54 protein-coding genes and 1 pseudogene (1 of these 55 cut by a window edge) are annotated in these 52,129 nt (G+C 63.9%); 25 read left to right on the top strand and 30 right to left on the bottom strand.

Annotation, left to right across the window (positions count from 1 at the left end; translation table 11 throughout):
* Nucleotides 1-81: 81 nt before the first annotated feature.
* The 5 genes from V3B64_RS04545 to V3B64_RS04525 all read right to left on the bottom strand — a co-directional run bounded on the left by V3B64_RS04545 (nt 82) and on the right by V3B64_RS04525 (nt 4,063).
* Complete coding sequence (locus tag V3B64_RS04545) at nt 82-1,197, bottom strand: alkene reductase (RefSeq protein WP_329913713.1); 1,116 nt, start codon at nt 1,195-1,197, stop codon at nt 82-84.
* 139 nt (nt 1,198-1,336) lie between these two features.
* Nucleotides 1,337-2,212: an EcsC family protein gene (locus tag V3B64_RS04540; protein ID WP_329913712.1), complete on the bottom strand. Its 876-nt coding sequence runs from the start codon at nt 2,210-2,212 to the stop codon at nt 1,337-1,339.
* A 244-nt stretch (nt 2,213-2,456) separates the two neighbouring features.
* Nucleotides 2,457-3,029, bottom strand: coding sequence for an oligoribonuclease (gene orn / locus V3B64_RS04535; protein ID WP_107431636.1), 573 nt, complete (start codon nt 3,027-3,029; stop codon nt 2,457-2,459).
* Nucleotides 3,030-3,103: 74 nt separating this feature from the next.
* Complete coding sequence (tadA, locus tag V3B64_RS04530) at nt 3,104-3,628, bottom strand: tRNA adenosine(34) deaminase TadA (protein ID WP_032129512.1); 525 nt, start codon at nt 3,626-3,628, stop codon at nt 3,104-3,106.
* 75 nt (nt 3,629-3,703) lie between these two features.
* Nucleotides 3,704-4,063, bottom strand: coding sequence for a helix-turn-helix domain-containing protein (locus V3B64_RS04525; RefSeq protein ID WP_032129513.1), 360 nt, complete (start codon nt 4,061-4,063; stop codon nt 3,704-3,706).
* Nucleotides 4,064-4,141: 78 nt separating this feature from the next.
* Between V3B64_RS04525 and V3B64_RS04520 the strand changes: the two genes are divergently transcribed.
* The 3 genes from V3B64_RS04520 to V3B64_RS04510 all read left to right on the top strand — a co-directional run bounded on the left by V3B64_RS04520 (nt 4,142) and on the right by V3B64_RS04510 (nt 5,679).
* The gene (locus tag V3B64_RS04520; RefSeq protein WP_329913711.1) at nt 4,142-4,909 is read left to right on the top strand and encodes an NAD(P)H-dependent oxidoreductase; all 768 of its coding nucleotides are present in this window, start codon (nt 4,142-4,144) and stop codon (nt 4,907-4,909) included.
* Nucleotides 4,910-4,976: 67 nt separating this feature from the next.
* On the top strand, nt 4,977-5,414 hold the full coding sequence (locus V3B64_RS04515; protein WP_329913710.1) for an acetyltransferase: 438 nt from the start codon (nt 4,977-4,979) through the stop codon (nt 5,412-5,414).
* A gap of 58 nt (nt 5,415-5,472) precedes the next feature.
* Nucleotides 5,473-5,679, top strand: coding sequence for a hypothetical protein (locus tag V3B64_RS04510; RefSeq protein WP_005410107.1), 207 nt, complete (start codon nt 5,473-5,475; stop codon nt 5,677-5,679).
* Between the two features lie 22 nt (nt 5,680-5,701).
* On the opposite strand, the gene V3B64_RS04505 is transcribed toward V3B64_RS04510, so the two are convergent.
* A complete protein-coding gene (locus tag V3B64_RS04505; protein ID WP_329913709.1) occupies nt 5,702-6,199 on the bottom strand; it encodes an N-acetyltransferase in 498 nt (165 codons plus the stop codon).
* A gap of 252 nt (nt 6,200-6,451) precedes the next feature.
* Between V3B64_RS04505 and V3B64_RS04500 the strand changes: the two genes are divergently transcribed.
* Genes V3B64_RS04500 through V3B64_RS04490 form a run of 3 tightly spaced genes read left to right on the top strand, consistent with a single transcriptional unit; the run spans nt 6,452 to nt 9,139 of the window.
* Entirely contained in the window at nt 6,452-7,123 is a 672-nt protein-coding gene (locus V3B64_RS04500) for a hypothetical protein (RefSeq protein ID WP_329913708.1), read from the top strand.
* A 40-nt stretch (nt 7,124-7,163) separates the two neighbouring features.
* On the top strand, nt 7,164-7,817 hold the full coding sequence (locus V3B64_RS04495; protein WP_121503576.1) for a hypothetical protein: 654 nt from the start codon (nt 7,164-7,166) through the stop codon (nt 7,815-7,817).
* Nucleotides 7,814-9,139 carry an XVIPCD domain-containing protein gene (locus V3B64_RS04490; protein WP_329913707.1) on the top strand — a complete coding sequence of 442 codons (1,326 nt, stop codon included), beginning with the start codon at nt 7,814-7,816 and terminating at the stop codon, nt 9,137-9,139. Before V3B64_RS04495 ends, V3B64_RS04490 begins: the two co-directional genes overlap by 4 nt.
* A 54-nt stretch (nt 9,140-9,193) precedes the next feature.
* Here V3B64_RS04490 and V3B64_RS04485 read toward each other — a convergent pair whose 3' ends face one another.
* From V3B64_RS04485 to V3B64_RS04410, 16 genes and pseudogenes are all read right to left on the bottom strand, one after another.
* Nucleotides 9,194-10,039 (bottom strand): hypothetical protein, encoded by an 846-nt coding sequence (locus V3B64_RS04485; protein WP_329913706.1) that lies wholly within the window; start codon nt 10,037-10,039, stop codon nt 9,194-9,196.
* A 454-nt stretch (nt 10,040-10,493) separates the two neighbouring features.
* Entirely contained in the window at nt 10,494-11,501 is a 1,008-nt protein-coding gene (locus tag V3B64_RS04480; RefSeq protein ID WP_329913705.1) for an XVIPCD domain-containing protein, read from the bottom strand.
* Nucleotides 11,502-11,558: 57 nt separating this feature from the next.
* A complete protein-coding gene (locus V3B64_RS04475; RefSeq protein WP_101765716.1) occupies nt 11,559-12,095 on the bottom strand; it encodes a hypothetical protein in 537 nt (178 codons plus the stop codon).
* Between the two features lie 1,766 nt (nt 12,096-13,861).
* Entirely contained in the window at nt 13,862-15,001 is a 1,140-nt protein-coding gene (locus tag V3B64_RS04470) for a type IV secretion system protein (protein WP_329913704.1), read from the bottom strand.
* Between the two features lie 58 nt (nt 15,002-15,059).
* A complete protein-coding gene (locus V3B64_RS04465) occupies nt 15,060-15,854 on the bottom strand; it encodes a hypothetical protein (protein ID WP_329913703.1) in 795 nt (264 codons plus the stop codon).
* Between the two features lie 53 nt (nt 15,855-15,907).
* Nucleotides 15,908-18,352, bottom strand: coding sequence for a VirB4 family type IV secretion/conjugal transfer ATPase (locus tag V3B64_RS04460; protein WP_121503584.1), 2,445 nt, complete (start codon nt 18,350-18,352; stop codon nt 15,908-15,910).
* Nucleotides 18,353-18,433: 81 nt separating this feature from the next.
* Nucleotides 18,434-18,742, bottom strand: a complete 309-nt coding sequence (locus V3B64_RS04455) for a VirB3 family type IV secretion system protein (RefSeq protein ID WP_121503585.1) — start codon at nt 18,740-18,742, stop codon at nt 18,434-18,436.
* Complete coding sequence (locus V3B64_RS04450; RefSeq protein ID WP_100473219.1) at nt 18,735-19,145, bottom strand: TrbC/VirB2 family protein; 411 nt, start codon at nt 19,143-19,145, stop codon at nt 18,735-18,737. The genes V3B64_RS04455 and V3B64_RS04450 overlap by 8 nt, the downstream gene beginning before the upstream one ends.
* Before the next feature lie 580 nt (nt 19,146-19,725).
* Nucleotides 19,726-20,190 (bottom strand): annotated as a pseudogene (locus V3B64_RS04445) (lytic transglycosylase domain-containing protein); the annotation flags it as partial.
* A 15-nt stretch (nt 20,191-20,205) separates the two neighbouring features.
* Nucleotides 20,206-21,249, bottom strand: a complete 1,044-nt coding sequence (gene virB11, locus V3B64_RS04440) for a P-type DNA transfer ATPase VirB11 (RefSeq protein WP_046986269.1) — start codon at nt 21,247-21,249, stop codon at nt 20,206-20,208.
* A gap of 14 nt (nt 21,250-21,263) precedes the next feature.
* Nucleotides 21,264-22,520, bottom strand: a complete 1,257-nt coding sequence (locus tag V3B64_RS04435) for a TrbI/VirB10 family protein (protein ID WP_121503587.1) — start codon at nt 22,518-22,520, stop codon at nt 21,264-21,266.
* Nucleotides 22,517-23,296 carry a TrbG/VirB9 family P-type conjugative transfer protein gene (locus V3B64_RS04430; RefSeq protein WP_329913702.1) on the bottom strand — a complete coding sequence of 260 codons (780 nt, stop codon included), beginning with the start codon at nt 23,294-23,296 and terminating at the stop codon, nt 22,517-22,519. The genes V3B64_RS04435 and V3B64_RS04430 overlap by 4 nt, the downstream gene beginning before the upstream one ends.
* A complete protein-coding gene (locus V3B64_RS04425) occupies nt 23,293-24,318 on the bottom strand; it encodes a type IV secretion system protein (RefSeq protein ID WP_329913701.1) in 1,026 nt (341 codons plus the stop codon). The genes V3B64_RS04430 and V3B64_RS04425 overlap by 4 nt, the downstream gene beginning before the upstream one ends.
* Nucleotides 24,319-24,407: 89 nt before the next feature.
* A complete protein-coding gene (locus V3B64_RS04420; protein WP_032129529.1) occupies nt 24,408-24,854 on the bottom strand; it encodes a hypothetical protein in 447 nt (148 codons plus the stop codon).
* A 427-nt stretch (nt 24,855-25,281) separates the two neighbouring features.
* Complete coding sequence (locus V3B64_RS04415; RefSeq protein WP_121503589.1) at nt 25,282-26,961, bottom strand: type IV secretory system conjugative DNA transfer family protein; 1,680 nt, start codon at nt 26,959-26,961, stop codon at nt 25,282-25,284.
* A gap of 36 nt (nt 26,962-26,997) precedes the next feature.
* The gene (locus V3B64_RS04410; RefSeq protein ID WP_006374755.1) at nt 26,998-27,255 is read right to left on the bottom strand and encodes a hypothetical protein; all 258 of its coding nucleotides are present in this window, start codon (nt 27,253-27,255) and stop codon (nt 26,998-27,000) included.
* Nucleotides 27,256-27,490: 235 nt separating this feature from the next.
* Between V3B64_RS04410 and V3B64_RS04405 the strand changes: the two genes are divergently transcribed.
* Nucleotides 27,491-28,702, top strand: a complete 1,212-nt coding sequence (locus tag V3B64_RS04405) for an MFS transporter (protein ID WP_121503590.1) — start codon at nt 27,491-27,493, stop codon at nt 28,700-28,702.
* Between the two features lie 16 nt (nt 28,703-28,718).
* Here the strand turns inward: V3B64_RS04405 and V3B64_RS04400 are convergent, their stop codons facing one another.
* Entirely contained in the window at nt 28,719-29,198 is a 480-nt protein-coding gene (locus tag V3B64_RS04400; protein WP_329913700.1) for a MerR family transcriptional regulator, read from the bottom strand.
* Between the two features lie 89 nt (nt 29,199-29,287).
* Between V3B64_RS04400 and V3B64_RS04395 the strand changes: the two genes are divergently transcribed.
* The 4 genes from V3B64_RS04395 to V3B64_RS04380 all read left to right on the top strand — a co-directional run bounded on the left by V3B64_RS04395 (nt 29,288) and on the right by V3B64_RS04380 (nt 31,840).
* Nucleotides 29,288-30,526, top strand: coding sequence for an NADH:flavin oxidoreductase/NADH oxidase family protein (locus V3B64_RS04395; protein ID WP_329913699.1), 1,239 nt, complete (start codon nt 29,288-29,290; stop codon nt 30,524-30,526).
* Nucleotides 30,527-30,619: 93 nt separating this feature from the next.
* Complete coding sequence (locus V3B64_RS04390) at nt 30,620-31,096, top strand: hypothetical protein (RefSeq protein ID WP_049398236.1); 477 nt, start codon at nt 30,620-30,622, stop codon at nt 31,094-31,096.
* A gap of 103 nt (nt 31,097-31,199) precedes the next feature.
* Nucleotides 31,200-31,469: a hypothetical protein gene (locus tag V3B64_RS04385; RefSeq protein WP_032128601.1), complete on the top strand. Its 270-nt coding sequence runs from the start codon at nt 31,200-31,202 to the stop codon at nt 31,467-31,469.
* Nucleotides 31,470-31,594: 125 nt separating this feature from the next.
* Nucleotides 31,595-31,840: a hypothetical protein gene (locus V3B64_RS04380; RefSeq protein ID WP_197615117.1), complete on the top strand. Its 246-nt coding sequence runs from the start codon at nt 31,595-31,597 to the stop codon at nt 31,838-31,840.
* A gap of 45 nt (nt 31,841-31,885) precedes the next feature.
* Here V3B64_RS04380 and V3B64_RS04375 read toward each other — a convergent pair whose 3' ends face one another.
* On the bottom strand, nt 31,886-33,415 hold the full coding sequence (locus tag V3B64_RS04375; RefSeq protein ID WP_329913698.1) for an FAD-dependent monooxygenase: 1,530 nt from the start codon (nt 33,413-33,415) through the stop codon (nt 31,886-31,888).
* An 82-nt stretch (nt 33,416-33,497) separates the two neighbouring features.
* Here V3B64_RS04375 and V3B64_RS04370 point away from each other — a divergent pair, with 82 nt between their 5' ends.
* Both V3B64_RS04370 and V3B64_RS04365 read left to right on the top strand, forming a co-directional pair.
* Entirely contained in the window at nt 33,498-34,142 is a 645-nt protein-coding gene (locus V3B64_RS04370) for a TetR/AcrR family transcriptional regulator (RefSeq protein ID WP_329913697.1), read from the top strand.
* Between the two features lie 74 nt (nt 34,143-34,216).
* Complete coding sequence (locus V3B64_RS04365) at nt 34,217-36,358, top strand: TonB-dependent receptor (RefSeq protein WP_329913696.1); 2,142 nt, start codon at nt 34,217-34,219, stop codon at nt 36,356-36,358.
* Between the two features lie 56 nt (nt 36,359-36,414).
* On the opposite strand, the gene V3B64_RS04360 is transcribed toward V3B64_RS04365, so the two are convergent.
* Nucleotides 36,415-36,696 carry a hypothetical protein gene (locus V3B64_RS04360; RefSeq protein ID WP_329913695.1) on the bottom strand — a complete coding sequence of 94 codons (282 nt, stop codon included), beginning with the start codon at nt 36,694-36,696 and terminating at the stop codon, nt 36,415-36,417.
* Between the two features lie 209 nt (nt 36,697-36,905).
* Between V3B64_RS04360 and V3B64_RS04355 the strand changes: the two genes are divergently transcribed.
* The 10 genes from V3B64_RS04355 to V3B64_RS04310 all read left to right on the top strand — a co-directional run bounded on the left by V3B64_RS04355 (nt 36,906) and on the right by V3B64_RS04310 (nt 45,591).
* Nucleotides 36,906-37,580, top strand: coding sequence for a response regulator transcription factor (locus V3B64_RS04355; RefSeq protein ID WP_032128606.1), 675 nt, complete (start codon nt 36,906-36,908; stop codon nt 37,578-37,580).
* Nucleotides 37,580-38,929: a HAMP domain-containing sensor histidine kinase gene (locus V3B64_RS04350; RefSeq protein WP_329913694.1), complete on the top strand. Its 1,350-nt coding sequence runs from the start codon at nt 37,580-37,582 to the stop codon at nt 38,927-38,929. Before V3B64_RS04355 ends, V3B64_RS04350 begins: the two co-directional genes overlap by 1 nt.
* 341 nt (nt 38,930-39,270) lie before the next feature.
* Nucleotides 39,271-39,669, top strand: coding sequence for a hypothetical protein (locus tag V3B64_RS04345; protein ID WP_329913693.1), 399 nt, complete (start codon nt 39,271-39,273; stop codon nt 39,667-39,669).
* A gap of 135 nt (nt 39,670-39,804) precedes the next feature.
* Nucleotides 39,805-40,995: an efflux RND transporter periplasmic adaptor subunit gene (locus tag V3B64_RS04340; RefSeq protein WP_329913692.1), complete on the top strand. Its 1,191-nt coding sequence runs from the start codon at nt 39,805-39,807 to the stop codon at nt 40,993-40,995.
* Nucleotides 40,992-42,956: a MacB family efflux pump subunit gene (locus V3B64_RS04335; protein WP_345786209.1), complete on the top strand. Its 1,965-nt coding sequence runs from the start codon at nt 40,992-40,994 to the stop codon at nt 42,954-42,956. The genes V3B64_RS04340 and V3B64_RS04335 overlap by 4 nt, the downstream gene beginning before the upstream one ends.
* Before the next feature lie 90 nt (nt 42,957-43,046).
* Complete coding sequence (locus V3B64_RS04330; protein WP_049398244.1) at nt 43,047-43,442, top strand: hypothetical protein; 396 nt, start codon at nt 43,047-43,049, stop codon at nt 43,440-43,442.
* Between the two features lie 26 nt (nt 43,443-43,468).
* Nucleotides 43,469-43,846: an EF-hand domain-containing protein gene (locus V3B64_RS04325; RefSeq protein WP_049463021.1), complete on the top strand. Its 378-nt coding sequence runs from the start codon at nt 43,469-43,471 to the stop codon at nt 43,844-43,846.
* A gap of 115 nt (nt 43,847-43,961) precedes the next feature.
* Nucleotides 43,962-44,159: a hypothetical protein gene (locus tag V3B64_RS04320; protein ID WP_032128612.1), complete on the top strand. Its 198-nt coding sequence runs from the start codon at nt 43,962-43,964 to the stop codon at nt 44,157-44,159.
* A gap of 398 nt (nt 44,160-44,557) precedes the next feature.
* On the top strand, nt 44,558-45,124 hold the full coding sequence (locus tag V3B64_RS04315; RefSeq protein WP_071227578.1) for a UDP-N-acetylglucosamine acyltransferase: 567 nt from the start codon (nt 44,558-44,560) through the stop codon (nt 45,122-45,124).
* Nucleotides 45,121-45,591, top strand: coding sequence for a hypothetical protein (locus tag V3B64_RS04310; protein WP_256200885.1), 471 nt, complete (start codon nt 45,121-45,123; stop codon nt 45,589-45,591). Before V3B64_RS04315 ends, V3B64_RS04310 begins: the two co-directional genes overlap by 4 nt.
* A 48-nt stretch (nt 45,592-45,639) precedes the next feature.
* Here the strand turns inward: V3B64_RS04310 and V3B64_RS04305 are convergent, their stop codons facing one another.
* The 4 genes from V3B64_RS04305 to V3B64_RS04290 all read right to left on the bottom strand — a co-directional run bounded on the left by V3B64_RS04305 (nt 45,640) and on the right by V3B64_RS04290 (nt 49,188).
* Nucleotides 45,640-46,962, bottom strand: a complete 1,323-nt coding sequence (locus V3B64_RS04305; protein ID WP_329913690.1) for an XVIPCD domain-containing protein — start codon at nt 46,960-46,962, stop codon at nt 45,640-45,642.
* 31 nt (nt 46,963-46,993) lie between these two features.
* Nucleotides 46,994-47,857 carry a hypothetical protein gene (locus V3B64_RS04300; protein WP_071227577.1) on the bottom strand — a complete coding sequence of 288 codons (864 nt, stop codon included), beginning with the start codon at nt 47,855-47,857 and terminating at the stop codon, nt 46,994-46,996.
* 76 nt (nt 47,858-47,933) lie between these two features.
* Entirely contained in the window at nt 47,934-48,341 is a 408-nt protein-coding gene (locus tag V3B64_RS04295; protein WP_049398248.1) for a hypothetical protein, read from the bottom strand.
* A gap of 499 nt (nt 48,342-48,840) precedes the next feature.
* Nucleotides 48,841-49,188, bottom strand: a complete 348-nt coding sequence (locus V3B64_RS04290; RefSeq protein ID WP_049398249.1) for a winged helix-turn-helix transcriptional regulator — start codon at nt 49,186-49,188, stop codon at nt 48,841-48,843.
* A gap of 102 nt (nt 49,189-49,290) precedes the next feature.
* Between V3B64_RS04290 and V3B64_RS04285 the strand changes: the two genes are divergently transcribed.
* Nucleotides 49,291-50,280, top strand: a complete 990-nt coding sequence (locus tag V3B64_RS04285) for an MDR family oxidoreductase (protein WP_329913689.1) — start codon at nt 49,291-49,293, stop codon at nt 50,278-50,280.
* Between the two features lie 68 nt (nt 50,281-50,348).
* Here V3B64_RS04285 and V3B64_RS04280 read toward each other — a convergent pair whose 3' ends face one another.
* Nucleotides 50,349-51,083, bottom strand: a complete 735-nt coding sequence (locus V3B64_RS04280; RefSeq protein ID WP_329913688.1) for a hypothetical protein — start codon at nt 51,081-51,083, stop codon at nt 50,349-50,351.
* Between the two features lie 179 nt (nt 51,084-51,262).
* Here V3B64_RS04280 and V3B64_RS04275 point away from each other — a divergent pair, with 179 nt between their 5' ends.
* Nucleotides 51,263-52,129, top strand: the 5' portion of a protein-coding gene (locus V3B64_RS04275; RefSeq protein ID WP_329913732.1) for a UvrD-helicase domain-containing protein. It continues 1,887 nt past the right edge of the window; 867 of the gene's 2,754 nt are visible here — the first part of the coding sequence; it begins with the start codon at nt 51,263-51,265; the stop codon falls past the right edge of the window.

The following is a 52,129-nucleotide window of genomic DNA, read 5'->3' as shown; positions in this document are numbered from 1 at the left end:
CCCGAACGCCGCGCCGGCGGCCGGCACTCCCCGCCCCCGCGCACCCTGGTAGGGCCGCCCGCTGGCCGGCAACCTCCAGGATCAGGCGGCGACGCTTTCTTCCAGCGTCGCGTAATCGGTGAACCCGACCGCACCACCGCCGAAGAACGTCGCCCGATCAGGCGGGTTCAATTCCGCCCCCAGACGCAGGCGCTCCGGCAGGTCCGGGTTGGCGATGAACGGGCGACCGAAGCCGATCAGGTCGGCCCACCCTTCAGTCAGTGCCTGCTCGGCGCGCTCGGCGGTGTACTTGCCGGCGTAGATCAGGGTGCCCGGGTAGATCAAGCGCAGCGCCTGCTTGAACGCCACCGGCATCAGCGGTGCGTCATCCCAGTCGGCCTCGGCGATGTGCAGGTAGCCCACGCCCAGCTCGCCCAGCAGGTGTGCCGCCGCCAGGTAGGTGGCCTGCGGCGTATCGTCCACCGCGCCCTGCAACGTCGTCAGCGGCGCCAGGCGCACGCCAACGCGCTCACCACCGGCTTCTGCAGTCACCGCCTGCACGACCTCGCGCAGGAAACGCAGCCGGTTCTGCAGCGAGCCGCCATAGCCGTCGCTGCGCCGGTTGGCCTGCGAGTCGATGAACTGGTTGATCAGATAACCATTTGCACCGTGAAGCTCGACACCATCGAAGCCGGCGGCCAGCGCATTGCGGGTGGCCTGCGCGTAGTCGGCGATGATGCCTGGAATCTCGGCCTCGGCCAGCGCGCGCGGCATCGAGTGCTGGATCATCTCGCCCACGCCCGCTTCCGGGCCGGCGCCGGTGGGGTCGACAAACACCTTCACGCCCTCGGCCAGCAGCGCCGACGACGACACCGGCGCGGCACCACCGGGCTGCAGCGCGACGTGCGAGACCCGGCCCACATGCCACAGCTGGGCGTAGATGCGACCGCCGGCAGCGTGCACGGCGTCGGTCACCTGGCGCCAGCCCTGCACCTGCTCGCCACTGTGGATGCCCGGGGTCCAGGCGTAACCCTGGCCCTGCGGGCTGATCTGGGTACCTTCGCTGACGATCAGGCCCGCGCTGGCCCGCTGCGCGTAGTAGGCGGCCATTTCCGCGGTGGCAACGTTGCCGTCGGCAGCGCGCGAGCGGGTCATCGGCGGCATGACGATTCGGTTGGGCAGGGTCAAGGCGCCCAGGCGGTGGGAGGTGAACAACATGGCGGACATCTCTTGCGGGGGGAGTGCCAGCAAGAATGGGGACCGCCTGCGAAGGGCAACAGGCGTGTTGTGGCAAAACAGTTGTGCCCGGCAGGCAAGGATGGCCATGCATGAAGGCTCATCCATGCATGGCGTGGATCTACTCCAGGCTGGGTTCTATCCTGATCGTGCCATGCGCTACGCGGTCATAGCAGGTGCGCACCACGTCTTCGCCGTACTTGCGCTCCAACCGGCGCACGATGAAGTGGCCGCGCGCCATGTCCTGGTAGTAATCGGTGAACATCGTATTGAGCGTCGCACCGGCAGCGGCACCCACGATCGGCACCGCCTGTGCGGCGAATTTCTCGGTGACCACCACGCCGAAGCGCGCGGCTACCTTCTCCACCATCTTTGCCAGCAGCTTGCCGGCTTCCTTCGGTGCCACGCCCAGGGTGAGGTCACGGCCGGTCACCACGCGCCCGGCCAGCTCAGCCGACAGATGGCGCATCACATCGGTGGTGAAGCCCCGGGCCAGGTAATAGCCAGTCTCGCTGGCGTCATCGCGCGGCGAGTTGCCGCCCAGCGCGAACACCTCCAGGCAGGCCTGACGGGTACTGAACTCGGACAGGTCGAAGCCCTCGCTGCGGGCCACGTCGGCCACCGCGCGCATCATGATGGTGGTGGACACCGGCAGCTCGATGAACAGCGCGGCAAAGCCAAAGGCGCCGCCCACCGCACCGGAGGTCGCTGCGGCCAGCTTGTGCCAGCGGGTGGACGCCCCCTTGCCGGGGGTGTTGTCCATGCTCCACAGCGCCGCCTGCGCCGACTTGGTCAGCGCCGCCTGCACCGCGCCGTGGATGCGGTTGGAGACCGAGCTGGGCAGCGCCTTCACCGCGAACTCCAGCGGCGTGCCGACCAGATTGGCCATGCGCGCGGTCAGGGTCGGCGCTTCCAGCAGGGCCACCGCCCGCTGCAGGTCAGACCAGTCGCGGGCGTCGTGGGCAATGTCGCGGGGAAGCAGGATGGGCTCGTTCATGGCGCCGATCTTAGCGCCAGGGAGTTGAACGGAGGGTGGTGCCGGCCGCTGGCCGGCAACCTGATACACGTCACGAAGGCCGCTGAATTGCCCGCCCCCCGCCGGCCCGACCCAGTCGCGGGTCACCCGGCCGGGGGCCGCAACCTTCAACCCCGCCCCGCCGGCCGCTGATGGGCGGCCCCGCGCCCGCCACTACCAGTTCGCGTGTCACCCGGTAGCGCCGGGCCATGCCCGGCGTCGTTGTTCAGGCAACCGGCAGCCCCGACAGCGCGCCCATGAACTGGCGGTAGTGACGCAGCTCGGCGATGGAGTCATGCACATCGCTCAGCGCGGTGTGGTTGCTGTTCTTGCCGACGCCAGCGGCCACGGTCGGCGCCCAGCGCTTGGCCAGCTCCTTCACCGTGGACACGTCCAGGTTGCGGTAGTGGAAGTACTTCTCCAGGCGCGGCATCTGGCGGTGCAGGAAGCGGCGGTCCTGGCAGATGGAGTTGCCGCACATCGGCGACAGGCCGGCCGGGATCCACTGCGCCAGGAAATTCACCGTCTGCGCCTCAGCCTGGGCAAGGGTCACCGTGCTGTCCACCACGCGCTGCCACAGGCCCGAACGGCGGTGCTGGTTGCGGTTCCACTCGTCCATCGCTTCCAGCGTTTCCAGCGGATGGTGGATGGCGAATTCCGGACCTTCGGCCAGCACGTTGAGCTGGGCGTCAGTGACTACGGTGGCGATCTCGATGATCGAATCGTTGTCGGTATCCAACCCGGTCATTTCCAGGTCGATCCAGATCAGTCGTTCGTTGGCCGCGCCGTTGTCCGCCATGTGTCGCCTCGTTGCTGGGCAGGCGCGCGGCCTACCGGTGATGGAAAGAGGCGCCCATCATACCCGTTCGCCCCTCAGCCCTCGCTGGCGTGGTCTTCCAGCAACAGCGGCGGCTTGCCACGCTTGGCGCGGAAGTAGTTGGTCAGGCGCATGCTGGCTTCCTTGGCCAGTACCCCACCGTGGATCTCCACCCGGTGGTTGTGGCGGGCATCGCCAATGAGGTCGAACACGCTGCCGCAGGCACCAGTCTTGGGGTCGCTGGCACCGTAGACCAACCGTGCAACGCGCGCGTGCACGATCGCCATTGCGCACATCGCACACGGCTCCAGGGTCACATACAGTGTGCTGCCAAGCAGGCGATGGTTCGCCAGCAATTTTCCGCCCGCCCGCATGGCCACGATCTCGGCGTGTGCGCTGGGGTCATGCGAGGCGATGTTGAGGTTCCAGCCCTCGCCCAGCAGTTGGCCGTCGGCACCGACCAGCACTGCACCCACCGGGATCTCGTCGAACTCGCGTTGTGCGCGCTCAGCCAGCGCCAGCGCGTGGCGCATCCAGTGTTCGTCGGTGTCGTGCACCGGCACACCCAGGGCGTCGGTCATGGCGGTTCTCGCGTGTCTGCAGGGCCAGGATGGCCGCCGGGGCCGCATTGTACGCCCGCAGCCGTGCAGGCGCCGCTAGCGCGCGTCGAAGCGCTCGCGGGCAGCGTCCAGGGCCGGGAAATTGTGCTCGGCCCAACGGTCCAGCGCGGTCAGGGTGTCTACCAGACTGCGCGCAACCTCGGTCAACCGGTACTCCACGTGCAGTGGCTTGCCGCCCAGATCGCAGCGCTCGATCAGGCCGTTGCGCTCCAGCTGTCGCAGGGTCTGGGTCAGCACCTTCTGCGAGATGCCTTCGATCTTCCGCAGCAGCGCACCATTGCGTTGCGGGCCCTCGGCCAATGCCGGCAGCAGCAGCATCACCCACTTGCCGGAGATCAGTGCCAGCGCATCGCGCGCCGAGCAGTCGGCGGCATAGACATCACCGGGAAAGGCCATGGTTACCTCAAAGTGCGTAATTGCCGGGGCATGCCGGCATCGCGAGGATGGTCGCACACTCCACGAACACCTCGCCCCATGCGCGCCCTGATCCTGCTGGCCCACCCCGAACCCCGTTCCTTCAATGCCCACCTGGCCATGCAGGCCGCCGCGCAGCTGCAGCATGACAATCTGCAGGTGGACGTGATCGATCTGTATGCGCGGGGCTTCGATCCGCTGGAAGCCGCGCGTCATCATCCTCAGCGCCTGCAGCCCGACCGCTTCGATGCCCAGCGCGAACAACGCCACAGCGCCGAGCATGATCATCTGCCCCCCGACGTGCGCTACCACCTGCAGCTGTTGCAGACCACAGACCTGCTGATCCTGCAGTTCCCGCTGTGGTGGTTCGCGGCACCGGCCATCCTCAAGGGCTGGCTGGACCGCGTGCTGGTCTACGGGCCGATGTACAACAGCCGGCAACGCCACGAGCGCGGCGTGATGCAGAGCAAGCGTGCGTTGCTGAGCGTCACCACCGGCTCTTCGGCGCGGGCGTGCGCGGTCGATGGCCGCGAAGGCGATACCCGGCTGTTGCTGTGGCCGTTGATGTACAGCCTGCGCTACGTCGGCTTCGAGGTGATGGAGCCGCATATGGTGCACGGCGTGCGCTCAGGGCTTGCAGCGGAACGCGTGCAGGCCCACGACGAAGCATTGGTTGCAGCCACCCTTTCCTACCGCGAGCGACTGTCGCGATGGCGGCAGTGGCCGACCGTGCCCTTCAACAACAGTGAGGACTTCGAGGATGGTGTGGCGCTGCGCGCGGAAGCGACTGCCTACAGTCCCTTCATCCGCCATCGCAACGCCGGATGAACCCGCACCTGCAGGCACGGCCGGAAAGCTTCACAATGCGTATTCCTGTAAGCACCTTGGTGAACACATGACCACCCTCCGTCCCTCTCGCGCCGACGACGGCGCCGCCCTTGTCGATCTCTGGCGCCGCGCCGTCGACGCCACCCACGACTTCCTCAGCACTGAAGATCGCCTGGCGATCGATGCCGAAGTCGCCGCTTTCCTGCCGCAGGCGCCGATGACCGTCGCCGTCGATGCACAGGACCAGCCGCAGGGATTCATGCTGATCGATGGCACCCACATGGAAGCACTGTTCATCGATCCGGACGTGCACGGCACCGGTATCGGTCGGCAGCTGCTGCAGCACGCACTGGCCCTGCACCCGCAGCTGAGCACCGACGTCAACGCACAGAACGCGCAGGCCGTGGGCTTCTACCTGCGCATGGGCTTTGTCGAAACCGGTCGTTCGCCGCTGGATTCGCAGGGCCGCCCGTATCCGCTGATCCACCTTCGGCATAAGGCCTGACATCCGTTGGCAGCAGCTGCGTGTTAGCGTGGCTGCTTTCGATCAAGGAATGCCGTACATGGATGGTGCAAAAGCCCTGTTGACCCTGTTTGCGCTGGGCATCAGCCTGGTCTGGATCCTGGTGCCGTTCGCCATCTTCGCCGTGCGCAACCTGCTGCGTGAGGTACTGGTCGAGCAGCGTCGTACCAATGAACTTCTCGAGCATATCGGCGGCTACCGCATTCCGAAACCGCAACCCGAACCGACCGTCTGGCGCGCGCCCTGAGCGGGCGCACGCCCGCCGTGGCTCAGGCTGTCGCCTCGAAGGCCGGTGAGTACTGCACCTCGCCCTGAGCCAGCGGAAGCTGCAGGCAAAGCGCCTGGAAGTACTCCGCCGGCACGCCCGGCAACACCAGGCCCGGCTCGGCACGGAAGCCGAAGCGCCCGTAATAGGCCGGCTCGCCCAGCAATACACAGCCATGCGCACCCTGCTGACGCAGTGCTTCAAGTGCGGCGCGCATCAGGGCCGCACCGATGCCCTGCCCCTGCCACGCGGGCACTACCGAGATCGGGCCCAGACCAAACCAGCCCGTGCTGCCATCGCTGACCGTCACCGGCGACAGGGCAATGTGACCGACCACCTGGCCCTGAGTTTCGGCGACCAGCGAAATGCTCAACTCCCCGCGGGTGCGCAGGGCGTCGACGATGAACTGCTCGGTGTGGCTGCTGTGCGGGGCTTCGCGGAAGGCGGCCTCGGTGAGTGCATGGATGGCGGCGTGGTCGGCCGTGGTTTCGGTGCGGATCATGCAGTTCAAGAGAACGCCTTTGATAATGTGATGAATGCGTGAATTATTGATTTAGGTCGCAGATTCAACCGCGAGCAGCCCCTGCCAGCAAGGCCAACGCGACGCCCGAATCCCCTGTGCTGCAATCGATTCGCCGGAATACACCGCATCGGGCGCGTCAAAAAGCCGTCGCGGCGGTGGCGCAGCGTTCCTGACACGCTCCATAATCGAGAAACCTGTCACCCAGGAAGGATATATGGACATGGACGCACGATGCAGGATCAGGCCATGGGAGTAGCGCTCCCTGAAAGGAAAAGGCAGCCGCTGCTGGCGTTGCTCGCCCTTATCCCACTGGCCGCATGCTCGCCCTATGCTGATGCCGAGCGCGACGTCGCCGCTGGTGGGCGCGGCCTGGCCAAACTCAACCCATCACCGCAGCAAGGCTACGAGCTGGTGCTGACACTGAAGGATGCCCCCGGTCCCTTCGCGGTGGTCGAGGGCGTTGCCCAGTACGACGCACGCAACTATGCAGCATGTGGGCGGATCGTACCTGCAACGGGCACTGCGGGCCGCATCACCAGTCAGGAACCTATCGCACTGCGCCAGGTGGGCGAGAACGAGTACCGCGGTACGTTCTACCTCGACCGCATGCAGGACGAGGATTACTACGGGCGTGGTGTCTGTCATTGGGCGCTGACGGGAGTCGGTGCGATGTTGCGCGCTACGACCGGCGAGGCGGATACGCGATTCCTGACGTTCATCGACAAGGAGCGCATGGACGCGGGGAGCCGGGTGACGCGGCACTACCCACGCGCCGACTACCCCCGAATCGAAGAGATCATCGGATACGGAGCGAGCGGCGAGGAAGATCCTTCCAGCTATCGTGCCGATCTGCGCGACGCGCTGTTCTCGACCACCACCACTGTGCAGAAACTCGCGCCATGAGCTGCCAGTTCAACCATTCCTACCCCCAAGGAGGCCGACATTGCGCCACAAGATGATCCCGTGCCTTGCTCTGCTTCTATTGACCGCCTGCAATCCGGAGACCGCCATGAACCAGGAACGTGCCGCTGCTGAAGCCGATGTCGCCCAGGGTGGGCGTGGCCTCGCCAAGCTCAACCCCAGCCCGCGCAAGGCCTATGAACTGGTGCTGCGCCTGAAGGATGCCCCGGGCGACTTCGCGGTGGTCGAAGGTGTCGCGCAGTACGACGTCACCAACGAAGACCAGTGCGGCCACATCGAGCCGGCCACAGGCACGGCTGCACGCATCACCAGCCAGGAACCAGTGGAGCTGCGCAAGGTCGCTGATGGCGAATACCGCGGCACTGTATACATCGACCGCATGCTGGACGAGGACTACTACGGTCGCGGTGTCTGCAAGTGGGAGTTCACCGGTGCCGGCGCGATGCTGAAAGCGACGGGAGCAGAAGAAGAGACCCGCTTCCTGACCTTCGTCAAAGCCGATCCGCTGACCGAAGGCAAGACCCACACGCTTTACTATCCAGAAGCGGCCTATCCGCGGGCACCGCTTGCTGCAAACTACCCAGCCACCGGCAAGGCAGATCCGGCTGACTACGTTGCTGAACTGCAGGGCAAGTTGTTCACGATGAGTCTCAGCGCCAGCGAGGTCACCCAATGACCATCAGCACGCAGGATTATGCCGCGCTTTCCGACGATGCCTACAAGGACCGCGCTGTCGGCCGGAGGCGTCCGGGGGAAGAAGAGCTCGTCACGATCAATGGGCATGACTACAAGATTCTCGATCACGTCAATAACCGGCTCAATGGTTACCAAGGCACTGTTTATCAGCGAGCCGACACCAACGAGATCGTGGTCGCTCATCGCGGCACCGAGCAGATAGCTCGTGATGCCATCCTGACCGACGGCGGCATGGTCGTCGCCCGCACCAACGTGCAGGCCCCCGATGCCATCGCATTGACCAAAAGCGCGCTGGACTACGCGAAGCAGGAAGCTGCATTCGGAGGCCGCGCACCTGAAGTTACCGTCACCGGCCACTCTCTCGGCGGCGCCCTGGCCCAGATCACCTCGCACCACTTCAACGTCAAGGGCGAGACCTTCAATGCCTACGGCGCGGTCAGCCTCAGCTACCGCATTCCGGAAGGCGGCAACACCATGATCAACCACGTCATGGCTTCCGATCCGGTCAGCGCCGCCTCGCCGCACTTCGGCCAGGTCCGCATCTACGCCAAGCCCGATGAGATCAAGACGCTCGCGGCAAATGGCTTCAGCAATCACGCCCTGCGTGATCTGATTCCAGACCGTCCGATCATCGCGGCCACCAGTTCATTCGGCGCGCACAAACTGGGCAACTTCCTCAACGAAGGCTCGGTGCTGAAGCACCCGGAAACGCAGAAGCTGGCGAAAGACAACGCCAAGATGATCGAGGAGTACCGCGACGACGTGGAATCACTGCGTCGTGGCGTCACCCGCGCGGCACGCGGCATCCCTGGCGGCGCCATCGATCTGTACGACCACATCCGCGGCCCGCTGCAGCCCGGTGAACCAGCACGCCGCGAAGCAGAGAAGAACGGCCATCACACCAGCATGCTGCGCATGGACGATGCCAATCACCTGGGCAACCCGCTGTTCAACGACGCGATCCGTGGCGTGCATGCGCAGGACGTTCACGTCGGCCGCGTGCCGGATGTGATGAGTACGCAGTTGGCCGGTAGCCTGGCGGCGGAGATGCACGCTGCAGGCGGCAAGCGCATCGACGAGGTGGTGATGAATGCCGATGCTTCGCGCAGCTTCGCGGTGCAGGGCCTGGGCGGCGACCCGGCGCATCTGCGCGTGTCGGTGGACACGGCCGTGGCGATGAACACCCCGCTGGAGCAGAGCAGCCAGCGCATTGATCAGCAAGCCGCGGGACAGCGCCTGGCACAGGACCGCGATCAGCAACTGGAACAACAGCAGAACCAGACCCGCAGCATGCAGGCCTGATGAACAGCGCGGGAGCCGGTCATTCCGGCTCCCGCGTCACTTCGGCCCTCTGCCTCAGGGGCTGGAGGCCGCGACCGGCGCGGACGCACCGGCGGTCACGAACAGATCCGGCCCGGAATCCGGGAAGCCACCACAGGCGCGATCGCCCGGTGCTACCGGATCACAGGGCCACTGCGCCCGCGCGACCTTTTCGCGCAGCTCGAAGCGATCCCCAGTCCAGACCACGAAGGCCAGGTGCTCGCGGTTCCAGTCACTGTAGGCACGCGGACCGCCCTTCTGCGCTGCCTCCGGGTACTGCACGAACCACCGCATGGCCGGGCCGTACTGCAGCTTGCTGTGGTCCAGGCTGATCCGGCCGTCGCGCGACAGCTGCCGCGCACGATCGGCCTCCGTCACTTGGGGCATGGACGGCATGACATCGGCGGTCACATCCCTCGGCGCGGCGTCCCCGCGAACCTGGTACACACGCTGGGCCACATAGGCCTCGCGGCAGTCACCCGCTGGCACACGTACCGGCTCCGCGCCGTACTCATCGCGGTTGGCGACCCGGTCGCTGCAGGTGAACGGTGCCGACACCAGGTAGAACGTGCTGTCGGCGTCGCGTCCTTCCAGCGAGCGCACCCAGATGTCGCCCATCCGCGCGATGAAGTCCGGGCGCTGGCCGTAGCCCGGCACTGCCTTGAACCAAACCTTCTGTTGCACCTCACGCTCGCGCCAGCTGCGCGGCAGGTGGATGTCCTGCGCGGGCAGCGCGACCAGCAGCGCGGCCAGATGCGCCGGGATCGTGCCCTGGCAGGCGCCGATCAATAGATCGCCCTGCGTCGCCAGGCGACCGGCCAGGTCGATCGGGCAGCGGGCACCAAGCGCACGCTCGGTCGCCTGCCCGGGCGGCAACGGCACGATGACCAAGGCGGGTGGCGCGGGAGCTACCGCCGGGACGGCTGGCTCGACGACGGCAGGCGGTGCAGCGACAGGCGCCGCCGCTGCGGGTGCAACGGGCACAGGCGTCGGGTCTGCAGCCGGCGCCGCGGCAACGGCTTCAGACGGCATGGGTGCTGCAACAGACGCCGTCCCTGCAGGCACGTCAACGGTCGGCTCGGCAGCCGGGGGCGTCTCCACGACGGGTGCCGCGGCCTCCTGAGCCTGTGCCGACGCTACGGCAAGTCCAAGTGACAGCAGCCAGAGCGGCGGCAGGCGGCGCACGGATGCATTGCAGCGGGCAGCGGCGTGCCGGGCATTCGAGGGAACGATTCGCATGTGGTGTCCTTCCGAGTGGGTTTCCATGTCGGCGCCACGGGGCGCCACGCGTCGTACGTAAAGCGCCGGCGGGTCCCCTGCCCGCCGGCATCAGGTGTTACAGGGATCGAGAACGCTGCTCCTGCTCGCGGGCGAGCGCGGCCGCCGGGTCCTGCTGGGCGACACTGGCAGCCAACTGCTGGCTGCTCTGCGCCAGCGGCTGCTGGGCGGCCTGCTCCCGGTCAACGGACGCACGCAGCATCGCCGGATCTCCCAGCGCGCCCTGCACCGCAAACAGCGTGCGCCCGTCGTTGCCCGCCAGCAGATGATCGATACGCGACATGCCGGCCTTCCGCGCGCTCAACGCCAGCGCGCCGGCGGCGTTGTCCAGTTCCTGCTCACTGCGCAGTCCGCTCTGCGCCCCCATCTGCTGCAGGTGCTGGCGTGCCCCCTGGAACAGGGCGTGTCCCGGCTCGCCCGGCTGCGACATGTCGCGCAGGATGGTCTGCTGCGCCGGCGCCCCTACTTCGCCCCGCTCCAGCCGCGCCATCACATCAGGCGTCAGCTTCTGCTGCCACGCATCGAATCGCTGCTGGCGAGCCTCAATGCCGTTCAGGCCACCATTGATCGCGCGCGTCGCTTCACGCACGTCCTCGCGCGCAGCTTCCGGCACACGTGTCTGCCACTGCCACACCGCAATACGGCCTGCGTGCTCGGGCTGCGCGGCCAGTTCCGGCTGATTCACCAGATCCAGATCCAGCGCCTTGCCGGCACGCTCATAGTTTTCCTTGCCGACCAGCGGCAGATAGCCGCGGCCGTGATACTTCAATGCGTCGCCGGGCGCGTCATTGCCCATGCGCCCGCCATACATCAGTTCGGCCAGACTCTCCGGCCGCCCACGCAGCGCCTCCTGGCGGGCGCTCTCCAGCGCGGCGTTGCCATTGCGCCACGCAGCTTCCACCGGGATCTGCGAGATTCCCCGGGTGAAGTTGAAACTTTCATTGAGCCGGCTCAAGCCGCGCGACTCGTGCCCTGCCTGGGCCATGAAATTGGCCAGCTCAAGCGGGGAGTCGATGCCGGCTTTGGTCGCCTGCCGCAACAGCTGCGACTCTCTATCGGTCGACACGGTGCAACTCCTGAATCTTCATCAGCGCGGATTCCCTTCCGCCGGTTGGAGCTTGGCTCATGGAAGCGACACCTCGGCGACACTGGACGGGTCGAAGTCCTCGAACCGCACCCTGCCCAGCTCCGCCACCGAGTAATCGCGGACATTGGTCGCTTCGGTCTCGATATCCACGACCTTGCATCTCACCCCGTCCACCCAGCAGGCTTTGTCCGCAGGCGCATAGCGGAACCGGTAGGTGCTGCTCCAGCGCTCGCGGCTACCCCCGTTGGTGATCACGCTGAAGGTACCTTCCTCCACCATTGCATACGCAAAAGGGTCGCCGGCCAGGCCACCTCGGGTGGAACATGGCACCAGCTTGTCGTTGCGCGCAGCCAGCTGCCAGCGCCCGCGCCCGTCACCGCGCAGCAACAGCAGCACCCGGTTGGGTCCGTGCTGGCCAGGCACCAGCCCTTCCGGCGTCGGCTGATCGATGACCAGCAGCTGATACTCGATGCCATCGCCGTTGAGCTCGCCCCTGACGGCTTCCAGCAAGTTCGCACCGGACGGAACAAATGCCAGGGCATCGTCCATGTGTGCGCCAGCCCTGTCTTCCATCCCCTCCCACTCCTTCAATATCGTCCCGCCGATGCTCGCGTCGTAGGCGGGCATAGTGGCGTTGCCCAGTCGCGCCAGTCACCCTGCAGATGCGGATGATAGCTCCGGGGGCACCGTGGCAGCGACGGTGGCAAGCGTCACCCGTTGAGCGGTGGGACACGGTCCTCAAGGGCGGGAAAGCTCCTGCGTTCGATGGCACCGATGCGTCGGGATTTTGACGCGCACGCAGCTTACTTCGAGGAGGCGGGGCTCGTCGAAGGGGGCTTGGGACGAAAAGCGCACTTGATCACAGAAAAAGCGCGGTTAACGTGAATGGATGCCCACTCAGCAAATGGGTCAACGCAGGTGTCCTGCAGAAATGGCAGTTCGGAGAATGCTCTCGTGCCGTATAGCAGAAGTATGATCTGAAATTCAGCTGCCGCGAGATATGTCCTGCGGTCTCTAGCGATGAAAGAACATCGGACTCAAGCGCGCCCTGCTAGACAAGACGAAATGACCTCTGGCTGCTACGGAGCATCAATAGGCACGAAATTCCGGCAAGCTGCAGGCTGAGTACACAACTTCGCAAGCTTGATTGCGGTCCCCGCGACATTCACGCAGCGCATTGCGTTTGGCCAAATCCACTGTTTCTGCACGCCACGAAACAGTAGTCGCTCCAGAATTCAGCGCCCCAACAGGATCAGCGATAGCAACGCATTGATTGTGGTAAGAGAGTCTTACCTCACACCTACTTCCACCAGCACTTTTGCAAGCATCCAATGCGACTGAGTTCGCGATGCCTTTTGACCGTTGAGACCTCGATACACCCGTGGCTCTGCTGCTCCCGGGCTTCAGAGAGGCAGCATCCTCGGCAACTGCCCCCATCGACTGTCCAATTCCCCAGTCGGGACTGGAGCAGTGGGTTGAGCGCTGCCTTGAGCCTGCCCGCCAGGAATTGACGCACACCCACCGACGCCATGCCGCTCGTCGCCGGCTGGGTACTGACATGGTGGGCAGCGCCCTTCGGCCATTGCGAGATCAGAAGAGCAACCTGCTCATTCTGAAACCAGCCTCGAATAATCACTTCAATTCCATATGATTCCAACCCTTTCCGAGACCGCAGGAGACCGGAGGTTACAACCAACTACGCACGCCAATCGAGCTCGGTAGCGCACTGCCAAGAAAGCCTCTTAACACGGTGCTTGACCAGCTAGTAAGACCTAAACTCAGACAAGCTACAGGCGGAATAAATGACTCCACAATCCTGCCCGCGCCCCTCGCCTTTACAGATCCGCAAAGCATCCATCTTCGCTTCATTCTCTTTAAGCGCACCGGCCGCGACCAAGACACCAGCACCAGGTTTCGAACTACTAACAACAGGCGCTGCCAACGCTGCGCACTGATTGTGGTAAGAGAAAATCACCTTACAACGCGCGCCGCCCATAGCACGACACTCATCGAGGGCCACTTGATCTGCCCTCCCGCTCGAAGGCTGCGATACAGCCACGCCAATTGCAAGATTTCTTCCTTCCACAGGAGCCGCATCTTGAGCAATAGCACCCCAGCGGGTGTCCCATGTGCCCGCCGGGATAGGAGCGACTTGCTGAGCAGGAGCGGCCGTTCCTCCAGGAATAGGGGCGCAACCTCCTACACCCTGACCGCCCACAGGATACTGGCCGGGCGGGCAGCGACCCTCGCCGAATGCGTAGCCTGAGACTAGTACAAGCACCAGAAAAAGGATGAATCTATTCATTAACTTCTCACGATGTAGAAATAGGCGTCACTGATCACCGCGCCTCCGCGTTTCCGAATTTTCCAGCCCCTTGTGATGGAGCATCTGTCTTCGCACCACCAATTCCATAACCCGTTACAGGGGTCGAGTTGATATTGCTCGAATTGGCCTTGTTTTCATTTCCGGCCTGCGGAGGAACGTAGCTTCCTGGCGGCTGACCGCTTGCGCTGGGTGCTTGCGCCACCGGACTGCCACCAATCTGCGAATAGGCCATGAAACTACCCAACGTGCCCTGGAAGAACATCGCGGCCATCGGCGGTGATGTAAGAATCAACGTCGTCAGAATCAGGCCCATGCCACCCTGCTGCAGCGCCATGCTCGACATGCCCTCGGTGAAGTTGTCACCCATCAATGTGCCCAGCAATGTCGCCCCCCAGAAGGAAAGTGCAACCTTCGCAACCAACTTCATGGCTATGGCCGTCATGGCGGCCAGTACCGCCATGGAGAACATCGTGCCTATGCCATACATCAACCATTTCTGGAATAGTTGCTTCGTCTGATCAAATAGCAGACACAGAATGAACAGTGGCCCAAGGCCAATGAACAGGGCCAGCGCAACCTCATACAGCAGCAGCATCGAGCCTGCCGTCACCGCAGGTCCACCGGTACCCATGCCAATAAACCACATCGCGCGCGTCTTAGCGTTATCGAGGGTGACATCACCCACCACATCGAGGGCATCGACTGACGACAACGCCAGCTGCATGTATCCAAGGTTCTCGTCGATCAGATCTTCTGGTGAATCCTTCTTCCCCGTAATCACCTGCGTGATCTCATTCTTCACATCCTTGTTCAGGAACGTGTGGAGATCGCGTCCAAACATCGCCATGGTGGTCGCCACCGAGACGATCAGCGCGGCCTTGGCCATGTTGTTGACCAATACCATCATCGAATCGCGGCTACGACCGGTCACGATACGGAAGCCCTGAACGAACACCCACAACGTCATCAGCGTCAGGGCGATCGCCCCAACCCATTTCATCATCCTTCCAAGCACTCCGATGCCGAAGTCTGCTATCTCCTTGTGCAGATAATCGAGAATCAAACGGAAGAACATGAAATCGCCGACCGACGATGTCACGTGCAGGTGCTGCAGAATTTCCAGTGCGTTCGTGCCGAACGCGCTGCCTTCCATCCCTAGACCCATAACTTCACCTAATTATTGAGAGCAGCTCAATCACAGCGCTGCCACATCACTTCGCCGACAACGCCGCCTTGAGGGCCGCGGCCTTGACCACTGTACCCAATGGAGATGGTGATCCCTTCAACGCACGCTGCGCCAGCATCTGCTGCATCTTGGTGAGTGCCCGGATCTGTCCATCATACGTTCCGATCTGCTTCTCCCAGGCCGAGAAGTCCGCTTCCATATAGGCATTCGAAACAGCTGCGTTGGTAAACGCCTCGGTCATGCCGCCTTCCTTCTTCGTCCGAAGTCGGATTCCCTTGATCTCGTCCAAGACCTTGCGCATGTCAGGCATGGTCTTCTGGACAACCAGAATGGTCTCGTTGTACTTCCGATTCTCAAGCATCTGGATCGCGGCACAGATGTTCCGCTGCTGGGCGGCAATGTCTCCGCCAGGGTTCATGTCCAAGGCCGCCATAAGTCCAGACAAGCTCAAGATCGAACCCGCCCCGCAGCGTTCGACTACATTCCACTCTGCGGCTACCGGCTTCAACGTAACACCCGTTGGCATGATCGGCGAAGCAATGATCTGCTTGAACTGTGCGAGTTTCTGAGCCCAGTTCTGCGTTGTATCGATGAAGCGCTCGGCCTGGATGCCATATTCGGCAAAAGCCTCAGCCTGACTAGTAAGCGTGTGCGCCTCGGTGAGCGTGCTGTTGACTGTATTCAGACCAATCTCGACCACCGGAACGGTATATGCCTTCGCTGGAACTCCAAGCATGGCTGTCAAGGACACACTCACCACGGCGGCACGGATCCAGGTAGCCATATCGGGCTTTTTGCTGACAAGGGTTGTGGTTTCCATGTAGTTCTCCATCGAATTCAATGAACTTGGCCTAGTTACTCCTTGAGCGACGCTCATGCAGCAACCTCGCTACTGGAGCCGATCTTTCCCGAGCCCTTCCGGTTCTTGTAGAAATCTTCCAGCCATTGCTCCGGCGTGAGCTCGTCCACGGTGATACGGTTACGGACCGCCGCCGTCTGCAACACCCGGTGCATGACATCGATGTTGTCAGTCGAAGCTGAGATTACCGACAGGATGTCATCCATGCCACGCAGGTTGAGCTGGCAGACGCTGGAGGCGTGGCCCTGCTTGACCAGGAAGCAGCGCGAGCGCTCGTCCAGGGCAGTAACCACCCTGAACTCGGCCTCGGTCAGCTTCAGGCCATCCATGTAGTCGCTCTTGCTGGCATTCGGGTTCGGCAGCAGGATCAGCGTTGCGGTCTGCTCGATCAGGGCAGCGGAGATATCACTTTTCAGCGCGTCCTCCGGGCTCTGCGTAGCGAAGATGCCGAGACCGTTCTGCTTACGGATGGTCTTCTGCTTGTTCTTCGCGAACTCCTTCAGGCCACCTTCGCCGTCCAGAATCTTCCAGAACTCGTCCATCACATAGATCAGCGGACGACCGTCGATCAGCGACTCCAGGCGGTGCAGCAGGTAGTTGATCACCGGCACGCGCACTTCAGGATTGTCGATGATGTCGGTGTAGTCGAAACCGATGATGTTGGCCTTGCTCAGGTCAACGGTATCCACGGGATTGTCGAACACCCAGCCCAGCGAATTGCCCGATGTCCAACGGCGCATGCGCGCGTAGAGGCCATCGTCGCCCATATTGGGCAGGCTCTTCTGGAAGTTGGTCATGCTGCGCAGGTGCATCGGCGTATCGAGCATGCTTTCCACCGCGCGGTAGATGTCCTCTTCTTCGCGGGCGCTGTATTCGCGCTTGCCGGCCAGCACCTTGATCAGGTCGGCCAGGAACTGCACGTTGGCTTCGTTGTTCTCGCACTGGAACGGGTTGAAGCCAGTCGGCGCACCGTTTTCCAGGGCCAGATAGTTGCCTCCGCAGGCACGCACGAAGATCTCCGCGCCGCGGTCCTTGTCGAAGAAGAAGATGGTCGGCGACGGCTCGTACTTCTGCACCTGGCTGAGCAGGAAATTGATCAGCGCGGTCTTACCGGTACCGGACTTGCCGATCACCATGGTATTGGCGATCGCCTTCTCACCCAGCGAATTCTCCGACGGGTGGGTCGCATGGAAATTGAAGTAGTACGGCTGGCCGTTGGTGGTCTGCAGCGTGGTGACGCAGTCGCCCCAAGGGTTGTTGTGCTGCTTGCCGGTGGCAAAGTTGTGCAGCGGCGATAGGCCCAGGAAGTTCAGCGAGCTGACGTTGGCCAGTCGAGTGCGGTAGCGCCAGTTGCCCGGCAGCTGCGAATAGAAGGACGAGGTGACCGCCAGGTCTTCCTTGGTCGACACGAAACCGGCGTTGGATAGCTCAGCGCGGGTCGAGGCGACGTTCTGCGAAAGCTTGGCCTGCGTGTCGCCGTAGACCGCCATGATGAAGTGGTATTCACCCAGCACGAAGTTGCCCGACGACAGCTGATCCATGGCCTGGTCCAGCTCGACGATCTGGCTGACCGCCTTGTCGCCGGAGGAGATCATCATGCCCTTGGTGCGATCGAGCACCTTCAGCGCATCCTGACGCCCCATCGGGCTGAACGAATGGGTGATGACGTACTCGTAGTCCAGATATTTCAGACCGTTGAGGATGCCCGGATAGGTCCCCTCGGCATACTCCTTGATGTTCAGAATGGCGCCGTAGTGATTGGCACCGTTGGGAGTATTGATCGCAAAATCGCCGGTCTTGGCCGAGAACATGTGACGACTGACCGGCAGGTAATCCTTGATCGGTGCCGACAGCACCGGCACCGGTTCGTCGATGCGATTGATCAAGTAGCCGAACAGCTCCAGCGTTTCCGAGAACACAACGCCATTCTTGGCTTCGTACATACCCAGTCGATACGGCGCGTAGTCGCGGATCACGGCCTCGACGTTGCCGGCCAGTTCCATCAACTTCTCTACCGCCTGCTCCTGCTCGGCGCGCAGCTTGTCCACGTTCGCCGACTTTTCGACGAAGCGTTTACCCGCCACTACCGGGCGGTAGATCATGGTCAGGTACAGCTCGTTCTGCATGATGCGCTGCGAGGACAGCATGCCCATGTACTGGTCGGACACGTCCTGGTTGAAGCGCTGCTTGTAGCTGCTCTTGCCCTTCAGCGTGCGGCGGCGACGGATGTCGTGCACCCAGAAAGCGACGTTGACGAAGTCCGGTGCGCGCAGGGTCTGCAGCAGGCGGTTGAACGTGTTGTGGCGATGCTCGAGCTCCCACTCCTCCCGGCCGACGAACGGCAGCCCTTCCAGATGCCAGGTCAGCAGGTAGTCGCCGCCCGTGGTCTTGACCACGTTCGGGGCGACATGCGACGACAACGGGATGAACTCACTGATGGAGGTGTCAGGGCTGAACATACGACTGCTTCCAAAGAGGTACTGCCAAGGAGTTTCAAGAGACCCGGCGGGCGCGGACGCCCGCCAGGCCGGATCCGGACCTCAATCCATTCGGGCCGGCTTGTCGCGGTAATGGTTGGGGTTGAACACCCACATGCCATCGTGTTCCTGCACGTTGCGCACCTTCAGCTTGAACATCAGGCGCAGGCCCAGCAGCCGGAAGATCATTTCGTCACGCTTGGCCATGTGCCGCATGATGAAGATCGCCACCGGGATGGTGAGCAGGAACCAGAAGTTCGTGTACACGCTGAGCAGCAACAGCCCACCGGCCACCATGAAAAATGGCAGGTAAGGCACGCCCAGGAACATCGCCGGGCGCGTGCAACCGCGGAACAGGACGTTCTTATGCACTGTAGTACTGGATCGCGTTGTTGATCAGGTAGTAAGTGGTGCTGGTGCCAGCACCGCACTTGCCGTCACTGCCCTCACCCAGCAGCATGCGCGCGATCTGGCCGGCGGCACCGATCAGCACGCCACCGATGAGGATCGGCGCGACGTCACCGATGCGCTTGTGCGCGAAGGCGATCTGGTAGCCGGCGAAGATCACCGCGATGGTCACCACCGCGATCGAGGCCATGTTCAGCAGGCCGTTGATGTTGGAGAAGAAACCGCAGACCTTCTTGTCGGTGCCGCCGAAGTCGGTGCTGGTGGCGAACACCTGCGGGGCGAACAGTGCGCCAACGAAGATCGTGGCCATCAGCAGGGTTTTCAGCGTGCGCTGGGCCTGGACGAGGTCGAGATTGGATCGCTTCATGGATTGATTTCCTTGTTGATGGACTAACACAACTGAATCGACCAGCCGGGGGACTGGTCGCACCACGACTTCGTCAGAACACGAAGGCCGCATCCCCTGCGGGAATCTGCTGCACCGGCGCAGCCTGCACCGGTGCGTTGTACGAGTTGTCGCCACCGGCCACAGGCTGCTTGCGCTCGCTCCAGGGCCGCAGCATCACTGGCCCCTCGTTGCCGGCGCCGGCAGCGCCCGGCAACTGCTGCGGCATCGCCATTGCCTGCGCCGGACCCTGTTGAGGCAGCTGCTGCGGCATGCCAGCGGCCTGTTGCTGCGGATAGGCGGCCCCTTGGGTGGGCTGCGCCTGCGGCTGCATCATCCGGTCCACCGAACCCAGCACTACCTTGGACAGCGCCTGGTCGGCGATGTTCAGCAGGCTGCCCCGCGCCATTGCACCGGTGGAGGGATACACGACATAGGCGCGTGCGGGATCTTCCGACGGCACGTAAACCGGTCCATTCGACTGGGCGACGATGCGCGCCTGCGCCGGCGAAGCGAGCTGCGGGTGATGCTCGACCTTCACGCTGCGGCGTTCGCCGCGACTCACCACGTCGATCGGTGCAACACCATTGCTGGCAAGCTGCTGCCCACGGCGCATCGAGTCATAGACCTTCTGCACATAACCATGGCGGAAGCCGGTCTCGAAATTGCCCGAGTAGTAGCAACTGAATGACTTGCCCCAGTTACCACCGGAGCGCTTGTAGCACTCGGCGAGGATCCGAGAACCCGCTTGCAGGTTCGGGCATTGCTGGAAGGCCTTCTCGTAGGAATCCAGACCGTACTTGCCCAGGTTATAGCGATTGACCTGGGCCAGCCCGATGGAGAAGTTGTAGCCTTTCTCTTCCAGCATCCGAACCGTCGCCAGCGCTTCGTCCAGCGCCTTGGGCTGGCGCACCAGAGCGCCGCCGACTACGCCGATGGCATAAGGGTTGCGTGACGATTCAACGTTGATGACGTGCTGCATAACGTCCATCGATACGGCCATCTCCGGGCACGCCATCATCTCCAGTCCTGGCAGCATCCTTCAGCCCTCCTGCCCCTGGGCTCGCCCAGGATTGAAATCGATACCGGTGATATAGCGCGAACCGGCGTGCGCCTTGATATGCACCACGATGTCGATGGTCATCATCAACAGTCGCTTGATCACGTTGAATTCCAGGCCCGAACCTTCGGTGGACGCCTTCACCATGAGCGCCAACTGGTCCCAGGTCTGCTCCGGACTGCCCGCATGGCAGCTGGTGATTGAACCCGGATGGCCGGACGCGCAGTTGCGGATGAAGTAGAACGCCTCGTCACCGCGCAGCTCGGCCAGGATGATGCGCTCGGGCTTCATGCGAAGGCACGCTTCCATACAGCTCTTGGCACTGACATTGCTGGTGCTCTGCCCACCCTTTGAGTACAGCAGATGCACTACATTGGGTTGGGTCAGAAACAGCTCGCGAGCATCTTCGATCGTGACCAGACGTTCGCTGTCCGGGATATGATTGACCAGCGCTTTCATGAAGGTGGTCTTGCCGCTACCGGTTGCGCCGGATACCACGATGTTCTTGCGGTACATCACCGCACGCCGGAAGAACTCTGCGTACTCGCGCTGCTGACGCAGCTCCAGCAGCTCGCGATCCTGCTCGCTGATGCTGCCATCGCTTTCCAGGATCTGGTTGAAGAACCCATCTTCGTGATACTGGCTGAGCGACTTGGTGTGCTTGGACGGCAGACGGATGGTGATCGACACCTTGCCTGCATCGCACGCCGGCGGAATCACGAACTGGGCACGCTGACCCGTGGGAAACGTGAGCGAGACCACCGGATCGGCATCGGTGATGCGCTGGCCGGTGTTGCTCTCGTTCACCACCGCCGTGCAGAACTGCCGGGCCCGCTCGAAGGTCAGGCCCGGCACGTCCACCCGTTGCCACCCTGCCCGGGTTTCCAGGTACAGCTCACCGGGACGGTTGATGCAGATTTCCGTCACTTCCGGAGAAGTCATGTACTCGGCGATGCCCAGCACTTCGTACTGATAGCGCAGGAAATCGCTGGAGACGAGGGCGAGGGGTGACACTTCAGCGTCCATGATGGTTCGATGATTTACCGGCGGGGGTGCAGCACGTTGGTGAAGTCGACGTCCTTGGCGACGTAGACGTTCACGATCGTGCCCTGATTGATGGTGACCGTCGGCGGACGACGGTTGCTGCTCAGTGCCTCGTTGGCCAGACGCTCCATCGTGCGTGCAGTAGAACTCTCATAGGGCGACTGCACCGTCATGCCATTGTTGGCGATGGTGGTCGTCTCCGGGCCATGCTCGGCGGCAGCGTACTTGAAGGCATCGGAAATCAGGCTGATCATCAGCGCCGAGGCGATACGGCTACCCCAGTGCGCGCTGTACTGGCCCGGATGGCCGGCGCCGCCCAGCTGATCCACGCCCGGGCTGGACATCGCAACATCGATGCCATTGGGGGTTGTGATGCGATCCCAGATCACTTCCACACGCTTGCCGATCGGACCGCCGCCGTAGGCGCCATAGATCTTGGAGCCTTTGGGCAGCAGCAGGTTGCGACCGTTGATCGAGTACACCGGCTCGGTCAGCAGGCACGAGGTATAGCCGGCGAGATCGGTGATGATGCGGGTTTCCAGCACGCATCGGAGGTACGTGCCGCGCACCAGCAGGGCATCGGGGCTTTGGATGTAGGTGGCACTGGAGACGTCTTCCACGTCCGGTCCACGGCGGATCTTCTGCTGCCCCTGCTGGTTGTTGGGCATCATGTTCGCAAGCAGCGCTTGACGGGTCTGCTCGTCGATCGCGCTGCGCTGCGGCTGCGCCCGATTGCCTGCCGCAAGCGCGGCATCATCCACGCCGGCCATCCGGCGCTCGACCAGCGACGGCGCACGAGGCGCCATGGCTTCCGGCTCGGATGCGATGGGCTCCAGTCTCGGGCCTTCATCCTGCGACATGGGTGGAAGCATCGGAATCGGTTCGGCGGCAGCCGGCGGCGCCTGCGGGGGCGGCGCAACGTCCGGCAGTGCCGGCGTGCTGGCACGTGCAACATCCGGCACCTTCTGCGCGGCGTCATCACCATCCTGGCCCTTGCGGAAAAGCAGGAAGCCCATGGCCACCAGCAGCAGCACGATACCGCCCAGGAACAGCAGCGCCTTGCGGTTCAGTCGCTGCTCTTCGGCCGAGCGCAGCTGCGGCGCGGCCGCGTCCAGATCCGGTGCAGGCTCAGCCTGGCCCGTGCCGAAGTAGGGATTCGACGGAGCGTCCGGGGCCGCCTGTGCACCGTACGGACTCTGGCTCTCGTCGCGTCCGTTGTTCGGGTCGTTTCCGGGAGTGTTCTGCTGGCTCATTTCTTCACGTTCCTTCGCAGACCGACGACGAAGTCGCCGTGGCGGATGACCAGGTACGGGTGCGTCCCGTGCACGATCAGCGTATTGCCTTCAACTGTGGTGTTGACCACGAAGTCTTCACCGTATTCCGTTTCGCGACCGAAAACCGCCGGGAAGATGCCGGTCTTGTACTCCGGCGAATTCGGCAGTTTCAGATAGGTAAAACGACCATCGTCATAGGCGTTGACCGGTATCAGCCACCCCATCTTCTTCGCCCTGCTGGTCGAATAGGAGTAGTTGAAGTTGTACTGGCGGTCCTTGGCCAGTTCAGAGCTCAACAACGGCTTGGCCTCTTCCTCGACCGCCTCCTGGGCGACGCCGAACACGGTGTCGTTCGGATAGACGAAGGCGATCTTGTACTGCACGCCTGCACGACGGGCCTGTTCCAGCTGGCGCCAGTCGGTGGCCACCACCTTCAGCTCGAAGATGTAGGAATGAGTCTCGGTGCGCACCATCATGTTGGTGTCGACGTCGACGTTCTTCGGCTTGATGTAGAACACGTTCTCACGACGGGTCAGCTCCCAGCCGCTGCTGAAGCCGGTGCTGTAGTCGAGGATCTTCTCGTTCGGGCTCAACTCGATCTGGGTGGTCAGGCCCAGGCCGGTGCGAACCGGATAGATGCGATCCTTCTCGTACTCGTAGTGGTCCACCGCCTGCGCCATCACCGCTGCTGAAAACAACAGCGACAACGTCGACAGCAGCGCCAGCGCGCTTCCCCTGATATTTCGACTACTCATCGGTTGCTTGCTCCATCAGCAGTTCCGGTGGAATTGTTCTGCGCCGGCCTCATGGCCGGCTGTCCGGGCATTGCCTGCCCCGGCATGGGTTGCCCCTGTACGGGCTGACCCGGCATCGGCTGGCCCGGCGTCGGGCCATTGGCCGGAACGGCGACCGGCTGGCCGGTGGCCGGATCGATCATTGTGGCCGCGGCCGGGTTGTTGGGATCGTAGACACCCTGGGCCTGCTGCGCGGCCTGTGCAGCCTGCTGCGCCTGCGCCTGCATGGCGCCGTCATCCGGCACCGGCACGCCACGGGAATAGTCGTTGTCGACGCGATACTCGGTGACCTGGAAGGCCAGCGGATTGAGGATGCGATCCTGCTCGGACAGCGCCAGGTTCTGGTTGTAGCCGAAGCGCATCGTCACCAGCTGGTTGTCCAGGTAGGTGGCAACGCCAGTGCGCTTATCCAGCAGGCTGCGCTGGATGCGCACCGAAGCGCCGCGGAAGCTGCCGTTCGCTTCGGCGCCCAGCGGCGTGATGCTGAGGATCTTGACCCGGATGGCACGCTCGCGGCCATACATGACGAACGGGTTCTGCGGGTTGTTGCCGGCATAGCGCACGCGCATGGACTGCGCCACCGGATCGGTGGACATCACGAACACCAGTTCCCAATCGCGCAGGCCCATCACCGCCGAATCGTACGACTCGCGCGCCAGTACGTACTGGGCCACATTGCTGCGATTGATCGCTTCGTTGGTGGTGATCGTCTCGCCCTGGAAGGTGCCACTCAGGCGCGCAACGGTCGCGGTGCCGGTGTAGGCATCGGCCATCACCAGGAACGGCACCTTCTCCTTCAGCGGCAGCATGTAGTAGTAGCCACCCGCGAGCGCGAGCGACATCAGCAATGAGCCTGTGGCCACCCACCACGCACGTCGCTCGCTGCGGCGTGCCATGTCGGCCACGGTGATCTCGTAGCTGACCGCCTTGGCGACCGACTGCTCGACCTTGGGACTGTTGCCGGGATCCTTCTTGCGGAACATGGATTCTTCCGTACTGCTGAAACATCAATGGGCATGGAGCCCCTGCGACAGGCGCGGGGAGCGGCACGTTCGATGGTTTCGAGGTGGACTCAGGTGCCGCTGTTGGAATCAGCGCCCTGCGCCGACGCGGTGGGCGTCGAGCCTGCGCTCTGCACAACGATCTGGTTGCCAACAATGGAGACGGAGATGCCTTGCGCCGAATACGCCGAAGTCAGATCGATCACGGCCTGCTGCGCATTGGTGGTGTCGATCTTCGAGACCGCGCCATACAGCGTGAAGTCCGAGCTGAGGCGGTAGTCCAGTGTTCGTCCGGAATCCTTGGCCCAGCGCTCGAGCATGGCTTTGAGCGTGCCATCCATCGGCGAGGCCTGGTAGACGTAGCTGGAATACAGCGGGATCTCGGTCGTCGCCACGGCAAAGCGGTTGACCGGCTTCCAGCGCCCACCGAAATCGGGGGCGGACTTGGTGGCACACCCTGCCACCATCAGCGCCGCGACTGCGGCGATGGAGATTTTCGCGATAAACGCCTGATTCATACGGGCTTCACTTTGACGTACGAAAAAGCAGTCCCGAGCGTTGGTTCCCTGGCCGTCCGGCGCTGCATGGCGCACGCCGGAATCGGGGAGGCGCGCTGGCATGCAGCACACCTGCCCCGGCTCCCCTGCAGCCCGAAAGCTGCCAACCAGGTCGCGGGGCCGCCAGACGTTGCCGACGACACACCCGCACACCCTCACCAACGTCGAAACCATCCTTGTTTCCATGGCACAAACTCCTGGCCACCCTGCGTTACAACTTTTGCCATCCAGCACACACTTCTGGATGACGCACACAGAGTTACACAACCACGCGTCAATTCCATGTCAGACAAGTCTGAAAATCCATGAACAGATGCCGAATTTTTGACTCAGCTCACGGTTTCACGTCGGTGAATATGAATCTACGTCACAAATTTAGCGACGTGAATTAGACGTTAAGCATCGGAACGTCGACCTTCGGCAGCAGCCGCGATGTGAAATAGCGATCCTTGTAATAGCGGATCTTGTCGCACTTCACCGGATGCGGTATGCCCTCGTAGAGGAATACTTCCTTGTCCGGCCCCATCGCCTTCAGCTCCTGCGGCAGCATCAGTGCACGCCGCTCTTCGGTGAAGTTGTGGGTCTTCTCACGGGCATGGGTGACGTTCTTCTTGCGGACGGTGGTGTAGCCCAGCATGTCCGAGTAGTCGTTGGCGTCCTGCTGCTCGCGCGGCGCGTACAGGATCTGCAGTGCGTGGTTGGTGATGATCGTGCGTGACACTTCCCGGCCGTAGGTGGCATCAAGCTGGGACATGCTCTGGATGATCGGCAGCAGGCGGATGTTGTAACCGGCCATGTAGGACACCGCCGAGGCGATGATCTCGACCTTGCCGATCGAGGTAAATTCGTCCATCAACAGCAGGCACTGGTACTTCAGGTCCGGGTTGGACTTGGGCAGTTCCTTGGTGTTGAGGTTGATCAACTGGCTGAAGAACAGGTTGATGATCAGCCGGCTCTCCGCCAGCTTGTTGGGCTGGATGCCGATGTAGATGGTCATCTTCTTCTTGCGGACATCGGTCAGCAGGAAGTCGTTGCTGCTGGTGGCCTTGTCCAGTACTGGGTTGATCCAGGGATTGAGCGGCTCCTTGAAGGTGCCCAGGATCGAAGCGAAGGTCTCGTCGGCCTGGGACAGCATGTTGGCGAACGCCGAACGCGCGTTGGCGCTGAGGAACGACCGCTCCGACAATGCCTTGAGGTACTTCTTCAGATCGGTGCCGTCCCCCGACGACAACCGGTAGACAGCGCCCAGCGTGGGCGTGCCCGAGCCGCCCGGGAAACCGCTGCTGCGCTCGTCGTCCCAGTTTTCGAACAGATACAGGGTGAAGGCCATGAACGCGTTGCGCGCCTGGCTGACCCAGAATTTCTGGTCCTCGGCACCATCCGGATACAGCATCGCGGCGATGCTCATCAGGTCCGAGACACGGAACGCCGGGTCATCGGACACATAGCTGAGCGGGTTCCAGCGGTGCGTGCGCCGATCTTCAGCGAAGGGATTGAACAGGTAGATCTCCTGCCCTTGGCTGGCACGCCAGCCACTGGTCAGGTCGAAGTTCTCCTGCTTGATGTCCAGCACCACCAGCGATTCGCCGTACTCCAGCAGGTTCGGGATGACGACGCCCACGCCCTTGCCTGAACGGGTGGGCGCTGCAAGGATCACGAACTGCTGGCCGTCCAGCCGCACCAGCTTGCCGCCATGGCTGCCAACCACGATGCTCTGGCCGGTCTTCTTGAACATGCCGTGCTTGGACAGGTCGGCGCCGGTGGCAAAGCGCGCGTCGCCGTGCAACGAGCGCTTGTCCTTCTTCAGCAGCAGCACCAGGCCGGTCACCAGCAGGACCAGCAGCGGCAGGCCGAAGCCGAGATAGCCGGCCCACTTGATCTTGCCCACGAACGGCGCGACCTGCGGCTGGCCAATGGCGTGGTAATACTGGTAGTACGTGTTCCAGGTGAACAGCTTGGTGTCCAACCCCAGCAACAACAGGGTCAGGTAACCGGAAAACACGAAACCAAGCAGCAGGGTCGCCAGCGTGATGATGGCGATGAGCAGATACTTCTTACTGGGCAACACCCGGATCCTCCATGATGCGCACAAGGGCGCGACGGCCTAGCGGCGGCGCCAGCGCGACGCCTTCTTCCGCAGGTGGTTTTCGTTCTCCAGCCCGGGCTCTTCGCCCTCTTCACGCACCAGTGCCTGCAGGCGTTGGCGCGCTTCGGCCAGCGACATCAGGTCGGTCAGACGATCCCCATCGTCGGCGACGACCGCATGGCCGACCACATCGCCCGGAGCGTACACCGGCGCGTAGGACACCGCTACCAGCTGATAGCGGCCGCGCGTCTCCAGCACATGCCTGAATTCCTGCATCGACATCCTCCTTGTTCCAGCACTCCGCAGCCCCTGTGTTTCGCATCATGCCGACGTCCATGTCGTCATTACATGCAGGACGCCGACAACAATGCGCCGAACCTGCTTTCGTACCGAGCCCGTGCCCGGCTTGCCGCAACCCCACGGATCAAACGCTGATTTACCCTCAGCATGGCTGCTGCTGTTGCGGTGCAGCAGTACAATGCACGGCTCCCCGCCCCCATCGCGCCCCCGCATGAGCCCCAACTCTTCCCTGGCTGCGCGGCTGACGCCCCGTCAGCGCACCCTGATCATCCTTGCCCTGTCCCTGGGCGGCTTCGCCATCGGTACCAGCGAGTTCGCCAGCATGGGCCTGATGCTGGAGATCAGCCGTGGCCTGTCGATCTCCGAAACCCAGGTCGGCCACCTGATCAGCGCCTATGCCATCGGCGTGGTCGTCGGTGCGCCGATCCTCGCCTTCGTCGGCGCCAGCTTCCCGCGCCGCAAGCTGCTGCTGGCACTGATGGGCTTCTATGCCGTCGGCAACCTGGCCAGCGCACTGGCACCGAACTACGGCACGATGCTGATCGCGCGTTTTGTCGCCGGCCTGCCGCATGGCGCCTACTTCGGGGTGGCGATGCTGGTGGCGGCGGCAATCAGCCCGGCCGGCCAGCGCGGCCAGGCGATGTCGCGCGTACTGCTGGGCCTGTCGATCGCGATCCTGGTCGGCAATCCGCTGACCACCTGGCTGGGCCAGCAGTTGAGCTGGCGCACCGCCTTTGCCCTGGTCAGCGTGCTGGCCATCGCCACCGTGGCAATGATCGCGCGCTTCCTGCTGCCCGATCCGGACGAGGTGCGCACCTCGCCGATGCGCGAACTGCGTGCCTTCAACACCACCCAGGTGTGGCTGGCACTGGCGATCGGCGCGGTCGGTTTCGCCGGCATGTTCTGCGTGTTCACCTACCTGGCGCCGACCCTGGTGCAGGTCACCGGCGTGGCCGAATCGTGGATGCCGCTGGCCGTGGGCGTGTTCGGCATCGGCGCGATCATCGGCAACATCGCCGGTGGCTGGTTGGTGGACAAGTTCCACTTCAAGGCCGCCGCGGTGGTGCTGCTGTGGTCGATCGTGATGCTGCTGCTGTATCCGCTGGCCGCGCAATCGGTGTGGACCATCGGCCCGATGATCATCACCGTCGGCACCATGGGTGCGCTGGCTGCGGTGCTGCAGACCCGCCTGATGGACGTGGCCGGCGAAGCCCAGACCCTGGCCGCCGCCTCCAATCATGCCGCCTTCAATACCGCCAACGCGCTCGGCCCGTGGCTGGGCGGCATGGCGATCAGCGCCGGCTTCAGTCCGGCCAGCACCGGCTATGTGGGCGCGGCCACCGCCATCGGCGGCCTGCTGCTGTGGTGCGTGGCGGTGATGCTGGACAAGAAGCGCAAGGCCGCCGTAGCCGGCAGCCACTGAACATCGCGCCGGATCGTCAGTCGCGGCCCATGCGGCGGCGGCGATCCGGTCGCAGCATTGCCACATCGCCGGCCGCCAGCGTCGGCCGCGCCAGCTCACCGCGCTTCACCCGGTCCAGCACCCGCTGCGAATTGGCCGCGCAATCAATGCCCTCCGGCCGCGCCTGGATGTCTTGGATCAGGGCCAGCAAGTGCGCACGGCTCTCTGCCAGCCGCAGCTGCAGCGCTTCGATATCGGCCACCTTCTGCTGCAGCATCGTGATCAGTGCCTCGTGCTGCCACTGGCCCATGTCCGGCGGCAACAGCGCGCGGATCTCTTCAAGGCTGAAGCCAGCGCGCTGCGCACCGGTGATCAGTTCCAGCAGCAGCACCGCCTGCTCCGGATAATCGCGGTAGCCGTTGGCCTGGCGCTGGACCACCAACAACCCGGCCTCTTCGTAGAAGCGGATGCGCGACGCTGCCAGGCCCGTGCGGCGGGCCAGCTCACCGATCTTCATCTGCCTGAATCCTCGACATGGAAGCCTGTTGACCTTCAATCAAACTTGAAGGTTAGCGTAGCCCCATTCCCCTGTCCTGGAGCTGTCCGATGTCGCTGTTCTCGCCCCTGGCACTGCCCTCCGGTGCCGTCATCCGCAACCGCATCGCCAAGGCGGCGATGGAGGAAAACATGGCCGACGCTGACCACGCTCCGTCCGAAGCGCTGCTGCAGTTGTACCAGCGCTGGGCCGACGGCGGCGCCGGACTGATCATCACCGGCAACGTGATGGTCGATGGGCGCGCCATGACTGGGCCCGGCGGCGTGGTACTGGAGGATGACCGCCACCTCGACCGCTTCACTGCCTGGGCGGACACTGCCCGCTCGCGGGGTGCGCAGATGTGGATGCAGATCAATCACCCGGGGCGGCAGATGCCGGCCGCACTCGGTCAACCCGCGCTCGCGCCTTCGGCCGTTGCATTGCAGATGGGCGCGCTGTCCAAGCAGTTCGCACCGCCGAAGGCGATGACCGAGGACGACATCGACTCGGTGATCGCGCGCTTCATCCGCAGTGCCGAACTGGCCGAGCGTGCCGGTTTCAGTGGCGTGGAGATCCATGCCGCGCACGGCTACCTGCTCAGCCAGTTCCTGTCACCGCTGTCGAACCGGCGCGAGGACCAGTGGGGTGGCAGCCTGGAAAACCGTGCGCGCCTGCTGCTGGAGATCGTGCAGGGTGTACGCGCGGCGGTGGCGCCCACGTTCGTGGTGGCGGTGAAGCTCAATTCCGCCGATTTCCAGCGCGGCGGTTTCTCGCCCGAGGATGCGCGCGCCGTGGTGGAGATGCTGGCCCCCCTCGGCGTGGATCTGGTCGAGCTGTCCGGCGGCAGCTATGAAGCACCGGCCATGACCGGCGCCACACGCGACGATCGCAGCGTGGCCCGCGAAGCGTACTTCCTCGAATTCGCACGCGAGATCGCCACGGTGGCAACGATGCCGTTGATGGTCACCGGTGGCATCCGCCGCCGCGAAGTGGCAGAACAGGTGCTGGCCAGCGGCGTGGCCATGGTCGGCATCGCCACCGCGCTGGCGATCGAGCCGGATCTGCCACAGCACTGGCAGCAGGGCCGCGACCCGGCGCCGACGCTGCGCAACATCAACTGGCGCAGCAAGCCGCTGGCGGCCAGCGCGCACATGGCGGCAGTGAAGTATCAGCTGGGCCGGTTGAGCCGGCGCCGCCCCACCGCACCCACGGTTTCACCGGCATGGGCACTGCTGCTGGCACAGGCGGCCGCACAGTGTCGGACCCGCCGCTACCGGCGCTGGATCAGCGCCCGCGCCATCGCACATTGAGCAGCGCGGTCTTCTCATCGCCGCAGCGATGCGCCACCATCTGCAGGATCGGCGGCAGTCCGCCGCCGGTCGCAGCACGCAGAAGGAACCACCGTGGCAGCAGGATCAACCAGGAACCGCGAAAAGCTGCTCGATGACCTGCTCTCGCTGGGCCGCAACTGGGCACTTGCCATCGCCATCGCCGGTGCCGGGGCTGCCGTCCACTACAACGAATCGGTCTACGAGGCCGGGCTCTGGCGCGGCCTGTTGCCCACGCTCTGCTTCCTGGTCGCGATCATCTGGATCGTGCTCAGCATCATCCGCTTCGACCTGACAATCCAGCAGCACTTCGAGCGCAAGCTGTCACGCTGGCTCAGCCGCCTGCTCTACGTGGTGCTGCTCGGTACCGGCATCACCGCCGTGTTCTTCGTCACCGAGCTGGCAGAGAACAATCATATTGCGCGGATGTGCGACTCGGTAGCCAACGAACCCGGCAGCCGCATCCACAGGTCGGCCGAATGCCAGCGCCTGTATCAGCACCGCGCTGCCTACCGGCAACGGCTGGAATCGGCCGAGGGTGAGTTCGACTGAGGCCTGCTTAGGCCCTGCATCGCGTGCGCGAAAAACACATGGCGTGGATATGTGATCGGGCACAGTGGCTGCGCCTCCCTTGCAGCAAACGAACGCCGCCGACATGCGCCACCCGCCCGCCCCTGCCCGTCACGATGCCATCGCTCTGCAGGCTGGCGTGCTCGGCAGTGTGCTGGGCGTGACGCTGTTCAAGGCGATCGCACTGTCAGCGCTGGCGAGTGGCTCTTTGATGGTGATCGGGCTGTGGCTGCTGGCCTGCGCGCTGCTGGCTGCCTGGGCACTGGCCGCCTGCCTGGCCTGCCTTGCGCTCAGCCGGCGCGTATTCGTGCTGATGCTGGCGCTGAGCATGATGCTGATGATCTGCGTCGCCTGACAGCAGCAGGCGCCGGACTATCGCGCATCTGTTACAGAATAACAAGTGTGATTGGTCGGATTGTCTGCGCCCGGTGTCACGGATTTGAATTCCATGGCCAGCCCGGCACCACCCGAGACCCTCCCATGAACCTGCAGCCCCTGCTCCGCACCACCCTCGCCGCCATCACCCTGGCCTCGCTCAGCGCCTGTGCAACCTATGACGACAGCAACATGCATCAGGCCTGCCAGGAGTCGCCGCATCTGAAGGACCTGCCGCGCGAAGTGGCTGCCCGCGAGAGCCGCTGCAACAAGAGCATGGAAGTGTGGTCGAGCGAGCGCAAGGGCAGTGACAGGCCGATCGACCTGAGCGGCAAGAAGAAGGATCTGTAACCGCACCCGGCGCAGCCCACATCGGCTGCGCCTCCGCCCTGTACGTCAGTCAGCCTCCGGCAGTCCGAACCCGCGCTGCAACGCTTGGCGCAACCCTGCCTGATCACCTCCCGCATCGCAGGCCCACGCGACAATTCCATCGGGCCTCACCAGTACCGCCCCCAGGCCGAGCGCATCGTCCACCGCCGAGGCAATGCGGGTGAACGGCTGTCGCCAACGGTCGACGGGGTTGTACGAAGCGCCGTTCTCATCGAGCACAAGCAACACCCCCTGCCCCGTCCTCAGCACCTCTCCCATGCGGCGGCCATCGGCCAGCAGGAAATCCGGCACGCTGCGACCAGCCAATGGATGGCCATCGCCCAGATCGAGCTGTTGCGACACGCCCCAGACCCGTTCGGCCAGATAGGTGGCGCCATCGCGGGTGCCGGCCAGATCGGCCATGACCGCCGCCAACGCGCGCGAACCGGCTCCAGGACGCATCAGCGCAACCTGCGCGCGCGACCAGTCCAGTACGTTGGCGCCAATTGGATGCCGTTCCTCGTGATAGCTGTCCAGCAGCGCCACGTCAGCGTCACCGCGTATCACGCTGGCCAGTTTCCAGCCCAGGTTCATCGCATCGCCGATGCCCAGATTCAGGCCCTGCCCTCCCAACGGGGAATGCACGTGCGCAGCGTCGCCTGCCAGCAGCACGCGGCCGTTGCGATAGGCGCTGGCCTGGCGCGCACCATCGGTCCAGGTGCTGTGCAGATGCAGCGCGGTGATGGTCACGTCGCGGGCAGACACACGTCGCAGCAGCGATTGCGCTTCATCCAGCGCGAGAGGTTTTCGATGCCCGGCACCGCCATCGAAATCGGCAAGCGCGAGCACACCGGGGGGATTGAAATTACACATGCCCTGCGCGGTGTACTGACGGCCCGGGGTCAGCACGCCGGGATCTTCCAGATCGACCTGCAGCGAATGGCCGGTGAATTCGGGATCCGTGCCGCTGAATCTGAAACCGCATTGCTTGCGCACTGTGCTGCGGCCTCCATCGCAACCTACCAGCCAGCGACCACGTACCGCCCCGTCAGCGGTCTCGATCTCCACTTCGGTGCCACCGGCGTGCACCGCCTGTACCGCACGCCCGCGTTCGATGCGCACGCCCAGCGTGGTCGCACGTTCGGCCAACACCGTTTCCAGGGCCTGCAGCTCCACCGCCATCTGGGTGCCCACCGGCGACGGCAGGCGCCAGGTCCAGCGCGTGCGGTCGACGTCGTCCAAGACAAACGGTATTCCGGCGAAGTGGCCGCCCAGCGCCCGCGGCTGCGCGAGCCAATGGGCGGTGCCGGGCGGCGGCGCCCCCTTCTCGGGCTTGAGCACCTGTGTCGCGGCGACCGCGTCCAACAGGCCGCGCCGATCCAATGCCTCCAGCGTAGGGGCGTTCAAGCCGCGGAGCCCGAATGGCAAGCGCTTCAACGGCGAACCGGCGAACCTGGCCTGTTCCAGCACCAGCACTGAACACCCGGCCTGGGCCAGTTCACAGGACAGGAACAGGCCCACCGGGCCAGCACCGGCAATGACGACGTCGTACAGCATGGGGAATCCTTGCGAGCGCCGGGTCGGCGCTCTGGCGGGTCAAATGTTACACTCGGTGTACGTTTCCACAAGTGAACCGCCCATGACCCCGCCTCCAGGTCGTCGCGAACAGCGCAAGGCCGAGACCCGACAAGCGATTTCGGACGTTGCCACCGAGCTGATCATCCGGCGTGGCTTCGAGGCCGTCTCCATGTCCGAAATCGCCGAAGCCGCGGGCGTCTCACGCAAGACGGTCTTCAACTACTTCGCCAGCAAGGAAGACCTGGTGTTCGATCGCGATGAGGAGGCGCGCATTCTGCTGCGCGAGGGCATGATGGCGCGCAGCGGTATGACCCCGCTGGCGGCCTTCCAGTCGCTGGTGCGCGAGTTGCTGGAGGCTGGCCATCCGCTGCTGCGCATCAATGCCGGCGCTGCCGCCTTCTGGGGCACCGTGGCGGAGAGCCCGGTACTGGTCGCGCACGCGCGACGGCTCCAGGCGCAGTTGACTGACGACCTGGCGCGATTGATGGCCGACGCTGCCGGCCGGCCAGAACATGACGCCGAAGCGCGATTGGGCGCGGCCATGCTGCTGGCGTCGATGGTGGCGGCCTATGAGAAGGGATTGGCAAGCCAACTGCAGGGCGAGGACCCGCGTGAGGCCATGCTGCAGCTGATCGTGCGCGGCGCCACCGGGGTACTGGTGGCCTTGGCGGGCACCCCGTATACGGACCCCGGCGCGCGTCCATAACGCATTCGGGGGATAGGTCACGAAGTGTTGCAAATGCTAATCTTTCTCATTTGCAGACACCCCCCCCTCTCCCTATGCCTTTTCCAATGCCCCTGCAACGCGCCCTGTGCCTGGCACTGAGCCTGCCCCTGGCAACCCTTGCCCATGCTGTCGAACCCTCCACTGCCGCGCCAAAGGACCTGGACAAGGTCGAAGTTCGCGGACGTGCACAGACCCTGTACCGGGTGGACGATGCTGCGGTCGGCACCCGCACGGATACACCGCTGGAGCTGGTCCCACAATCGATCCAGGTCATCCCGCGTGAACTGATCGACGATCAGGCCGCGCGTCAGGTGACCGACCTCTATCGCAGCATCAGCGGCATCAGCTACTTCAGCTATGCCGGGGTGACCCTGCGCGGCTTCCGCCAGGAGAACGTGCTGTATGACGGCCTGCGCGGCGACCCGTATGCAGGTTTCTCGGTCCCGCAGTTGTTCAACATCGAGCGCGTGGAAGTGCTGAAGGGACCGGCAGGTGCGCTGTATGGCGGTGGTGATGCAGGCGGCGTCATCAACTATGTAACCCGCAAACCGAAAGCCAGTGCCGGACGCAACATCGAGATCCAGCTGGGCGACAAGAACTTCCGTGCCGGATCGATCGAGGGTACCGGGCCGTTGAATGCCTCCGGCAGCGTGCGCTATCGCGCCGGGCTGTATGCCGACAGTGAAAAGGGCGTGCGCTGGAACACCGACAGCGAAAGCGTGATCGGCGACGCCTCGCTGGCCTTCGACATCGGCCAGACCGGCGAGCTGGTGCTGCAGTTCACCGACATCACCCAGAACCTCGGCGGCAACCGCCTGCGCGGCGTGCCGGTGAATGATGCGGGCACCTTCCTGACCGACCGCCGCTGGAACCACAACGAGGCCAGCGACTTCCTCGACATGCGCGCCAAAGTGGCGCTGGCGCAGTACCGCTTCGCACCACGTGACAATCTGGATGTGGACTTCGCCGCTCGCTGGTTCAGCAACAACGAGCACCAGATGTACCACGAGCCGATGGGCCTGATCGATCGTGACCGCGATGGCGTGGCCGAGTGGATGACCCGCCAGCTGCGCAACCAGATCCGCGACAACGAAGCATTCACTGCCAACGGCAATGCAGTCTGGCGGGTGACCACCGGCGCGGTTGAGCACAAGGTGTTGTTCGGTGCCGATGTGTACCAGCTGGATGCGGATTTCACTGCACAGACCGCCAACAGCGCCGACCTTGCCCGTGGAGCGGGGCCGGTGCGCGGTATCGACCTGTTCAATCCCGTGTACGGCGCCAGTACCTGGCACGACTACAACCTGGCGGCCCTGCCCTGGCGCAGCACGTCCACCCGCAGCAAGCGCTATGGCGGCTATCTGCAGGACGAGCTGGCACTGGGCACACGCTGGCATGTGCTGGCCGGGCTGCGCTGGGATGGCTTCAAGGACGACGACCGCATTGCCGGCAGCAGTGTGGACGGCAACGACCTCAGCTGGCGGCTGGGAAGCACGTTCACCGTGCGCGAGGGCCTGAATGTCTACGCCAACGTGGCCAGTGGTTTCGTGCCGCAGAGTGCCGCCAACCAGAATCCGGCCGCTGGCGGACCGTTCGATGCCGAGCGCAGCAAGCAGTGGGAAGTGGGCATGAAGTCCCTGCTGGCCGACCGTGTGACCTTGAACATGGCCGCCTACCGGATCGACCGCAGCAATATCGTGCAGGCCACCGGCGAAGTGATCGGTGGCGTGAACCAGTTGGCCGCGCTCGGCCTGGTGCGCAGTACCGGCATGGAGCTGGATCTGCTGGCCGACCTCAGCGAGCGCTGGGTGCTGAATCTGACCTACGCCTACAACGATGCGCGGGTGAAGGATGCAGGCCCGAATGGCATCACCAACGCTTCCGGCGACCGATTTGCCAATGCGCCGCGCAACAAGCTGGGGCTGTGGACGCGCTACGACCTGCCGTCGATCAATTCGGCCATCGGCTTTGGTGCTGACCATGTAGGTGAGCGCGTCAGTCTGGACGGGCAGACGGTCAAGGCTTACACCGTGTTCGACATGAGCTGGAAGACCACATGGAAGCAGTGGCAGTTCCAGGCCAACGTCAAGAACCTGTTCGACAAGGTGTACGCGGCCAGTGGCTTCATCGAACGCAACGGGCATTTCCCGGGCGAGCCACGGCGGGTGTACGTGCAGGCCGCTTACAGCTTCTGACGCAGGGCTGGGGGCGGTGATGATGGGGAGGTGGCAACCCACCTCCCCTGTGGGTGTCAGTGCGAGCAGGCCACCAGCATCGAGCGGGTGGCCATCTGGGCGGAAGTGAAGCCATTCTTGTTGCCCACCGCGATGGCGTTGCCGTCGTCGCCATCCTTGCTGAAGACTACATAGCCGCCTGGGCACATCTGTCCGGCCTTTTCGTAGCAGCCACTCCAGGAACTGGAGCCGCTGCAGTCGATGGAGACGCCGCGCCGGCCATCAGGGGTAACGGTCATCTTCGCGGTGGTACAGCCACTCAACGCGGCCACGAGCAACAACGGAACGAACAACTTCATGGGTACTCCAGGGATTGGGGGGCAGCGAGTGGGCGCCAAGGCTGGAGTGCCTGGATTGCGCGAACCTTGCGCCGACAGCGTGTTTCCTGCGTCACCACAGCCGTGCGGAAGATCGGGAAGGCACGCCATGTTCACGCAATGTTCCTGTAATACGGTGCCGGCGCGTGCCGAACCGCCCTGCCACACCCCTTCCTGCCCAAGCCCTGCCGATGCACATCCTGCTGATCGAAGACGAAGCCGAACTGGCCGCCACCCTGAAATCCGCCCTGCAGCGCGAGCGCTACGTGGTGGACCTGGCCAACACGCTGGCACTGGCCCGCGAAGCGGCCCTGTGCGGATCGCACGATCTGGTGCTGCTGGACCGCACCCTGCCCGACGGTGACGGGCTGGGATTGATTTCCCTGCTGCGTGAGCGCAACCCTGGGGTGCCGATCATCGTGCTGAGCGCGCTGGGGCAGCTGCCGGACCGCATCGCCGGCCTGGATGAGGGCGCGGACGACTATCTGACCAAGCCCTTCGCACTTGAGGAACTGTTCGCCCGCATCCGCGCTGCAGGGCGCCGGCCGAGCGGCATGCAGGTGGAACTGGTCAGCATCGGCCGGTTGGTGTTCGACCCGGCATCGGGTGAAGCCAGTGTGGGCGGGCAACGGCTTGAGCTGCCGCGCCGCGAGATCCGTGTGCTGACCGCGTTGGCCCGGCGGCTGGGGCGCACCGTGCTCCGCGAGTCGATTGAAATGGCGGTGTATGGATTCGATGACGGCATCCATTCCAACACGCTCGACTCGCACGTCTCGCGCCTTCGCCGCAAGCTGGCCGATGCCGATGCAGGAGTAGAGATACACGCCATCCGCGGCGTCGGCTATCTGATGCGGGAAGCCAAGTAATGGCGCGTCGTCCCTCGCTGAAGCGCCCGTTGATCGTCAAAACGCTGATCTATCAGCTGCTGGCGTTGCTGGTGGCGTTCTTCGCGCTGCTGATGGTGCTGATACGTGCCGACAGCGGTGGCTACTACACCATCCAGACCTTCGCGCCGGTGGCGGCCGGCGCGGTGCACCGCGACCGCAATGGCGACCTCTACGTGCAGAACACGCCGGAACTGGCCGAACTGCTGAAGGTCGTTCCCGGTGCATGGTTCATCGCCGAGGATGAGCACGGCCACCACGTTACGTTCGGGCCTGTGCCGCCGGCCTATGCCTCGCTGGTTGGCGCACTGGATGGCATCCCCTTTGGCGACCTGCGCGGGCGCGACCGCAGCGATGGCCTGGCCGTCGTGGTCCGCCAGCACAGCGGGCCGGCCGGCAAGCTGACCATCATGGCCCATGGCGAAACCGATACGCTGACCTGGCAGATGGCGTTGGCGGCACACATCATCACCCTGCCGATCTTCCTGCTGCTGGGCCTGGCCACCATCGTCCTGACACCGATCATCGTGAGACGAGCCTTGGCCGGGGTGGAGCGCATCGCCCAGGAAGCCCGCAACATCTCTGCCAGTCGGCGCGGTGTCCGCCTGACAGAAACCGCGGTGCCGGTGGAGATCGCTCCGTTGGTGACGGCGGTGAATGAAGCACTGGAGCGGCTGGACGAGGGGCACGAGCGGCAACGCCGCTTCATCGCCGCCGCCGCGCATGAGCTGCGCACCCCCATCGCGATTCTGAGGGTAAAGGTCGATGCAGCCGACGACGCCACCTCGCGCAGCCTGGCCGTGGAAGTGGCACGGTTGGCGACGCTGGCAGAGCAGTTGCTGGATCTGCACCGCATGGACGAAGACGGGCCGAAGGAAACCATCAACCTGGCGCGGGTGGCCAAACGGGTGGCCGCCGATCTGGCGCCGCTGTTGATCCAGTCGGACAAGACCGTAGCCGTGGCGGTGGAATCGCACTTCCCGGTGTTCGGCGAGACCGGCGCAGTGGAGCGGGTAATCTCCAACCTGGTGCTGAATGCTGCCGAACATGGCGGACGCCAGATCATCGTGCGCGTTCAGGGCAGCTGCCTGGAGGTCGAGGACGACGGCCCCGGCATACCGGTCGACCAGCGCGAACGGGTTTTCGAACCCTTCCAGCGGCTGCGGCCACGGCAGACAGGCGCAGGCCTGGGGTTGAACCTGGTGCGCCAGGTGATCGACCGCCACGGCGGCCACGTCACGATTCTGGATGCGCCTGGCGGTGGTGCATTGATCCGTGTTGAGTTTCCACTGCACCCGGGCGTGACCAGCGCGCCACCGCTGGAGCACTGAACACACCGCGCGCACCTGTGTAACTGGCACCTGTCCATGCGATGCCGGTAGCGAGGACAGGCAAGGTTGCGGCAATGTTCGCTGCACAGCATCGGGGTGTGGCACCTGCCGTGTCACCGCGTTCCGATCTGACAGGAAGCCTGCATGTGACCCAGGGAGCTCCGCCACCGTCCTCTTCCACGCGCACTGTGCCACCGCGGAATTCGCCGGGCCTTACCGCTGCCGCATGGAATCGCCACCCGCGCACTGGCCGTGCACTCGGCCTGGAACATTGGCCGCATTGGCTGCGGGCGGTTCCCGAAACCGAGCGCGCAGGTGTATTGATGCGGTTGTTCGGCGCCTTGTTCCTGCTGCTGCCCGGCATTGCACTGGTGGCTTCAACGTATAGGCACGCCAGCGCTGCGGCGGCCGCTGCTGTGCTCCTGTTCATTGCCGTGCATGCCGCGCTGCATGGGTTGGCGGCATGGCGCGCGGCAACCTCGCGCCCGATGTCACCACTGCTGCGCGTCCTGGATGGTCATGCCACCGGGATGATGATTGCCAGCGCGCTGCTGATCGCCATTGGTGCAGGGATGACGAAGCTGCCTGTTCCAGCATTCTTCTGGTTGTTGGCCGGCGCGGTGAGTCAACTCTTCGCTGCGCGATTGTCAGGTCACCGGCTGCGCAATGCACTGCTGGTTCTCGGTAGCGCCCTGCAGTTCATCGCCGTAGCATTGCTCGCCCTTCCTGCCGCACGCTGACACAGCGACAGCCCCGCAAGGTTCACGCAATCCAGCGCATCGAGACTCGACGGCCAACCCCGTCTGCCACCCCAGACGTGTGTCTCTTCTGCCGCGAGGACCCGCGATGACCTGTCTCTACTGGATGCTGCGCCGATGAGCGCCGCACCACGCAAGCGCCGCCGGGCGCTCATGATTTCTACCGCCCTGCTGTTCAGCGCACTGATTCTGTTCGCATGGTTGCGGCCCGCACCACCTCCGCAACTGCAGGTTGCGCCGGTCGTTCGCGGCAGCATCGAACAGGTGGTGGAAGCCACTGGCACGCTGAAGCCCTCGCGACTGGTCAGCGTGGGTGCGCAGGTCTCCGGCCGCATCGACACCCTGCATGTGAAACTGGGCGACAAAGTGAAAGCCGGCGATCCCATCGCCGATATCGATTCGCGTACTCAGCGCAATGCATTGCTGAGCGCGCAGGCCGCACAGCGCACCGCGCGCGCCAACCGCGATGCACTGGCCACCGACCTGCGCCAGTTCGAATTGACACTGCATCGGCAGCAGCAACTGGCTGCCGTGCAACTGGTGGCCCGCGCCGACTTCGATGCAGCCAAGGCCAAGGTCGACGCCACCCGTGAACAGATCGCCGCGTTGGACGGTGAAGTTGCGCGCCGACAGACCGACGTCGATGTCGCGCAGACCAATCTCGAGTACACCCGCATCACCGCCCCCACCGACGGCACCGTACTGGCCGTGGTCGCGCGCCAGGGGCAGACCGTGAATGCGGTGCAGAGCGCACCGACCATCGTGATGCTGGGCAATCAGGACGTGATGACGGTATACGCCGAGATCTCCGAGGCTGACGTCGTACACACCGCTGTTGGGCAGGAGGCGTTCTTCACCATTCTTGGTGATGCCGGTCGCCGCTACAGCAGCAGGCTTCGGGATATAGCACCAGCACCAGAATCGATCACCAACGAAGACAGTTCCAGCCTCGCCGCACCGGCGGTGTCGGGTGGCAGCCGCACGGCCATGTACTACAACGGCCAGTTCGACGTGGACAACGCCGATGGCCGCCTGCGCAGCTACATGACCGCGCAGGTTCGCATCGTGCTGGGCCGCGCCAACGACGTACTGACCATTCCCTCGGCCGCATTGGGGGCGCGCGCCGCCGATGGCAGCTACAGCGTGCAGGTCCGTGGTGCCGACGGCCGCGCCAGCACGCGGCGCATCACCACCGGGCTGGATGACCAGATCCAGGTGGAAGTACGCGACGGGCTGAAGGAAGGCGAACAGGTCGTGCTGGCGCAGGCCAACGTCGAAGCCACCAGCGCACCCGCTCAGCCCAAATGAGTACGACCATGACCGAGCCACTGCTGCGCGTTCGCGGCGTGCGCCGTGAATTTGCCGCAGGCGAGCAGACACTGGTGGTACTCGACGGCATCGACCTGGATGTTCACGCAGGTGAACTGGTGGCCATCGTAGGCCAATCCGGTTCTGGCAAGTCCACGCTGATGAACATCCTGGGTTGCCTGGATCGCCCTTCCGCTGGCGTCTATCAGATCGCCGGGCGCGAGACCGCGCAGATGTCGCCTGATGAACTGGCCGAACTACGCCGCGAGCACTTCGGCTTCATCTTCCAGCGCTATCACCTGCTCACCGATCTGACTGCACTGAGCAATGTGGAGGTGCCTGCGATCTACGCCGGCATGCCTGCCGAAGCACGCCATGCACGGGCAGCCACCCTGCTGTCGCGGCTGGGTCTGGGCGAGCGTATGCAGCATCTCCCTGGCGAGCTCTCGGGCGGCCAGCAGCAACGCGTTTCGATTGCGCGTGCGCTGATGAATGGTGGCGCGGTGATCTTCGCCGACGAACCCACAGGTGCGCTGGATACGCATTCCGGCAAAGAGGTGATGAAGATCCTCGGCGAGCTGCACGCCGAGGGCCATACCGTGGTGCTGGTCACGCATGACATGGCCGTGGCCGAGCATGCGCAGCGCATCATCGAAATCCGCGATGGGCGGATCGTGGATGATCGTGCAACCGGTACTGCTCTGGCGGCGGGCGTGGCGACGCCAGCCGCGCCCCAATCCGCGGGTAGCGGCGGCTGGCAGGTCTGGCGGGACCGTTTCGCTGAAGCCTTCCGCATGGCACTACGCGCGATGAACGCCCACCGCATGCGCACCTTCCTGACCATGCTCGGAATCATCATCGGCATTGCTTCGGTCGTGGCGGTGGTAGCACTGGGCACCGGTGCACGGCAGGCCATCCTGTCCAACATCTCCTCGTTGGGTACCAACACGATCGAGATCTATCCCGGTTCCGGTTTTGGCGACCTGCACTCGGCGCGGGTGGAAACACTCACCCCCGGCGACAGCGTGGCCTTGGCCCGGCAGCCATTCGTGGACAGCGCCACCCCGGGTGTTGCCACCAGCGGCACCGCCCTGCGCGGCAACCGCTCTGCCAGTGTGCAGGTGCAGGGCGTCAGCGAGCAGTACTTCCGCGTTCATGGCCTGAAGCTCGGCGAGGGCGCCTTCTTCGGTCCACCCGGCGTGGCCGGCTACCAGCAGGTGGTGGTGATCGACGCCAATACCCGCGCACGCTTCTTCGCCGCGACCGACAACCCGATCGGGCAGACCCTGCTGCTGGGCAATGTTCCGGTGCGCGTGGTGGGTGTGGTGAAGAAGGACGCCGGTGCGGCCGGTGATGCATCGCTGCTTCGGGTATGGCTGCCCTACACCACCGCAATGGCGCGCGTACTGGGGCAGAGCCACGTCTCCAGCATCACCGTGCGCGTCTCGGATGCGATCAGCATGGAAGCGGCTGAGCAGGCCATCGCGCGACTGCTGACTCGCCGCCACGGCAGCACCGATTTCTACATGAGCAACAACGCGCAGATCCGTAGATCCATTGAACAGACCACTGGCATCCTGACCATGATGATCAGCTCCATCGCTGCCATCGCACTGGTGGTGGGCGGAATCGGGGTCATGAACATCATGCTGGTCTCGGTGACCGAACGAACCCGCGAGATCGGCGTGCGCATGGCGGTGGGCGCGCGGCGCAGCGACATCCTGCAGCAGTTCCTGATCGAATCGGTGCTGGTCTGCCTGCTCGGTGGCGTGCTCGGCATCGGCGTGGCGCTGGCGCTGGGCGCGGTGATGGAGCTGGCCGATGCGGGCTTCAGCCTGGTGTTCTCCGTCAATTCGATTCTGGCTGCATTCGTGTGTTCCAGCCTGATCGGCGTTGGTTTCGGCTTCCTGCCGGCACGCCGTGCCGCACAGCTGGATCCTGTGGAGGCGCTGGTTCGATAGCCGCTGCAATTGCTCGCCCTGACGGCAGGTTCGCGCAATGTCTGCAGGGTGTACTACGGCTACCAACGATGTCCGCACAGGAGCTGGACGATGTTTCTGAAGACAGGAAGAACCGCGCTGATTCTGGCGGTCGCTGCGCAGCTGGTGTTGATGCCGTACGCCGGCGACGCCCATGCGCAGCGTGGCGACCGCTACAACCCGCAATGGAACCAGGACTACCGCGATCGGGAGCGCGATGCATGGGAACGGCGCGAACGTGAGCGGAATCATGAGCGCGAACGCGAGCGCCGGCACGATGCCAAGACCGCCGGTGTCGTGGTGGGCGTGGTAGGTGCAGCGGTGGTGGCCGGCGTGATTGCCGCTGCCGCCAAACGTGAGCGTGAGACCCGCGAGCGCGCCGACTACTGCATGAACCGCTACGGCAACTACGACCGCCGCAACGACACCTATCGCGGCGCCGACGGCTACACCTATCCCTGCCGCTGACCTGCAATTTTCAAGGAGAATCACCCATGACCAGGATCACTCTATTGATCGCCCTGTGCACTGCCCCGTTGCTGGCCCAGGCCTCACCGGCCGACCCGAAGCAGGCCTACATCGACGCCACATTCACCGCCATGGATGCCAACAACGACGGACGCGTCGACAAGACCGAGTACGCGACATTTCAGCAGGAACGTTTCAGCAAGCAGGCCGATTCCATCGACGCCGCGTTTTCCGCGATGGACAGGAACAAAGACGGCAGGATCAGCAAGGAGGAAGCCAACGTGGTGCCGGAGATCGCGAAGTACTTCGCGGGCCTGGACACCGATGGTGATGGCTATCTGTCGCTGAAGGAAATGCAACAGGCCATGGTTGCCGCTCAGACTGCAGACGCGCCAACAAAGTAAATGCAGGGCGGGGCGCTGAAGATGGATACCCATCCGGGCGCGGTGCGGGTTGAATACACCCTCTTCCCACGTTAGCCTCCGAGGTGCCCAAGGAGGGCTATCAACGGAGTGAAGCATGAAGATTGGATTCAAGCTGTCTGTTGCTATTGCGGCTGCTGCACTGACCCTGGGAATCGGCAGTGCCTCCGCGCAGTCCCGCTGTACCCCGTGCTACACCGCGTACGAGGCCTGCCTCGCAGCGGGCAATGGCGAGAAGGTGTGCTACCCGGCTTTTGCCCGCTGCCTGCGGAACAGCGGCTGCACCATCCCGTAAGTCACGCACTGCCGTGATGTGTGCCGGCCCCCATTGCGGGGGCTGGCATTGGTGCTTCTCGAAAGGTGCTCCTCGCTCCTCACGGTATCAGTCTGCATTCCAGCTGGCCGGCCGAGCCGAGCATGCACGCAGAATACCCATCCGCCATATCGGTAGCACAATGCGTCCGGCGCATTTGCGCGACGACGCGCGGACCCGGTGCTGAGCCCCTGGCACCCTTTTCCGTCCTTCGCAGCACCAATCCTGCCAGGTGACAGTACCAGGCAGATCGCCCCAATTCAGGTATCCTTGCGCGCAGTCAGCCACGCCTTCATGCGGCCGCTGCGGTGCAGCATCGTCGTTGCCGACGAACACACGATTCGCCATGGATGTTTCAACGTAGTCACAGGGGAAAATGGATGAAGAAGTTTCTGTTCGCAGCGATCATCGCCGTGTCGCTGGTAGGTTGCACCACCAATCCACCGCTCAATTTTTCGGTCCCGAATGTCGGGGTCAGCAGCAAGAAGATTGATGGCGAGTTGAAGTCATTGACGGTCACGCTGGCACGTCCGGATGAAGCCAAGGGCAAGATCCCCGCGCAGGCCCAGCACGAAGTGCCGCAGATGTGGCAGAACGCGTTGACCGAAGCGCTGAACAAGATGGCGGTGTTCCGCGACGACGCGCCGGTGAAGTTGAGCCTGTCGGTGAAGATCCTGGCGATCGACATTCCGAGCTTCGGTGCATCGATGACCACCAAGACGATCGCCCGCTACGAGCTGATCGATCGCGCAACGGGCAGCATCGTCTACACCCAGGATGTCAGCGCGTCCGGCGAAGTTCCGTTCAACTACGCCTTCGCAGGCGTGATCCGTGCCCGTGAGTCGATCAGCCGCTCGGCCCAGAACAACATCGCCCAGTTCCTGCAGGCCCTGGAGACAGTGGATATCTCCAAGCCGATGTTCCCGAACAAGCAGGAAGCGCCGTGAAGCGCCTGCTGCTGGCCGCATCCGCTGCTGTGATGCTGACCGCATGCGCACCAAATGTGCGCACGGACAGCTACTCCATCGGTTCGGTGGGACAGGTCAATCGCACCGTCAGCGGCACGGTCATCAGCGTCCGTGCGGTCAGTATTGACGGCTCACAGGGCGGTGGTGCCGTTGCCGGCGCTGCGGCTGGCGGCGTGGCCGGCTCCACCATCGGTGGCAGCGACCAGGCGGCGGCCATCGGTGCCATTGGCGGCCTGGTGGTAGGCGCGATTGCCGGCGCAGCCTCCGAACGCGCACTTTCGCAGGCCAAGGGCCTGGAATACGTGGTGCAGACGGAGAACGGCAATCTGATGACAGTTGTACAAGGCCCCGATCCGGTATTCAGCACCGGCATGCGGGTGCTGGTGCTGTATGGGTCACCCTCGCGGATCATTGCCGATCCACGCCAGCCGAAGTCGGCCCCGTAAACGCGGCGATGCCCCTTTCATGGGGCATCGCTCTGCAGCGGTGCGATTTCAACCCATCCGCACCGCGTGACTCTCGCGAGCCTGCACTTCGATATCCTGCTGGCGCTGCATGACCGCCTGCTGCCGCTCCAGACTGGCGGCTTCCATCTGCTGCAACGACTGCGCAACCGGCGTATGCACTGCTACATCTGTGGGCATTGAAACGCGCAGGTGGGCGGGATCGTTCATCTCGCCCTGCACCACGAACACGTTCCGCCCTGCGGGAGTGTCGGCCGTCTGGGCGCTCAGCAGCACGTGATCGGCGCGTTCAAGCTGGTTGCGGCGGGCCAAGGCCATCACGCTCGCCACAAGACGCTCGCTGTTCTCATCGTGGGTGCGCCCGGCGCTGGCATCGATCGCGGCAACGCCTTCGCGCACCTGCTGCATCAGTGCGTACTCGCGATGGCCTGGGCCGATGTCCGCCAGGCGGGTCAGCGCCTGTGAGGGATCCGGCACGTCGTCCACCGCTGCGGTCAGCGGGCTGCGGGTAATGGTCCGATACGGGTCGTCCGGGTGGAACTGGGTACGTTTTTCCTGGCGTTCCAGACGAACCTCGCGCGCGTCGTTGAGTTCAGCGATACGGGCGGGATCGGTGATCTCGCGCAGCGACATGTGACCGCCGCCCGCATTGACGCTTGCCCATTTTCTGTCCGCTTCGAAGTACATCGCGTAATAGCTGTTGCCACCGATGATGTTCGGATCGACCGCCGAGCGCCCTTCCAGGGCCTGGGTGGCTTCCAGCACACTCAACCGGGTCAGGTACTGGCCGCCCTTCGTCCATCCCATCTGGCTGATGGCATCGACGCTGGTGTTGCCTACGCGGGGGCCTCCGGCGTAGTCGTTGTTGAGCATGTTGGTCCAGATCTGTTCCAGCTTCTCGGGGCCGCTCTTCTGCTCCGCCGCCTGCAGCAGCACGCGCGGCGTCCAGCAGTTGGGATCAAGCTCATGCCGTTCAAATGCCCGGTCGTGGGCCAGCATCACATCCTTGCCGGGAAGATTCAGTGCCAGGTCTGGGCGGCGTTCGTTCATCCACTGCCGCCGCAGTTCAAGATCTCTTTCGAGCAGGGTCTGCCCGAAGGACTCCCATTGCCGCTCGGTCAACTGTGCATTCGAGAAACGGGATCCCTCTTCCTGCTGGGTCTTCGCGTAGCTCTGTGCATAGCTGTTCGCTACGCGCCCCGGCAGGCTGTCATTGCGTACAACACCCAGCGCCAGTGTCCCGTACCCATCGGCGCCCGGCAGCTGCGACAGGTAGTTCCAGTAAAGCTCGCGGTTGCCATCTCTGGCATAGCTGCCAAGGATTCTGAGATCGTGTTCGGTCAATCCACTCATGCCTTACCCCTTCTCTTCCCTGAACCACCGATCACTTGGACCGGGTGCGCGCGATGACATCCCTGACGGCCTCTTCCATACGCTTCCAGTCCTTCAGAAACGCTCTCTTGTAGTCCAGGCTGATGGACAGCCTGTTGTCGATGTCCACGAAATAGTGAACGCAGCCCGCTGCCACTTCTCCCGGCTCGCTGATCACCTCGCCCCCCTCCAACCGCACGCCATCGCGTCGGAATTCCTCGCCGTCACATTTGATGAACGAGCTGATCCGGCCATCGCCCTGGCGTGCGATGTACCAGTCTCTCTCATAGGCCGGATTGCGGACAGGCGGCTTCCCGTACCGCGCCTCATGCTTCTTCGCGTACAACACCATCTTCGCTTCATCGATTGCATAGGGCGTCAGACCCAAGGTCTCCGGCTGTGCAACGCGTTGATCGAGACGGTCCCTGGGATCCTCCCTTTCCACAGAGCCCTCCTCCGTGATGGCTTCATTTGACGACAGCCTTGAGAGCAGTGTTTCGACGGGAACCCGATCAACGTAGTTGATCCGAATGGGAATCTCCTTCCGGAAATCATTCGTACGTGGGTTCGCCCGGGCGCCCGGCGGCGTCGGCTTCATGTCCGGCCATTCGATGACCAGGGTCACACCTTCTCCGGGCCACGGTGCGATCTGGCTGTCCAGATAATTGGCCGGAATGCGGAAGGTATTCGGCCCGAGCTTCACGTCCACGGGCGCATCGGTATAGGTGTGGCCGTTGATCGTGCGGCCGGTCTGGGTTGCGCCGGACATGGCGGGATTCCTTTCATTCTCGGTGGACGGCGGCCGTGCACACGCGCTGGCACTCACTGCGATGGCAAGTGCCAGCGGCAGACAACGGCGGGGGGACATCACGTGCATGGGCATTCCATTGCAGGGCTCCTGGGCCACTATAGGCAAGCGGGCGTCAACGGAACAGGAACCGCATCGCGGTCTTTCACGGAACCAGGCAGCATTCCAGCTGCAGCGACAGGGCCTGGCAGGCGTTGAACAGCCCGTCGACCAGCGCTGCGGACGGGTAGCACGCGGGATCGTCGCTCTCCCGCGCCACATGCGCGGCATGCAGCAAGGCGGTAAGCGCAGTGATGCCCGACGCGCTGCGGGTGGCCAGGGCCAGATCGAAGGCTCGGCCTGGGCTGAGCCGGGTTTCGGTCCAGGGCTGGCCGTCGGCGCGCAGATTCCCACCATGCGCTTGAAGGTGCGCGAAGAACGCTGAGGGCACGACGGACTCCGCAGATTCACAGAGCGCGCCTTCCAGCTTCTCGGCCAGGGCCGCGGGAAGATCGCGCACTGCGGTGCCGAGCAGCTCGCGCAGGCGGGGAACGTCAGGGGTACGGTCAGGCATGGCGACAACCTCACGGTGTGGCCACCTGCAGATGCAAGGTGGCGGACGGTGCGGGTTGGCGTGCCGGATACGTACCACTAAAGCCGGCGGATCAGGAGATCCCCACGCACCGTCCGCCATGAACTGGCAGGCGGTGCATTGTCGCGGCTGCCGCCGAGGCAGCAAGCACGACCGGTAGTGGTACGTAAGTTCGGGACGCCAATCCCGGCCAGGGCGAGTGCCTTGGCGCGGGCATGATTGCCGCACTGAACCTGCACTGAGAAGTAGGAAAATCCCGCGCTGACGCGGTCTTACGCCGGTAGCGTCACGGCATGGCGGGTTATCCATCGACTGATGCACTTCGCCAGCAAACGTGCCCGGCTGGCGTGCGCTATCTGGACACCCTATCCAGCCATACACGACACGTCCATCGAGACACACGCTGCCCACTGGTGACCGCGGCCGTTGGCGAAACCGAAGTGCGCGCGCAGCGAAAGCACGTACGCGGCCCCTTCATCCTTCAGCTGTTGGCGTCCTCGCTCTTATGGCCGCGATAGGTTTCACCCCACTCGCGCATGGCAAGGAGTACCGGCACCAGCGTGCGCCCGAATTCAGACAGTTCGTATTCCACCTTCGGTGGCACTTCCGGGTACACGTGGCGGATCACCACGCCGTCAGCCTCCAGTTCCCGCAGCTGGCTGGTCAGCATGGACTGGGTGGCGTTGGGCACACGCCGCGTCAGCTCCATGAAGCGTCGCTTGCCTGTCATCAGGTGAAACAGAATGATCGGCTTCCACACGCCGCCCATCACCGACAGCGTGACTTCCACCGCGCAACCGCTCTTGCCGTCCCAACGCCTGCTACGCATGCATACTCCGGAAAACCATAGTACCTACGGAAAATCATCGTTCTTGTTGCGATAACGGTGCGAGCCTAGCATGGGCTCATCCACTGAACGTGAGACCGCACCATGAGTTTCAAGGCACTGCTGACCCGCAAGACCAACGACGGCGTTTCCACGGAGCTGGTCGATTTCGATGAAGCCAACCTGATGGATGGCGACGTGCTGGTGCAGGTCGAGTACTCCACGCTGAACTACAAGGACGCGCTGGCCCTCACCGGCACGCGCCCGGTGATCCGGACGTTCCCGTTAATCCCTGGCATCGATCTGGCTGGCGTTGTACTGGAATCGGGCAATGCCGGTTTCCAACCCGGTGACCGCGTGGTGTTGAACGGCTGGGATCTCAGCATGAGCCACCACGGCGGCCTCGCCCAGCGTGCCCGTGTTCGCGGCGAATGGCTCAACAGGATTCCCGCCAACCTGAGCACCCGCGACGCCATGGCCATCGGCACAGCAGGCTATACCGCCATGCTGTGCGTGCTGGCACTGGAAGATGCAGGCGTGACGCCCGGGAAGGGCGATGTGCTGGTCACCGGCGCCAACGGCGGCGTCGGCTCGATTGCGGTGGCGATCCTGTCCAAGCTTGGCTATCGCGTAGTGGCTGCCACCGGGCGACCTGAACACGCCGAGTATCTGCACAGCCTGGGCGCCGCCGAGATCATCGACCGCGCGCAGCTTTCAGCCCCGCGCGAGCGGCCGGTGAGTGCCGAGCGCTGGGCCGGCGTGGTCGATGTGGCGGGCGGCCCCACCCTCGTCAACGCCATTGCCGAGACGAAATACCGTGGCGCAGTGGCCGCCTGCGGGCTGGCGCAGAGTGATGATCTGCATGGCTCGGTGCTGCCCTTCATTCTCCGCAACGTGACGCTTGCCGGCGTGGATTCGGTGAATGCGCCGCAGGCCGTCCGCCAGCGCGCCTGGGATCGTCTTGCCACCGATCTGGACCCGCAGAAGCTGGAAAGCACCGTGCAGTTGATCGGGCTTGCCGGCGTGCTGGACGTCTACGACCAGATCATTCCGGGCAAGGTGCGTGGGCGGATTGTTGTGGATGTGAATGCGTGACGGCAGGCAGTCCCGCGGTGGCACGCTGCCGCCGCGGGGCCGATGCCGTGCTGTGCGTCAATGCAGCGCTATTCTGAAACTTCAATCGGCAGCTTGCATTCGCTGCGGAACTTCCCCGCTTTCTGGTCCAGTTCAGCACGTAGCTTCGGAATCCTCGCCAGCTTGCTGCGCATCGTCGCGATGGGCAGCACGCCCTTGGCGTAGCTTTCCGTCACACCCAGAGCGTTAGGCGCACCGCGGATGTGCCACACCAGTTTTTCCAGGCCCGTACCGTAAGCCAGCAGCGTATCCAAAGACAGAAAAGCCCTTCCGCCGAGGTTTCCGTTTCGGAGGCGATTCCAGTCCATATTGCCTGTCAGGCTGGTGGAGTAGACCGAAAACTGCTTGTTCGGATCTTCCGACCGATACAGGTGTATCCAGGTGTGTCCGGGATCCTTCGGCTCCTGGCCGATTTCCTTGGCGTCAAAACGGAAACCCATGGCCACTACGACCTCAGCCTCTGGAACAGCCTTCTGGCGCGTCGCGTCTTGTGGCCAGTAGTAATTCAGGGTCCAGCTGCTGGCCATGCCAGTGCCGAATGGCGTGCTGTTTGACGTCCATTCGTAGGTGTCGCGCGATGCCGTGGCACCCGTTGCTGCGTCCACCTCCCGGGACACACTCCATGTTCCGTCCGCTTCCTCAGTCCAGAAGCCACAGAACAGTGATGGGGTGGACGATTGCGCCGCCGCAGGCAGTGCTGCCAAAGACAGTACAACAGCCAGAAGGCAGTTGCGGCCAGATGTAGAGAACATTCCTGCAGGCATTGGATTCCTTCCCGGGGCGCCATCCACGGAGTAGTCGGAGCCATCCGCTACGGCATGGCGACAGCCTAACCCACTCCGACCACACGGCAACAGTCACGCGCCTGATCAAGCCCCCTTATCATGGGGCTGTAAGGGCACTTTACGCCCAGTGACGTACGCAAGGCAGTATCTGGATGTCTATGGAATGGCGCCCCTCGGGCTGGGGCCAGCGTGTGACCCGCTCGCCGGACTGGCGGCTGCGGCTGGATGGCGAGCATGTCGAGCTTCTGATTGAAGGCCGGCAGTACCGCCAACACATCGATGATGACCAGCGTGTGCGGATTCTTCCGGGCCTGTTCTGGGCCAGGGTTGCGCTGCAGAGCGAGGACGGCGAAACGCTGTCCGTGGACGGCCTGCCCAACGGCCAAGCTTCCCGCCTCGCGGCTGCTGTCCACCAGGTGCTCTTCGCGCGCACCACACGCGGGCGCAAGGCGCTTTTCGAGGGCATCCTGGAGCAGATCCAATCGTGGCTGGCCGAGGCCGACGCCCTCACTGACCGGGGCACCGCCGGCCGCCGCTGGATCACCCACGAACAGCAGCACATCCTGCTGGCCGAGCGCCCCACCCTGCCCTTGTCGCCGGCCGAGCTGGAACGGCTGTTCCTTGATGAGGATGTGCACGACGACCTGCACTCCCATAGCCATCGTGCCGCATTGGATGCCCTGCACGACTGGCAGCTGGATTGGCCCGCCGTATGGGGGGACGCCAATGCGACCATGGCGACGCGGGAGCGGGTACTGGCCAAGGATTTCCTGGACCGGGTCGAGAGCAAGCCGCTGACCGACGAACAGGCCCGCGCGGTCATATGCTTCGACAATCGCGTGCAGGTCGTGGCCGCAGCCGGCTCTGGCAAGACCTCCACCATGGTCGCCAAGGCCGCTTATGCCATTGATCGCGGCTTTGTCGAACCCGAACGGATGGTGATGCTCGCCTTCAACAAGGATGCCGCCAGGGAGCTTGAAGAGCGCGCGCAGCGATGCTTCGACCGGCTCGGTATGGGCGACACC

It is taken from the genome of Stenotrophomonas sp. SMYL86, from assembly GCF_036320025.1.
Taxonomy (GTDB): domain Bacteria; phylum Pseudomonadota; class Gammaproteobacteria; order Xanthomonadales; family Xanthomonadaceae; genus Stenotrophomonas; species Stenotrophomonas maltophilia_A.
The sequence above is the reverse complement of the archived record's forward strand: the minus strand, read 5'-3'. Positions and strand labels throughout refer to the sequence as shown.

Coding starts and splice junctions, on each gene's coding strand:
- V3B64_RS04365 (WP_329913696.1), top strand. CDS start 34,217: ATGCCTTTTCCAATGCCCCTGCAACGCGCCCTGTGCCTGGCACTGAGC.
- V3B64_RS04420 (WP_032129529.1), bottom strand. CDS start 24,854: ATGAATCAGGCGTTTATCGCGAAAATCTCCATCGCCGCAGTCGCGGCG.
- V3B64_RS04280 (WP_329913688.1), bottom strand. CDS start 51,083: ATGCCTGCAGGAATGTTCTCTACATCTGGCCGCAACTGCCTTCTGGCT.
- orn (WP_107431636.1), bottom strand. CDS start 3,029: ATGGCGGACAACGGCGCGGCCAACGAACGACTGATCTGGATCGACCTG.
- V3B64_RS04335 (WP_345786209.1), top strand. CDS start 40,992: ATGAGTACGACCATGACCGAGCCACTGCTGCGCGTTCGCGGCGTGCGC.
- V3B64_RS04285 (WP_329913689.1), top strand. CDS start 49,291: ATGAGTTTCAAGGCACTGCTGACCCGCAAGACCAACGACGGCGTTTCC.
- V3B64_RS04385 (WP_032128601.1), top strand. CDS start 31,200: ATGCGCCACCCGCCCGCCCCTGCCCGTCACGATGCCATCGCTCTGCAG.
- V3B64_RS04330 (WP_049398244.1), top strand. CDS start 43,047: ATGTTTCTGAAGACAGGAAGAACCGCGCTGATTCTGGCGGTCGCTGCG.
- V3B64_RS04290 (WP_049398249.1), bottom strand. CDS start 49,188: ATGCGTAGCAGGCGTTGGGACGGCAAGAGCGGTTGCGCGGTGGAAGTC.
- V3B64_RS04540 (WP_329913712.1), bottom strand. CDS start 2,212: ATGAACGAGCCCATCCTGCTTCCCCGCGACATTGCCCACGACGCCCGC.
- V3B64_RS04340 (WP_329913692.1), top strand. CDS start 39,805: ATGAGCGCCGCACCACGCAAGCGCCGCCGGGCGCTCATGATTTCTACC.
- V3B64_RS04490 (WP_329913707.1), top strand. CDS start 7,814: ATGACCATCAGCACGCAGGATTATGCCGCGCTTTCCGACGATGCCTAC.
- V3B64_RS04355 (WP_032128606.1), top strand. CDS start 36,906: ATGCACATCCTGCTGATCGAAGACGAAGCCGAACTGGCCGCCACCCTG.
- V3B64_RS04510 (WP_005410107.1), top strand. CDS start 5,473: ATGGATGGTGCAAAAGCCCTGTTGACCCTGTTTGCGCTGGGCATCAGC.
- V3B64_RS04465 (WP_329913703.1), bottom strand. CDS start 15,854: ATGGAAACCACAACCCTTGTCAGCAAAAAGCCCGATATGGCTACCTGG.
- V3B64_RS04525 (WP_032129513.1), bottom strand. CDS start 4,063: ATGGCCTTTCCCGGTGATGTCTATGCCGCCGACTGCTCGGCGCGCGAT.
- V3B64_RS04360 (WP_329913695.1), bottom strand. CDS start 36,696: ATGAAGTTGTTCGTTCCGTTGTTGCTCGTGGCCGCGTTGAGTGGCTGT.
- V3B64_RS04450 (WP_100473219.1), bottom strand. CDS start 19,145: ATGAAGCGATCCAATCTCGACCTCGTCCAGGCCCAGCGCACGCTGAAA.
- V3B64_RS04470 (WP_329913704.1), bottom strand. CDS start 15,001: ATGGAAGGCAGCGCGTTCGGCACGAACGCACTGGAAATTCTGCAGCAC.
- V3B64_RS04505 (WP_329913709.1), bottom strand. CDS start 6,199: ATGATCCGCACCGAAACCACGGCCGACCACGCCGCCATCCATGCACTC.
- V3B64_RS04320 (WP_032128612.1), top strand. CDS start 43,962: ATGAAGATTGGATTCAAGCTGTCTGTTGCTATTGCGGCTGCTGCACTG.
- V3B64_RS04435 (WP_121503587.1), bottom strand. CDS start 22,520: ATGAGCCAGCAGAACACTCCCGGAAACGACCCGAACAACGGACGCGAC.
- V3B64_RS04295 (WP_049398248.1), bottom strand. CDS start 48,341: ATGCCTGACCGTACCCCTGACGTTCCCCGCCTGCGCGAGCTGCTCGGC.
- V3B64_RS04545 (WP_329913713.1), bottom strand. CDS start 1,197: ATGTTGTTCACCTCCCACCGCCTGGGCGCCTTGACCCTGCCCAACCGA.
- V3B64_RS04400 (WP_329913700.1), bottom strand. CDS start 29,198: ATGAAGATCGGTGAGCTGGCCCGCCGCACGGGCCTGGCAGCGTCGCGC.
- V3B64_RS04380 (WP_197615117.1), top strand. CDS start 31,595: ATGAACCTGCAGCCCCTGCTCCGCACCACCCTCGCCGCCATCACCCTG.
- V3B64_RS04405 (WP_121503590.1), top strand. CDS start 27,491: ATGAGCCCCAACTCTTCCCTGGCTGCGCGGCTGACGCCCCGTCAGCGC.
- V3B64_RS04375 (WP_329913698.1), bottom strand. CDS start 33,415: ATGCTGTACGACGTCGTCATTGCCGGTGCTGGCCCGGTGGGCCTGTTC.
- V3B64_RS04520 (WP_329913711.1), top strand. CDS start 4,142: ATGCGCGCCCTGATCCTGCTGGCCCACCCCGAACCCCGTTCCTTCAAT.
- V3B64_RS04500 (WP_329913708.1), top strand. CDS start 6,452: ATGCAGGATCAGGCCATGGGAGTAGCGCTCCCTGAAAGGAAAAGGCAG.
- V3B64_RS04305 (WP_329913690.1), bottom strand. CDS start 46,962: ATGAGTGGATTGACCGAACACGATCTCAGAATCCTTGGCAGCTATGCC.
- V3B64_RS04315 (WP_071227578.1), top strand. CDS start 44,558: ATGAAGAAGTTTCTGTTCGCAGCGATCATCGCCGTGTCGCTGGTAGGT.
- V3B64_RS04370 (WP_329913697.1), top strand. CDS start 33,498: ATGACCCCGCCTCCAGGTCGTCGCGAACAGCGCAAGGCCGAGACCCGA.
- V3B64_RS04300 (WP_071227577.1), bottom strand. CDS start 47,857: ATGCACGTGATGTCCCCCCGCCGTTGTCTGCCGCTGGCACTTGCCATC.
- V3B64_RS04515 (WP_329913710.1), top strand. CDS start 4,977: ATGACCACCCTCCGTCCCTCTCGCGCCGACGACGGCGCCGCCCTTGTC.
- tadA (WP_032129512.1), bottom strand. CDS start 3,628: ATGACCGACGCCCTGGGTGTGCCGGTGCACGACACCGACGAACACTGG.
- V3B64_RS04410 (WP_006374755.1), bottom strand. CDS start 27,255: ATGCAGGAATTCAGGCATGTGCTGGAGACGCGCGGCCGCTATCAGCTG.
- V3B64_RS04430 (WP_329913702.1), bottom strand. CDS start 23,296: ATGAGTAGTCGAAATATCAGGGGAAGCGCGCTGGCGCTGCTGTCGACG.
- V3B64_RS04395 (WP_329913699.1), top strand. CDS start 29,288: ATGTCGCTGTTCTCGCCCCTGGCACTGCCCTCCGGTGCCGTCATCCGC.
- V3B64_RS04350 (WP_329913694.1), top strand. CDS start 37,580: ATGGCGCGTCGTCCCTCGCTGAAGCGCCCGTTGATCGTCAAAACGCTG.
- V3B64_RS04460 (WP_121503584.1), bottom strand. CDS start 18,352: ATGTTCAGCCCTGACACCTCCATCAGTGAGTTCATCCCGTTGTCGTCG.
- V3B64_RS04425 (WP_329913701.1), bottom strand. CDS start 24,318: ATGTTCCGCAAGAAGGATCCCGGCAACAGTCCCAAGGTCGAGCAGTCG.
- V3B64_RS04475 (WP_101765716.1), bottom strand. CDS start 12,095: ATGGAAGACAGGGCTGGCGCACACATGGACGATGCCCTGGCATTTGTT.
- V3B64_RS04325 (WP_049463021.1), top strand. CDS start 43,469: ATGACCAGGATCACTCTATTGATCGCCCTGTGCACTGCCCCGTTGCTG.
- virB11 (WP_046986269.1), bottom strand. CDS start 21,249: ATGGACGCTGAAGTGTCACCCCTCGCCCTCGTCTCCAGCGATTTCCTG.